Consider the following 57538-nt stretch of genomic DNA (forward strand, 5'->3'; position numbering starts at 1 on the left):
GAAACGTAGGACGACCATTGGCCAGAAACCCCAGGCGAATCCGCAGCAAGCGGTCAATACACTGAATGCAGCCATCCCAGCAAGGAGCATCTGTCGACGATCTATCAGGTCTGACATTGGTCCTGCTATGAGGGCGCAGAGTGCGTAGCCGAGTGCGTAGGCGCTGACCATCCACCCTGATGCTTCTACTCCGACTCCGAATTGTTGACGTAGTTCAGGTAGCAGTGGTGCTACCAGGAATGTGTCAGTTCCAACAACAAATAGGGTGGAGAAGCTGATCCAGCCGAGCGTTGTGTCGGAGATGTGCGTTCGTTGGGGTGTTTGAATGTGCACGGGGGCTTCCTTCTGTAGTATTTAAGGCTGATAGTTCGTTGGTATACGAACTGTCCTAGCCTACACCACGGTTCGTTATTTGACGAACTACGAAGTAAGCTTTATGGTTGTTGGTGGAAGGAGATCAGTTTATGGCCGAGGCGCTGGAGCAACCGAGCCGTGAGGAATTGGACCTCAACCGGGTCCTACGCGCCCTCAGTGATCCCACGCGTCGGGACATTCTTCATTCACTGCTCGATGGCACCAAGTCATGCAGCGAATTCGAGGTTTCTATAGCGAAATCCACGTTGTCCCAGCACCTTAAACTTCTACGAGAATCAGGACTGACCCATACCGAGATTCAAGGCAAAAACCGATTTGTTAGTCTCCGGGACGCTGACATTGAGGCGCGCTTCCCCGGACTACTTGCAGCGGTTGGGATTCTTCCATGACACTGGCCTTGGGTAAGACCTGGCTTTCGAGCACCCGTGCTGCGCCCGCGTTATCCGTTCGACCGGGACTTACTCTCTTCTTTACACTGCGCTAAGTCTGTGACGACCGATACCTTTTGACGATGGCCTGCACTTTTTGACGAGCGGTTCACCGCAGCCGCCGAATCCGGCCGCAGCACGGCCACAGGGCACTTCAATACCGTCCGTGGGCCTCGACCCGCCGCGCCCGGCAACCCCAAAACCTCGGAATAACAGGGAAAACACGAAGAACGCTCACCCGGATACCTTGTATCCAAATGAGCGTCCTATTAGAGCGGGCGACGGGAATCGAACCCGCGCTGTCAGCTTGGGAAGCTGAAGTTCTACCATTGAACTACGCCCGCGAGGCGTCTGATACCAATCGGTATGACCGGCACAACTCGTTCATCATAGCGGCTCCCCCGCCTGCAGTCCAAAGCATGACCTTTAGACTTAAAGGCGTGACTTCACCCAACCCGCGCCCCGTTGTTGCCGCTGCAATCTTTGACCGTCTCCCCCACCCAAGCGCGCTTTTGTGCGCTTCCCGCTCCTACCCTGAAGATTTGCGAGGCCTCTTCGAGCTCCCCGGCGGAAAGGTTGAGGAAGGGGAAGACCCCCTGCACGGCCTCGTACGCGAAATCGACGAAGAGCTGGGGTGTGCGCTGAGGATTGCTGAACCGGTCCTCACCCCCGAGGGGAAGTGGTGGCCGATCCTCAACGGTCGGGTGATGGCGGTGTGGGGATGCACCCTTGCTGACCCCACCCAAACCTTGACTCCGGGAGCCTCGCATCTCGAGTTGCTGTGGACTCCTCTTGACCACGTGATGGATTTACCGTGGATCCCTGCTGATTTTCCCATCGTCCAGGCGGCAATCAATCAGTTCTCGTCTGGGAAATCCATGTAAATCGGCGAATGATCAAGACAGATCCAGAATTTCTGTCAGAATAGCTTTATGCCGAAAATTATTGGAGATTCGCTGGCCGACCATCGAGAGCTCACGCGCAACCGTCTTTTTGATGCACTTGCAAGTCTTCTTGCTGAGCAGCCATTCGATTCAATCTCTATGTCGCAGATCGCTTCGCGGGCAAAGGTTGGACGCACCGCGGTCTACAACCACTTCCCCGACAAGGAAGTCCTGCTGCTGGAATTCATGCGCCGGGTGACGATGCAGTTCTCCCAAAAACTCCAAGAAGCACTTGATCAGGTTGATGATCCACTTGCCCAACTGCGCATCTACATTCGTGCGCACTTAGAAATGACCACTCGTTATCACCTGAACTCGACCTTTAATCTGCGCACTCAAGTTTCTCGTGAAAACTCTGCGCACCTGCACGATCATGCGACGATTATTTCGACGCGGCTCTTGGAAATCCTTGCGCGTTGCATGGAAACAGGTGCAATTCCACGGCAAAACCCCCACGTATTGATTCCGCTTATTCATTCATGCCTTGCAGGGAATCGCCTTCCGGCCAACCCTCAGACCCGCGAAGCAATAATCCGCACTGTCCAAGCCTTCATCTTGCGAGGCATAGGGGCTGATGTTGAGGTTGCTTCTTCAGCTGAACGCGCGGGATCTACCACCGCAGTTCAAGAAGTTTCGACTGCAACAACGCCAGAAGGGGACGCTCGCGATAATTCGTATATGCGTTGTCCCATCAGTGCCTGACATCGTGTGAATCAGCTAACTCCGATAGGATCGGGGAATAAGTGGCCGGCACGAACCGTTGAGCTGGACATGAAGCGGGGCAGGTGCCCCAATACAAATTAAAGGAGTGCCCTTCAATGAGTACCATCGAGCTCACCACTGAAAACTTCAGCGAGACCGTTAATTCCGACAAGATTGTCCTGGTTGATTTCTGGGCGACTTGGTGCGGTCCGTGCCGTCAGTTCGGTCCCATCTTCGAGTCCGTCTCGGAGAAGCACCCCGACATCGTTTTCGGCAAGGTTGACACTGATGCGCAGCAGGAACTTGCTGCTTCCGCTCAGATTTCGTCGATCCCGACCCTGATGATCTTCCGCGAAGGAGTCCTGATCTTCCGTAACTCCGGTGCCCTTCCGGCCGCTGCTCTTGAGGATCTCATCTCTCAGGCAGAGGCCCTGAACATGGAAGAGGTTCACGCAGAAGCCAAGAAGCACCAGGAATCTCACAACGACTGATGCTTGAACACGGTGTGCGATAAATGTGCACACCGCCAAAACTCAAAAGGGGTTGGAGACGGCCAAGCCGTCTCCAACCCCTTTTTCTGTCTAATGAAACGCAGCTTTGAGCACTCAGCCAAGCAGTTCTTGAGCTACCAGCTCTGCTAGTTGAATCGCGTTCAAAGCCGCTCCCTTGCGCAGGTTATCTCCGCTGACGACAAACACGATTCCACGGTTATCCGGAACCGCTTGATCCTGACGAATACGGCCGACGAAGACATCGTCTTCACCCGCGGCCTCGAGAGGGGTCGGAACATCGACGACGCGAACGCCGGGAGCGCTGCTAAGCGCAGCCACGGCCTCGTCGCGAGAAATCGAGGAGGGGAACTCAGCGTGAACGGTCATGGTGTGTGCGGTCAGGACCGGCACGCGCACGCAGGTCCCGCTCACCAGAAGATTCGGGACGTGAAGGATACGACGCGATTCATTGCGAAGCTTCTGCTCTTCGTCGGTCTCAAAGCTGCCGTCATCAACAATCGAACCGGCCAAAGGAACGACATCGAAAGCGATGGGCGCGACGTAGACCTCAGGGGTGCCGAAATCAACAGCGTGACCGTCGGTCGTAAGCCCCTCAAGATTTTGATCAGCAGCTCCACGGACTTGATCGATGAGCTCGCGAACGCCCTTGAGGCCAGAGCCGGAGACCGCCTGGTAGGAGGAGACAGTCAGTCGATCGATACCGCCCGCAGCTTGCGCAAGTGGCTTAATTGCAGGCATGACGGCCATGGTCGTGCAATTCGGGTTCGCGATGATGCCCTTGGGGCGGTTCGCAACGTCTTCACCGTTCACTTCGGAGACAACCAGCGGGACCTCGGGGTCCTTACGCCATGCGGAGGAGTTGTCGACGACTACGGCGCCGGCTGCCGCAAACTTGGGGGCATACTCGCGCGAGGCCGTAGCTCCCGCAGAGAAAATCGCGATGTCGATCCCCGAGAAGTCAGCGGTTGCGACGTCCTCAACGACGACCTCTGTGCCCTTCCACGGCAGGGTAGACCCCGCCGAACGTGAAGATGCGAAGAAACGAATCGTTTCAACCGGGAAATTGCGCTCTTCCAAGATCGTGCGCATGACGCGACCAACCTGGCCGGTCGCACCGACAACTGCAACAGTCAAACCTGACATTTTCAAGCCTCTCTTACTAGCGATGGACCGACTCAGCGGCCAGTACCCGCATACACAACGGCCTCGGAAACCTCAGCGTCCAAGCCGAAAGCGGAGTGAACAACGGCAACTGCACGATCCAGATCATCCAGCTTCGTCACAATCGACAGACGGATCTCGGAAGAGGAAATCAGATCAATATTGATTCCCGCCTCAGACAGGGCAGCGAAGAGTCGCGCGGCAACACCGGGGTTCGTACGCATACCCGTTCCCACCAGCGAAAGCTTGCCAATATTCGGGTTGTAGAGGACCTCTTGGAAACCGATCTCTTCCTTCGCGGCATCCAAAGCATCCAGAGCAACCTGAGCGTCGGCCTCGGGAATGGTGAAGGTGATGTTCGCGCGAGTGCGATCGCCGACGGGGATGTTCTGGACGATCATGTCGATGTTCGCGCCCGCAGCGGCGATCGTCTGGAAGACCATCGCGGCGCGGCCGGGGTGGTTCGGGACACCGGCGACCGTAATCTTGTCCTGGCCGCGGTCGTGGGCAATTCCAGAGATGATGGGCTGTTCCATCTTTCCTTCTTTCGGGTCGAGGAATGCGGCGTCAGGGACCAATCCCTTGAGCGCCGGCGAGGCCGGGCGGTCTGAAATCCAGGTTCCTTCCTTCTCGGAGAAGGAGGAACGAACGTGCAGGGGAACCTTATAGCGGCGGGCGAATTCGACCGCGCGCAGGTGAAGAATCTTTGCACCATGCGCAGCAAGTTCCAGGGTTTCTTCCGTTGAGATCGAACGCAGGCGGTGTGCCTTGGAGACGATTCGCGGATCAGCAGAGAACAGGCCGTCGACGTCGGTGTAAATCTCGCACACATCGGCGTGCAAGGCAGCCGCGAGCGCAACCGCGGTCGTATCGGAACCTCCTCGACCCAAAGTCGTCACATCATCATCGTCAGAAATTCCTTGGAAACCGGCGACAATTGCGACCTGGCCTTCAGAGATTGAACGGGCGACGCGTTCGGGGACCATACCGGTGATCTGGGCGCGACCATAAGCGGAAGTTGTGTGGATTCCGGCCTGCGCGCCGGTGAAGGCCTGTGCGGGAACACCCAACTCGTTAATTGCCATGGACAGAAGGGACATCGAGATACGCTCACCGGCGGTGAGAAGGATGTCCATCTCACGTTCGGGTGCGTTGTCGGTAATCTGCGCGGCGGTGTCCAGGAGGTCGTCGGTTGTATCGCCCATTGCTGAAACGACGACAACAAGCTTGTGTCCCGCGTTCCGAGTCTCAACGATGCGCTTTGCAACGCGTTTAATCGCTTCAACATCGGACACGGATGAGCCTCCGTACTTTTGCACGATGAGCGCCACGGGTGGTCCTAACTGTCTGCGTTTGGGTTATCTGTTCTTATCGTCCCTGAAAACTCGCACACATGACGAGTACTGACCAACACGTGAACGTTTGTGTCGATTTATGAGCGTAACTTTCGGCACACTTGGCATATTCCTAGGACCAACGAATATGGTTGAACTACATCCACGGAAGGAGTCCTCGATGCCGCACACGATTTACGGGACCCCGGTTGTTCACGGTGTCTCCTATGCACCGCTTGTTTGGACGTCCCGCCCAGCCCTCCCTTCCGACGATTTCACTCCCCTACCGCCCGAGGACCGCCCAGCCATCGCCGTCTCCCTTGAAGAGATCTGCAAGAAGGTCGGCGAGGAGCTCTTCGAACGCTCAGCGCAGGCACTGGGCGACGTCTCAGACGTCCTCGTCATGACTGCGTCTTTAGCAACCGACCCGACATGGATCCGTGAAGCTCAGTCGTGGATCTTCTCCGGTGTTCCGGCGCCGCAATCAGTTGTTCGGGCGACCGATAAATTCGTCGAGGTTTTCCGTTCCTCCGGTGGACTGATGCTCGAGCGCATCGCTGACCTCTACGACGTCCGCGACCTGGTCCTTGCTCACCTTGCCGAGGCCGACTCTGGGATCTTTGCATCGGGAGCAGGGACGCCAGTCGATGCTCCTCAGAAAGTGGCCCCTCACGCTCCCTATATCGTGTGTGCACGCGACCTATCCCCTTCAGATGCGGCGAACCTTGATCCCAAGTATTGCGTTGGAATTGCAACGGAACTGGGCGGTCCGACCTCGCACACATCGATTATTGCGCGCCAGTTGGGGATCCCCTGCATCGTCGCCGTGCGCAACTTGAGTGAATTGCGCCAGGGGGATCTTGTATTGATGGATGCCTTTGTGGGGTCTTTGGCAACTGAGGTTTCTGCCGAAGAGGCACAGGCTGCGGTTCAGCGAGATCAAAAGCGCGCACAGGCGGTAGCTCATTGGAACGCGCCCGCTCACACCAGCGATGAACATCCAGTGAAGCTGTTGGCCAATATTCATGACCTCGCAAGCGCGCAGGCCGCGGCCCAATCCCCCCACCTTGAATCAATCGGCCTCTTGCGTTCAGAACTGGCCTTCTTAAACGCACACAGCGAGCCAACAATTGAAGAGCAAGTGAACTTTTACTCGGGGGTTTTTGAGCAATTCCGCGGGCATTCGGTATGCGTGCGCACCCTGGATGCGGGTTCAGATAAACCACTGGCCTATGCGACAATCCCCGGCGAAGACAACCCTGCGCTTGGCGTCCGAGGAATCCGAACCTCTGGCCCTTACCCGCAGATCCTCCACAACCAACTGGAAGCGATCGCCCTGGCAGCCATCCAACACCGAGAAACCTCGGTATCAATCATGGCTCCCATGATTTCAACGATTGCCGAAGCCCAGTGGTTCGCTTCGACCGTCCGCCAGCTTTCCGAACGCTTCGAGGTTGAACTGCGCTCGGGAATTATGATCGAGGTCCCCGCGGCGGCACTTTTGATCGATTCCATGATGCAATACGTCGATTTCGTATCGATTGGGTCGAATGATCTGACACAGTACACGATGGCTGCAGATCGCATGTCACCTGACTTGGCCGAGTATTCCGATCCCTGGCAGCCCGCACCTTTGCGCCTGATTGCGCAGGTTGCGCGCGCTGGCCTTGAGCACGGGGTAAGCGTGAGTGTGTGTGGCGAGGCCGCAGCAGACCCGCTACTCGCCTGCGTTTTCGTTGGTATGGGTATCCCCGCGCTGTCGATGCCGCGCTTGGCAATTCCCTCGGTGGGCGCGCAGCTTGCTCAGGTCAGCCTGGCACAGTGTCGCTTAGCTGCCGCTTCCGTTGTCGAGGCCTCTGATCCCGGCGAGGCGCGCTACCGTGCACGCGGGGCACTCCAGGTGAAGTTTTAGGGACAAGCAAGGATCTGAAGTCTCACTTCTGCATACGCAGATACCTGACTGAATCTAATCGGACGATTAAAAAGCCCGGTTCCACTCTTCAGGTATTCCGAGGCTCGGAGTTCGAACCAATGGGTTCTGCAGAAATTCCTCAACAAGGAGCCTCGAAACTTTATCCGGCCATGTAGTTCCCGGAGACGTTACTCTCAGAAGATGTGACATGACGACAATCGCACCAAAGATGCGTTCACTTTGTCGTGGTTTTAATACGCTCAATCGCATCGAAAAGGAGGGTACGTAGCTTCCGATCAGCCTCATACAATGCGGCTACATCCGCGAAAGAGATCCCATTGTCGAATTCATCGAGATGTGTACCATCATCGTCATTCGCAGATAAAGATCCAGCCCACTCTCAACCATATCGGTTGAGGCGGGCTGAACGATTAACACAAGAATATATGAAAAGAGAACCCCTTGTCAGCGACTTTGACTGAAACTCGCTAACTCATTCACCGATCGCCGGCAAGATGACCGAGAAGGTTGTTCCGTGTTCGCCGGGCTGACCTTCTCCTTCGCACAAGGTATCGACGTCCACTCGGCCACCCAAGGCCTCGGCAATCGAAGAAACGATCGACAGGCCCAGCCCTGAGGATCCCTTCCCCTGACGTGAGCGCGAAGTGTCGCCTCGGACGAAGCGATCAAAGACAGTCGCACGCAGCTCGGGTGCAATTCCCGGTCCATCATCGGCAACGCTCAGGCGAACAAACCCCGGCGTCGATGCGGTACCGGCGATCGTTTGCACTCCAACTTTGACGTGAGTACCAGCGGGAGTGTGGATCCTCGCGTTATTGACCAGGTTTGCGAAGACCTGGCGAAGCGCAGACTCATCACCCAGCACGGTGCAGGAAGTGCAGGAATCGGCCTCGTCATCAATTTCGGGAAGGTCCAGGCTCCACTGATGATCCGGACCTGCTGCATGGGCGTCTGACACTGCGTCGATAGCCAATGGGATCACGTCGACCGGATCACTGGCCAGCTCACGTCCCGCATCAAGGCGAGCCAACAGCAGAAGATCCTCAACCAGACCGGACATACGTGCGGACTCAGACGCGATTCGCGAAAGCGCGAGCTCTTGGTCTGTTGCCCCTCGTTGAAGAAGCTGCGTGTAACCCTGAATTGATGCCAAAGGAGTTCGGAGTTCGTGCGAGGCATCGGCGACGAATTGACGCAGGCGCTGCTCGGATTCCGCGCGGGCCTGAAGCGCAGTTTCAACATTGTCGATCATGGTATTCAACGCGAAACCGACATCGCCAACTTCATCCCCGGGTTGGGCAATGGAGCTATCAACGCGATCAAAAGTGTCAACAGTCGGTGCGGCGATCAGATCTTGAGAACCGATATTCCGCGCGGTTGCCGCTACCTCACCCAAAGGAAGCATTTCCCTGCGGATCCACTTGCGACCGATGAAAGTTGCGCCGGCGATCACGATCAAAGCGATGAGGCCTTCAAGAGCCACCAACATAATCAGCGTCGAGTTATTGGCTGCCAAAGACAGACCAACGACCAGTGTCCGCGACTCTGATTGAGCGCACATGATCCTGAAAGTACCTAAATTCGGCAAGCTGGCATTGTGTCCGTGTCCATCACAACGCAAGGAGAGAATCTGCTGCTGAGCAGCACTATCGAGCTCCACCACATCAAATTGCTTGACGACACCCGAAACGATCTCATCATTGTCCTTGATGAGCTGCAACTGGCCTTCTGAAGAACCTGGGCCTCGCAAGCCGCGCGGGCCGTGTTCACTTGGCGAGGCGGAGGAACTTGGGGATTTCGACTGCGATGGAACGTGGTGATCATCGTGATCATCCTGTGACCCGGCCGTCGGAGGCGGGGGCGGAGGAACAGGTTGTTGCAAACTGAGCTCTGCGTTCTTTTCAAGCCTGCTGAGCATGGATTCGAGCGAACTATCGATCTTGGAAGTCATCCACGAATGCATTGCAAGCGCCGAGGCGGCAAGCATTGTCACCAGAGCGATGGCGACGGCAGCCGCAAGAAAACGGCTCAAACGCACTGTCAACAGGCGTGAACGCTTCCGACGCGCACCGCTTGATGACGCACCTTGGGGGGCAGAGGCTGTCATCGATGCTCCTACGAGGCGGGCCTGAGGATATAACCGGCTCCCCTGACCGTGTGAATCATGGGTTCGCGCCCAGCGTCAATCTTCTTACGCAAATACGAAATGTAGAGCTCAACGATATTCGCCTGACCGCCAAAATCGTAGGACCACACGCGATCGAGGATCTGCGACTTCGACAAGACAACATTTGGGTTTTCCATGAAGTAGCGCAGCAGCTCGAATTCAGTGTTGGTGAGCGTAATTGCTTCACCGCCGCGCGCAACATCGTGAGAGTCTTCGTCCAAGGTCAGGTCGCCAACGGTCAGAACACGTTCAGCGGTGACCGAAGCCATCCCAGATCGGCGAAGCAGTGCGTCAATACGCGCAGTGACTTCATCGAGGTCAAAAGGCTTAGTGACGTAGTCATCTGCACCTGCACGCAGTCCAGCAACGCGGTCGGCAACGGCGTCACGCGCCGTCAAGAACAGGACGGGAAGGTGGGGCTTGCGCTTGCGCAGGCGTTCCAGGGTTTCCATTCCGTCGAGGCCGGGCATCTGGATATCCAAGACGACGACATCGGGGTCAAAAGTATCGGCCTTATCCAGTGCTTCCCAACCGTTTGCCGCGGTTTTTGTCTCCCAGCCCTGATGTCTCAAGGCCGATCCCAAGAGTTCAGCGAGGACGGATTCATCGTCGACGACAAGAATGCGCGCGGGCGTCCCATCGGGGCGAATAAAGCTGGACTCTGATGTACTCACGTCGCGATCCTTTCATAATTTCCGGGGAAATTCAGGACATATTACGCCGGCCTTCCATTGCCCGTCCCAGGGTAATGGAATCCGCATATTCCAAATCGCCGCCCACGGGAAGTCCCATGGCAAGTCGCGTTGTCGTCACACCAATTGTCGAAAGGGTGCGCGCTAGGTACGAGGCGGTCGCCTCACCTTCAATATTCGGGTTTGTCGCGATGATGACCTCTTGAACAACACCATCTGACAGGCGTCCCAGAAGCTGACGAATACTGAGCTGATCGGGGCCAATCCCGTGGATGGGATCAATAGCGCCACCCAGAACGTGGTAGCGTCCGCGGAATACTCGTGAATTCTCAATGGCCTGGATGTCCTTGGGTTCTTGGACAACACAGATCACGCTGGGATCACGCCGAGGATCACGACAGATCGAGCATTCATCATCTTCGGTAAGATTCCCGCACACAACACAGTGCTTGACCTGATGACGGACCGCATTGATCGCAGTGGTCAGACGCTCGACATCCTCGGGCTCGGCCTCGAGAAGGTGCAAAGCCATACGCTGCGCGCTTTTTGGCCCCACTCCGGGAAGTTGTCCCAATTCATCGATGAGGTCTTGAAGAGCTCCTTCGTACATGCGTCACCACCCACCCTGGTCGTCAGTCTTTTGTTCGATGATGGTTCCGCCCAAAATGTCCAAAACTGCTGGAATTCCAAAGAGATTCGATTCGGACATATCCTGATCATCGATGCTGGCACTGTCGTCCTCTGCCGCAGAAACGCTGGGAGTTGCGGGAATTTCCTGCGCTTCTTCCTCTGCCGAGGCGTCTGCTGAGGCTGCTGCTGCTTCTTCTTCCTCGCTCGCGTCATCAGTTGAAGGTGCGTCGTCATCTTCTTCCATGCGCGCAAAACGCTGCGAAGGAAGGGGCGTAACTTCAGCGAAGTTTGGAACTTCAGGAGCTGACTCTTCTTCACGCGGGTCAAAACTTGGAGGCTGAACGACAGTTTCACTCCAACCTGAAGTCGCAACAGGCTCATCCTCTGGTTCATCATCAGGTTCAGGTGATGGAACAGGTACTTCCTGCGAATCCTGCTCTACCTCTTCAACCTGATCCCCCGGATCAAAAGGGGGCGGCGCCTGAGTATGCCAATCGTAAGATTCTGGTGCCTGCGGATCATAGGGTTTCGAGGCATCGATCGGTTCCGCCGGAACATGGAATTCCGGTGCCGGTGCGGCTTCGTGCGCCGAAGTGTCTGAGCTGTCCAGCCCGCCGGAGACCGATTCTTGAGCAGGTGAAGCCTGAGCGGCTGTGGAGTGAAGAGGGGCGGCCTGCGCTGGGAAGCTCTTCACAGGAGCCGCACTGGAGTGTGCATTGGCAGAAGGCGTTGAAACTGCCGGCCCACCGCCGGATTGCCCCACCTGTGCACTGACGTGCAAACGAACACCCAAGACGTCATAGATCGTGTCCTCCACGATCTGCGCGCGTCCCCCGTTTGTAAAGCTTGCGACCATTCCTTGGCTGGGGAAGAGGATGACCAATTGATCTCCGTCAACGGCACCCAATTGCCCGTTTTGAGACAGCAAACTCCACACAACCCTGCTGTGCGTAGCCAAACGCTCAACAACATCTCCCCAGCGCTGCCGCACAAGATCCGCATTGGGTGCAGCAGCGGAGTGCGAAACCTGCGCGGGTGCAGCAGCGGGAGTATCAACAGGAGCGCTGTGCTGGGCAGGTGCATCGCTATGAGCAGCAGGGCGAGTGACCTCCCAGTCGCCAGATGAGGGCTGAGACTGGGGTGCATGTTCTGCCTGTCGAGGCGAATCAATGCGACCATCGGCGGAAGCTTCTGGCGCCACCGAGGCGCCCTGGTGGTCCCCGCTCTTCTGGGCTTTCTTGCGTGCAAGAGCCTCACGCGCCTGACGAGCACCAAATGAACCCGAGCCAGCCGGGGCCTCGGCAGGAGCACCGCCCCCAACCAAGCCGACTCCACCAGAGAGCGGTCCCGGGGTACCCGCCATCGGGCCAGCGACCGCTGCAGGTGCTACTCCATAGGCACCAGCAGTCGCATCAACGCCTCCACCGGGCACCAAGATTCGGCCGATGAGCAACTCAAGCTGCAGCCTAGGTGAGGTCGCGCCAGTCATGGAGCGAAGGGCCTCGTCAGTGAGGTCAGCAGCGCGCGACAAGGCCTGCGTGCCCCAGTTCTTTGCCTGGACGCTCATACGTTCAAACTGATCGTGAGGCGTACCCACCAACACATCGTTGGCGCCATCACCCGCGACGGCAATAATCAACAGATCGCGCAAGCGCTGCAAGAAATCTTCGACAAAACGACGCGGGTCATGACCCGAAGACACCATTTTTTCGATCACGCGATACGCAGCACCGCCGTCGCCCCCTGCAAGAGCATCGACAGTCTCATCCAAAAGCGCAGTATCCGTGTAACCCAAGAGAGCAACAGCGGTCTTATATGCGATCTCGCCATCGATTGCCCCGGCCATCAACTGGTCCAAGACCGACAGAGAGTCACGCACAGAACCGCCACCGGCGCGGATGACCAGGGAAAGGACACCTTCACCGACGCGAATATGCTCCTCATCGCACAGAGTCTGCAGGTAGGGTTCCAAAATATCCGGTGGAACCAAGCGGAAGGGATAGTGATGCGTACGGGAGCGGATGGTTCCAATGACGCGCTCGGGTTCCGTCGTCGCAAAGATAAACTTCACGTGCTCGGGCGGCTCTTCCACGAGCTTAAGCAGGGCATTAAAGCCCTGGGGGCTGACCATGTGGGCTTCGTCGATGATGAAGACCTTGTAGCGGTCACGCACCGGTGCAAAAGTGGCGCGTTCACGTAGGTCACGCGCGTCATCCACACCACCGTGCGAGGCGGCGTCGATTTCAACAACGTCGAGTGAACCCGGGCCACCGGTTGCCAGTTCACGACAGGACTCGCATTGACCGCAAGGCGTATCCGTTGGACCTTCAGCGCAGTTCAGGCAACGCGCCAAAATACGCGCAGAGGTCGTCTTTCCACACCCGCGCGGACCAGAAAATAAGTACGCATGATTCACCCTGTGGGCACGCAGAGCTGCCTGGAGGGGTTTGGTCACGTGTTCCTGGCCGATGACCTGTTCAAAGGTATCGGGCCTGTACCGGCGATAAAGAGCTGTCGTCACACTTGAACTTTACGGCCCCGCGCGCTCATTTGCGTCCTGTTTTCACCACAAGCCGCAAGAACACAGCGAAAATCATAAAAGTGGAGGCCCAAGCAGTTTCCCACTTGGACCTCCACTCACTCGCGTCTATGCCACCGACTCAGCGGCAGCAACACGCATTAGGAGATGCGGCCTCGGCGACGAAGTGCAAGGAGCGCACCACCCGCGATGAGTGCGGCAAGACCCGCACTCAGGACTCCGGCCTCGGCACCCGTACGTGCCAACTGAGAACCGGGAGTCTTCGGGGTCGGCTGCTTCGAAGGCTGCGGAGGCTGCGGAGCCGCAGGAACTTCCTTCTCCATGTATCCGAAGTCGACGTTCTCAACGGTCGGGTTCGACTCTCCAAGCTCAATAAGCTCGGACTGAGAATCCTTGAGCGTATCGGGATCAAGAGTCTGCTCTAGGCCGTTCAAGACACCGGTCGTATCAACCTTCACGCGGTACTTGCCATCGGGCAGGTGCAAGAACTTGTATGCGCCATTCGAATCCGTGGTCGTGGTCGCCACGACGTTTCCGTTCTCATCGAGCAAGGTCACCTTGACCGAGGGGAAACGGGGATCGCTGGGATCCTTAACGCCGTTACGGGCCTCGTCACGGAAGATCGTGCCGCTGATCGAGTTGTTCTCGATGTATCCGAAGTTCACACCGGTCTGGGTCGGGTTATCCGCACCGATCGAAATCTTGCCGGAGGCACTGTCCTTCGTACCGTCAGGGTCTTCAGTCTGGTCCATGTCCTTGATGACGCCATCCTTGACAACCTTCACGGTGTAGTCGCCTGCAGGCAACTTGGAGAAGGAGTAGTTTCCATCCGCATCGGTCGTGGTCGTTGCAACGACATTGCCCGAAGCATCGACCAGGTTCACGGTGACACCCTGGAAGGGGGTTTCAGTTGCGTCCTTGGATTCGGAACGGTTCGAATCGCGGTAGACATTACCGGCGATCGAGTAGTCCTTCGCGTAACCAAAATTCACATTGGTGACATCCGGATCATTACGCGTGAAGGTGATGGGCGTTGACTGCGAGTTCTTCGCACCGCTGGGATCTTCGGTCTGTTCGAGGCCGGCCAGCTTGCCCGTCGTATCCACCTTGACGGTGTAGGTACCGTCGCTCAGGCCGGGGAAGTTGTAATTTCCCGAGGCGTCAGTGGTGGTGGTTGCGACAACATTGCCCGAGCCGTCGACCAGGGTAACCGTCACGCCCGAGAGGTTGACGTCCTCACCGTTCTTCGTCTGATCTCGGTTTTCATCCAGGTAGATGTTGCCTGAGATTGCATGCTTCTTCACGTACCCAAAATTGACGTTCTCACGAACCGGGTTATCCGCGTTAAGCGTGATCGCACCGGAGGCGTTGTCCTTTGTGCCGTCGGGGTCCTCGGTCTGGGTCAGGTTGACGAGTTGGCCATCCTTGACGACCTTCACCGTGTAGGTACCCGCGTTGAGCCCTGTGAAGGAGTAGTTACCATCTGCATCAGTCGTCGTGGTGGCAACAACTGCTCCGGCTGCGTCCACAAGGTTCACGGTGACACCATTGAAGCCCTCTTCACCGGCTGTGTAGGACGAGGAGTCATTCTTATCGAAGTACACCTTGCCCGAGAGACGGTGCTTGACGGTGATGGTCGTCGAGGCCTTGTTGTTGTTCAAGTTCACGTCGTAGGGAGGCAGATCCTTGAATTCAACGTTGTTGGTGATGGTCTTGCCATCTGTTCCGTCGTTCAAACGAACTGTCACGTACAGCGAGGCGTGGCTTCCCGCGGTCAGGTCGCCGACGGTCCACACTCCACTGTTCACATCGTAGGTGCCTGCAGCGGCGCCGGCCTCGCACGCATCCGGGGTTCCCGACACGTAGCCGGTGGGGCACATGAAGGATTCGGACTTCACGAAGGTGACGCCGTCAGGCAGTTTCTCCAAAACCTTGGTGTTCGCGGAGAGTCCCTGACCCGTATTCCCGGCGTCGACGCGGAAGGTTACTTCATCGCCGGGCGAGAGTGCCGAGGCATCGGAAGTAACGCTCTTGTTCAGCGCGACGTCGAAGGCCGAGGCGATAGCGACCTTGAAGGGTTCGCTGGGGAAGACCGCTTGGTTTGAGGAGGCCTGAGTTGCTGCGATTGCAACCGATTCGTAGGCCACGCCATCAGCGTTATCAGGCGCCTTGATTGGGACGATGAGAGGGATCGATGCGCCGCCCTCAATCGGGTTGGTCTTGCCGTTGATATAGACGCGGTAAGACTTAACGTCGCTCCACGAGCTCGGGTTCGAGGTCCAGTTGTTATCGCATCCCGCAGGAGCGTCAGCCTTGGACTTTCCGCGTTCCATGACCTCACCGCGGCAGGGGTTGTATGAGGTCGAGTACTCGATGGTGACCTGAGAGGGGTCAATTCCATCGCCAGCCTGGACCTGGATCGGTCCGGTCATAATGGGTGCCCACTCAGAACCACGGCTGGCACTGGTGCGAACCGCAGTGTCGCCGACGTGCGGCAGGGTGCCGTAAACGGTCATATCCGACAGGTTGGCGTTACCGGTGTTGGTCGGGGTGATACGGAAGGTGCCGTTTTCACCCTGGCGAATGAGGGAGGTGCCGTCGTTGTACTTCATGTACACCGATCCGGGGACCGAGCCGAGGCTTTCGAGGACAACACCGGCGGCTGCCAACTCGTTGACGCTCATTCCCGAGGTCACGGGGCAGACCTTATCGGTGACAGAGCCATTGGCATTGATGTCATAGATATCGGTGGTGCCGGAGTAGAAGCAGGGATCTGCGTTCTGGTATTCGCGCTCTGCCGGAGAGATGAATGCCTGGTTCGTGTATGTTCCGGGCTTCATCTTGTTCGTAACAAGGCCGCGCAAGGTGACGCCTGTTGCGTCAACTCCCTTGAAACCTGGCCACGTGATGGTCACCAATTGGCGAGAACATCCGCTTGCGTCCGTCACCCAACGCGAGGAATCAACAGTTGCGGTGTAGCCCTTGGGTCCGCCTGAAACCGAGTTCTCAACGTAGGTCATGCCACAGGGAAGAAGGTCAGCAATAATCGGCTGAGCCGGGGCAGACATCGTGCGGTTGTTGGCAACGATCGAGAAGGTTACTTCCTGTCCCGGGGCTGCCTGGGAGTTCGCAATGGTCGACTTTGCGTTGTAGTACGAAGGACGCGAGGTTTCAAGCAGGAGGATGTCACAGAGGTTATCCGCGGGGATACCAATGGTATGCGCTCCATCTTCGGACTTCATCGACAGGTCGGTGACACAGTTCTGCACGCGAACCCACGAGGGATCGGTTCCAGCCTTCCAAGCACTGGAGTTTGTATCCGCCCGCACGTAGTCGGCGCCAGCTTCGGTTGTCGGAGTCTTTGCGTTGATCTGACCCTGGACAATGAAACGGCCGCTCTCTGAGGGGCTCAAAGTCTGCTTGTAGTGGAACTTCGTGATGTATTCGTCGCTTGCCAGACCTGAAGCGTCAAACTTCTTCGAGGCCGCCAGGGTTTGCGTTCCTGTGTTGCCCTTGTTGGTCCAGTAGGTGAATTCGACCGGAGAAGTTGTGTTGAGCTCTGCCCCGCGAGCGAACATCAGAGGGTTAGCGCAGTCTGTCGATCCATCAGTTGGTGAGGTCAGGGCGCAGCTGAGGTAGTCGGTGTATTCCAGAACAACCGGCATGTTTGAGGTGTTGTTGTACCAGTACAACCACATGCCGTTTTGACCGCGCTTGAACTGCTGCAGTGCATTCTTGGAGAAGGTACCCCCATAAGAGACCTTGTCCGCAAAATCGTGTGAGACCGAGGAATTAGCGGATGCGGTCTTCGTGGGATCACCGTAGGGGCTACCCGTAACGGTTGCGGTGTTCGTAACCGTGTTATCTGCGCAGCTCGTTGGATAGTTCAGAGTGACATTGAGTTGGAAGTTGACGACATTGGGTAGCAGAGTTCCAAGGTTCCAGGTCAAAGAGTGCGTCGCTGCGTCGTAGGTCGGTTCTACTCCGGTGAACTCAGATCCATCAGTCGTGCCCTGGGAAGTAGTGCTGACGTAGGTTGCACATGAGGGAAGCTTGTCGACAAGCTTCACATTGGTCATGGCGAGCTTGCCTCGGTTCGGGCCGAGCGTTCCAGAGGAAATCGTCGGTGTCAGCGAATAGGTGACATTGCTTCCCTTTGGGCCAATGGCGGTGGGCTTCTTCTTGGTCAGGCCAAGAGTAGTTTCCGCATGGTTCGTCACCTTCGTGTCGTCGGTCACGGTCGTATCCGCCGAAGTGAATGAAACCTCGGGAGAAACGGTCGACTGATCGGGCGTGTAGCTATTCGGCATCTCGAAGGTAATGACAGCCTGATAGGAGTTACCCGCCGGAATGCGTCCCATGTTGTAGGTAACGTAGGCGTCGGTTGTAGCCGTTCCCTGAGTGAGGTTGGCGCTCACTGCGGGTGTTCCTGAAGTGGCAGTTGCCGCAAGGTTTGCCGCCACTGCCTTATCCACAGCGTCACCACTCTGGTTAACAGCGTGAGGGATACGCACCTTAATGACGGAGTCCACACAGTCCTCGGTCAGCGAAGTACACGACCAAGAGACGGTGTATTTCTGAGTATCGCCGGAGTTGTATGAAGTCTTTTCCGGGGTGATGCTGACATTGAGGACGGGAGTTGCGGCCCGGCTGGGAGTATTTCCCAGTCCAAAGACCACGAGGGTTGCGACGATCAAGATGGACAGAATCTGACCGGCGCGACGCCACAGGGAGCGCGAACCGACGTTATGCACTGTGTTCTCCTGTTGAAAGTAGAGATGGGTCAGGGCAAGTCTATTTGTTAAGAGCGACACCGTATATAGAGATTCATTTTTGTATCGAAAATAAGTATTGAGCTGCGTACATAGGTAAGTTTTCAAGGTGAACAAATTGGCTTCTAAGAAGCCAAAATTGAAAGTCTTATTTGATGGTTCAGATAGGCTGCCACAACCACATGTGCGCACTTACACAGCGCAGATTTCGCAATCCATGAGTACCCAGGTAAAAAAGAATCCCCCGCGTACCCGGCAGCGCACCCTTATCCTTGCTGCATTCCTGCCCTGGGGAGGTTCGGATGATACCGTCACGCGGAGGATCCGGGAACAGTTTACACAGAGCAAGGCGCGCGCGGCGACCCCAGAGAAGCGTGGACCAGCGCTATAGCTCACGAAGTACCAAAGATCTGTCGGCCAACGTCATCATTGCAACGATGAGGGTGCCTTGAGTCACCACCAAGCAAATCAGCTTATTAGGAGCCAATTTTCAGAATATTTTATGCGAGTTGTATCATCTAGCTAGGCAGACAAATCTGCCAAGCTAGTGATCGATTCGTAAAGGCGCGCATCATGACATTTGAAGACTCGCTGTCGCTCCTCGCTTCTCGCGTTGTAACAAACTGGGAACAAACAGAAACCGAGGAAGCGACAAAGACTGCGTTCATCCTCCCATTCATCTCCACAGTTCTTGGCTACGACATTTTTGATCCTCAAGAGGTCATTCCTGAATACACCGCCGATATCGGAGTCAAGCGCGGCGAAAAAGTCGATTACGCAATCATGGGCGCGGGAACTGTCCGAATGCTTATCGAGTGCAAGAAGATCAGCGGCGATCTCACACCCTCACATGCAGGACAACTATTCCGCTATTTCTCGGTAACAAACGCGAGGATTGCAATCCTTACGAATGGACGGCAATACAATTTCTACACGGATCTTGAGCAGCCAAACAAGATGGACGAAAAGCCATTCCTCGTTTTGGATCTTGCCGATATTGACGAAACTCTTCTTCCTGAACTGCGGAAGCTCACCAAGGATCAGTTTGACCTCGACTCAATTATGAGCGCGGCAGAAGAGCTGAAGTACGTTGGAGCAATCAAACGCGAAATTGCGGCAGAGTTCAGGGAGCCATCTAGTGATTTCATCCGCCTTTTCGCATCTCGTGTGTACAGTGGCCGTCTCACTCAACCTGCTCTCGAGAAGTTCATTCCTCTGACCAGTAAAGCAATTAACCAGTTCCTCGCGGAACGCGTCAATGATCGCCTCAAGAACGCTCTGGGTGCTGACAGTAACACCGTGATTCCCTCAACAGTGACGAGCTCCTTTGAAATTGCTACAGACCCTGAAACAAACGAGCCACCAACACGAGGCTCTTCTGACATTGAAACCACCGAGGATGAGCTCGCGGCATTCTATATCGTTAAAGCAATTGCCTGTGCGGAACTGCCTCCCGAGCGCATTGCATGGCGCGATGCTAAGAGCTACTTCTCCGTGCTCGTAGATGACAATAATCGGCGCCCAATTTTGCGCTGTTACTTCAACGGACGGAACAAGTACCTCGTATTCCTTGATGACAACAAGAATGAAACGCGCGTAGACATCTCTGCCGTTGAGGACATCTATCTTCACGTTGATGCAATTCGCGAGGCAGCTAGAAGGTGGCAGTAAAACAGGGTCACTGTGGAATACCGGCTGAGCTATTAAGAATAGTGATGCAACACCAGTTGTAGCTGTTCAAGTTACCGAAAGGTGGTGTGGAAGCAGAGAGTTCCTACACCACCTTTCTAATCTATTCCACTTACTAGACTCCTCAAAACCAACAAAAAGCCCGGATTCTCAATGAATCCGGGCTTTTTCTGCGGAGGATGGGGGATTCGAACCCCCGAGGGCTTGCACCCAACACGCTTTCCAAGCGTGCGCCATAGGCCACTAGGCGAATCCTCCGGAGCGTGAAACACGCACCCCGTAATGCTAGCGGAATTCGTCGAAATCACGAAATTTTCACGCCAGCTTTCAGCGTGGAATCCCTCACGAAGAGCGCCAGAATAATGCCATCCAGACCAGGAACCAGATCAGAATCCCAATAACTCCGGCGATAATTGCCGCAATCGACGCCCTGCGTCCCACACCGTTCATACTCGTCGAACCGACAAGTCCAATGATTCCCATAATCACGGCTGCAATCGCGGGAAAGAAGAATATTGAGAGCGCGCTTACCCACGCCGCACTATTTGCAATCGAATTGACCTGCGGTTTGGGAGACGTGTAACCGGGGTTTGCAAACACATCAAGCAGCGAGGTGTCGTCACTGCCCGGGAATACCATGCTCTGCGGCTGTTCGGACTTTGGAGGCTCTAAGTGTGGAGTTGGCCCATAGGGGTCCAGGACGGTCGAGGCCGTTGCTGGATTGGCAGCATTGCTCGCGCTTGTTCCACTGCCTCCCGGAGCATAGGGATTGAGTGCCATGAATACCCTCCGATACTCCTGCGACCTACACATTTTGATTCTTTCCTCAAGCATGCCATATCTCATGCCTTCAAGGTGAATACCGCGGTATTACGCCACAACCGGGCGAAGTAAAACAGTCCTGTGAGGCGCCACATAGCGGGCATTTTCACACAACACTCAGGTTTCGGTCTATACTGATGTTCCGACCGGTTTCGGCCCAGACCTTTTAACTGATCGGAGATTTAGCAGCATGTCTGTTGCACAATCAGGATTCTTCCGTTGGAAACTTCATGGCGATGGCACCAGTATTGCTCCCGGGGACGTAGTTCTTCCCGGCGAACGTCTTTCTTGGCCTCGAACAATTGGAATTGGCGCACAACACGTCGTTGCAATGTTCGGGGCAACTTTTTTGGTTCCTTTGCTCACCGGGTTCCCACCGTCAACAACATTGTTCTTCTCGGCAATTGGAACGCTCCTCTTCTTCCTTGTCACTGCAGGACGGCTCCCAAGTTATTTGGGGTCGTCCTTCGCTTTAATTTCGCCAATCTTGGCAGTCTCCGGAACTAAGGAACTTGGCCAGAGCTTCGCACTGGGCGGCATCATCGCCACCGGCGCAACCTTGGCTCTTGTCGGCATCATCGTTCACTTCGCAGGTGTGCGCTGGATTGATGCGATCATGCCCCCGACCGTTACAGGCGCAATCGTTGCCCTCATCGGTCTGAACCTTGCACCCGCCGCATGGAACTGGGTGAAGACTGGCCCCATCACCGCAGTCGTCACAATCATCTCAATCTGCTTGATCACGGTTTTGTTCAAGGGAATCATCGGCCGCCTCTCGATCCTCTTCGGCGTGCTCATCGGTTACATTGCCGCAGTTATCCAGCACGAGGTCAAGTTCGATGCAGTTCGCGAGGCCGCATGGTTCGGCCTTCCGCAATTCCAGACCCCCTCCTTCTCCGTCTCCACCCTGGGCCTCTTCATCCCAGTTGTCTTCGTCCTCATCGCCGAAAACGTCGGTCACGTGAAGTCGGTTTCCGCAATGACCGGTGAAAACCTCGACGACCTGACGGGTCGCGCGCTCTTCGCTGATGGTCTTTCCACCATGCTCGCAGGTGCGGGCGGCGGTTCCGGCACGACGACCTACGCCGAAAACATCGGTGTTATGGCAGCAACCCGCGTCTACTCGACGGCTGCCTACCTGGTCGCAGCATGCTGCGCCTTCCTGCTCTCGCTCATGCCGAAGTTCGGTGCGCTCATCGCAACGATTCCCTCCGGTGTCCTCGGTGGCGCCGGTACCGTCCTCTACGGCATGATCGGCATGCTCGGCGTTCGTATCTGGGTCCAGAACCGCGTTGATTTTTCCAACCCGGTCAACCTCAACACTGCTGCTATCGCTCTGATTGTTGCAATCGCAGACTTCACCTGGAACGTCAGCGGCATGACCTTCGGCGGCATCGCCCTGGGCACCGCCGCTGCGATCATCGTCTACCACGGCATGCGCGGTATTTCGAAGCTGCGTGGAACCAACCTTGAGCAGGCTTCGCCCGCTTCGGCTCCGGCAGGATCCGAACTCGAGCGCGAACCCTACGCTTCACGCCATCGCTCCACTCAAGCCTGATCGTTTCTGATCACTGTTGCCGGGGTGTCCGAAAGGACACCCCGGCCTTGGCATTTACCTCTTTTCCGCTGAATACCAACCATTTCCTACCGAGCGCAGCTCACTTACTAAACCGGACGTCCGTTACAGTTATGTGCTAACATCTGCTCATGCGCACTGAATCGACACGGACTCGATGGGCGTTTCTTCTTGTGATTTCACTGGGGCTGTTCATCGTCGCAGCCGATAACTCCATCCTCTACGTCGCTCTTCCTACCCTTCGATCTGAACTCCACACGACCCATCAGCAAGGCTTGTGGATCATCAACGCCTACCCTCTGGTTCTGGCCGGCCTTCTATTGGGAACCGGAACCCTAGGAGACAAGATCGGACACCGACGCATGTTCGAGGCCGGACTCGCAATCTTCGGTCTCGCTTCCACTGCCGCGGCATTCGCACCAAATGTCGAGATCCTGATCGCTGCACGAGGATCCCTCGGCGCAGGTGCTGCGGTCCTCATGCCTTCAACCCTTGCGCTCATCCGCCAGACCTTCCTTGAACCCCGCGAGCGCAACACCGCCATCGGTATCTGGGGATCGGTAGCAACCGTCGGCTCGGCCATCGGCCCACTCTTGGGTGGATTCCTCCTTACTCACACGTGGTGGGGAGCGGTCTTCCTGATCAACATTCCCATCGTCATCATCGCCTTGGTCAGTACTTACCTTCTTGCTCCTGACAATTACCCCAACCCCAAACGTTGCTGGGACTTCATGTCCTCCCTTTACGCGATGATCACCATGGTCGGCCTTGTTCTCACAATCGAAAACCTTGCTCACACGCCTATTGACACGACCCTTGTCGCGACCGGCATCGTCCTATTTATCATCGGCATGGTGCTCTTCACCCATCGCCAGCATTACCTTGAGGTTCCACTTCTGACCCTCGATGTCTTCCACAGCCGCCTCTTCACAGCGGGATTTTTGGGCGCATTCCTCGGTATGTTTGTGGTCTCTGGAATGGAAATCCTGACAACCCAGCGTTTCCAACTCTCAGCAGGTTTCACTCCGCTCCAAGCAGGCCTTGTCACAGGCGTCGTTGCTGTAGCAGCGTTCCCGGGCGCTATCTTGGGCGGCCGCTACGTCGATCGCGTGGGATTTAGAACCGTCATTTCAGGCGGTTACGTCCTTGCAAGCATCTCCGGAATCGTCGCGATCATCGCGATCAAGGAAAATCTCTTCCTCATCTTCATGATCGCGCTCGCACTCCTAGGTACAGGAACTGGCCTGGCTATGAGCGTTACCTCAACTGCAATCATCGGTTCAGCCCCAGCCCGCCGAACCGGCATGGCCTCGGCAATTGAATCGGTTTCCTATGAGTTTGGAACAATGCTTTCGGTGGCGGTCTTGGGTTCACTGATGTCACTGTTTTACACTCTCAATGCGGCTCCCGAAGTCGCCCATAACATGGACGCTTCCGCCCACGACCCAGTTCTTGCACCCATGGCCGCAAGCGCCATCGATACCGCCTATACATGGACACTATCCATTACGATCGCAGTTGCCCTGAGCGCCGCAATCGCAACAGCCGTGCTCCTCAAAGACAATCCGAAGGAGACCAAGTATGCGCACGAGTAAAAAATCGCAGCTCATCCAGGCCGCCTTGGAGATCATCGATAAGAAAAGCCTGGACGCACTGACCTACGACTCCCTCGCGAAGGCCTCGGGAATGTCGAAATCCGGCCTTCTCTACCACTTCCCCTCTCGCACTGCGCTACTTTTGGCGCTCAACGAGCACTTGGCCTCGTCATGGAGGGCAAGCCTTCTCGAGGCCGCGGGAGCCCCTCCCGAGGAACTATCCGCCCGCGAACGCCTACGAGCCGTCGTCGAAGTACTCTCGCAAAGCGCGACCCGCGCAGACCTTCTTTTGGCGCTTGATACTCATACGCGTGAAGAGGGCGCCGAGGTGTGGGATGAAATCTTAGGTCCCTGGTTACTTCCTCGCGAAGAAATTTTGGCCGATCCAGATATTTACCTGCTGTACATCATTGCCGACGGCCTGTGGGTGCACGACCATATCAATTCCTACGATCTGACCACACAGGAACGCCGCGCACTAATCACGGCTGCGTTGGCGTACTTGGATTCGCTACCTGACGTTTCTCAGGCACACTTCTAAATCTCACCCGCGCGGGGTGGATCTCAGCTATTTCCGCAGTGCCAAGCAGGTGCTGGGACCCTTAAGGTCATCATGATTTTCCTGAACACGCTGCAGATCCTCAGCGGTCAGGGCACCGTTGTAGAGCGAGCCCAAAAGGACCGTCACTCCCGGTTCGGTGTTATCAGTCAAGGTCACTCGCGATGAGGGGAAGAAGCGCGCGACCGTGTAGGCCGCATCAACAGACTGAGGACCCGCTTGAATCTGAGCAGAACCCGCATATTCAGGCGAGGAATTCGAAGGATCTGCCACCTGGAAGCCCACGCTCTTGAGCATGTCTGATGCATCGCGTGCAACACCCGAGCGTGACGTCGTATTGAAAACCTGCACCTTGATCGAGGACGTAGCCAGAGGTTGAGTTTCCTCGCTAGGGCAGGGAATATCTCCCGTCGAGGCGTACTGAACTTTTGCGGAAAAGCCGTTAAGGAAGGGGATGGGAAGAATTCCCGAGAGCACCAAAAGGCTGAGGACACTGAGTCCAGCCATCACCGAAACGACGATCGAGAAGACCGAATTCTGCTTAAGCTGGCGTTCGCGGCGATAGAGTTCGCGGCGGGACAGTTGGGGTTGTGGTGCACTCACAGGACTAACCTACTTCACCGACGCTACTTTGTGCACGAATTACGCCGAATTTCAGTAGAGCACCATTGTCAGAATCAGGGCAATAACAGCAATCAATGGAAGTGTTCCCTGCTTAATGGCTGCGCTTCGCTTATCTGGAAACCAGAAGATAGCAGTTGCCGGGAGTGCAGCTTAAAGCACTCCCGGCAACGCTGCGGCACTGCACACTCAACCCCACTTCAGAGCGCATAGCGGCCGCTCACACACCCGGCACTCCCCCAAACACAGAGTCGCCGAGCACGTTGTTTCACGCAGGCCTGAATTCAAAGGATTCAAACCCCAGCTTCTTGATGTCCTCAGCCATCGCCTCGACTTCCATATCCCACGCGCGGTCCCCCGCATTGAAACCTTCTGCAGTACCCATGGCGCGAGCCTGCTGAAGTGCGAAATGCGTTGCACCCAAATCCTTGACGCACGAGGCAACCTCACAAGCATCGGAAGGGCCATCCGGATACACCGTCAGGCGAACCTCGTAGGCAACACCCGAATCCAGCACTTCACCCAAGCTCTCCCAGGCTTTTGGACCCGCGTTTGGGCGCCCGGCCACGGCCTCGTACGCGGGACCTGACATCGCTTTAATGTCAATGCCCACCCAATCGACCAAGTCGGAACGCAAAATCTCACGTAGACGCGAAGGATAGGGGCCTGCTGTGTGCAGACCAACCTCGAAACCCAAATCACGCACGCGCTGCATGGCCGGCAGAAGAGCCAACTGGCGCGTGGCCTCGCCACCAGAGAAGACCACCCCATCCAGCAGACCAACGCGACGGCCCAGCAGATCCTCGATTTTCTCCCAGGACACAACTCCGGGAATCTTCGGATCGATGATCGCCTGATTGTGGCAGTACGGGCATGCCCACGGGCATCCCTGGGCAAACACCGTCGCCACAAATTTTCCCGGCCAGTCAACGCTGGACATAGGGCTCAGACCCGCGATCTGCAGGTCCGAGGCCCTCAAGGTCGCAAGGCTCATCGCTGATCCACCGGCGGGAAGGCACTGACCAGTTCACCGTGATCCGAAGCCGCAGCCTCGGAGAACATGGTGCGCTCGTTGTACTCGCCCTTCTTACCGATATTGAAGGATTTCACGGGGCGGAAGTAGCCCATGACTCGAGTCCAGACCTCACATTCTTGCGGTTCACGGTCGGGGTGAGCCTCGGCGCACTTCTCGCAGGTCCAGTGCTCGCCGGCAAGGTAACCGTGCACGGGGCAGATCGAGAAGGTTGGGGTGATGGTGATGTAAGGGACCTTGAATGCGGTCAGTGAACGACGCACCATCTCCTTGCAGGCCGCACCCGAGCTCATACGCTCGCCCATGTAGAGGTGCAAAACCGTGCCGCCCGTGTACTTACCCTGCAATACTTCCTGATCTTCCAACGCTTGGAAAGGATCGTCGGTGTAACCAACGGGAAGCTGCGAGGAGTTCGTGTAGTAGGGCTGCTCATCGGTTCCGGCCTGGAGGATACCCGGGTAGTGGAGACGGTCGGCCTTCGCGAAGCGGTAGGTCGTACCTTCGGCTGGGGTTGCCTCGAGGTTGTACATGTGGCCGGTCGCCTCTTGGAGTTCAACCATGCGCTCACGGATGTGATCAAGGATCGAGCAGCACATCTCGAAACCGAAGGTATCGGTGATGTCGTACTGGTCTCCCGTGAAGTTTCGAACCATCTCGTTCATGCCGTTGACGCCAATGGTTGAGAAGTGGTTATTCAAGTGCCCCAAGTAGCGCTTCGAGTAGGGGAACAAGCCGCGATCCATGTGGAACTGAATGGTTTCACGCTTGGCTTCCAGGGTCTGCGAACCCAGGTCAATCAAGTGGTCCAATTCCTTGACGAGGCCATCCATGTCACCCGCGAAACGGTAGCCCAGGCGCGCCATATTGATTGTGACGACACCGATGGAGCCGGTCAGTTCGGCTGAACCGAAAAGTCCGTTTCCGCGCTTGAGTAGCTCGCGAAGATCCAGCTGCAGGCGGCAGCACATCGAGCGGATCATGTGGGGATCCAAGTCAGAATTAATGAAGTTCTGGAAGTAGGGAAGGCCGTACTTTGCGGTCATTTCGAAAAGCGCGTCAACATTTTCGCCCTCCCAATCAAAATCGGGAGTCATGTTGTAGGTCGGGATCGGGAAAGTGAAGACACGGCCATCTGCGTCTCCCCCCGTCATGACCTCAATGAAGGCGCGATTAATGAGGTTCATTTCCTCTTGGAGCTCGCCATAGGTAAAGTCCACAACTTCGTCGCCAATGAGGGGGTGCTCATCGGCAAGATCATCCGGGCAGGTCCAGTCGAAAGTGAGATTCGTGAAGGGGCACTGGCTGCCCCAGCGCGAGGGAACATTGAGGTTGTAGATCAGTTCCTGCATGCTCTGGACGATCTGCTCGTAGGTCATGTTGTCCAGGCGAACGAAGGGGGCCATGTAGGTATCAAAGGAAGAGAAGGCCTGCGCTCCTGCCCATTCGTTTTGCAAAGTTCCAAGGAAGTTCACGATCTGTCCGCACGCCGAAGAGAAGTGCTTCGGGGGAGCCGAGGCGATGGCACCGCTGACCCCGTTGAAACCTTCTTGGATCAGTCGCTTGAGCGACCATCCCGCACAGTAACCCGCGAACATATCGAGATCGTGGATGTGGATATCACCGCTGCGGTGTGCTGCTCCCGCTTCGGGGGAGTAAACGCGCTCCAGCCAGTAGTTGGCAATCATCTTGCCGGCAGAGTTCAGAATCAGGCCACCCAGCGAGTAGCCCTGATTGGCGTTTGCATTGACGCGCCAATCGGAGCGGTCAAGGTATTCCTCGACGGTCGAGATCGCATCGATGTCATAGCGTGTTGTGGGAGATGTAGTCACGGTTTTCCTTTCCGAGCTTCAACACTGACATCGTGGTGGGGGCACAATATCTAGTGCGTGAGACGAACGTGTCCCACAATATCTAGTTTTCAGAAAAGGTGTAGCTACGACATGCGGTGTGTTGCCATTCGAAAAAAATGCGCAAATTCCGAAAGTGGGTGAACGCATTGCGCAAGTGTCTGAACAGCTTGCGAATAAGTTAAATGAAACTAGTGCGAGCGCGCTTTCGGCTCAAAAACGGCACTATTTCGCAGAAAGTCGGTCAACCTCGTGAATAACAAAACCTGCAACAGCGACAACACCAAAGGATGAAATCCCGGCAAGAACATGCGCTCGGCGCGGAAGAGCATCCAAAAATTCTGCGTAGGTGATTCCGCCCGAACCCATTTGTGCCAGATCATTGGGCGTCAGCGCCCACACAGAATAGACAACTCCCAAGACTGTGATGAGTGCGCTGGCCATTGCAATGACAGCCATAGTTTTCTGGGCGGGTACGCCGTGGCGAACGCGGGTCTCCAGCGGACACAAGATCAGCGCCCAAAAACCGCAGATTGCCATAGCAACAAGAACATCGGCGGGGCGGTGCCAGCCAAAAACCATGACGGAAATACCCACCAAGGATGTCCAGATATATCCGATCCACGCTGCGGGGCCTCGGAACCATTCGGGGGCAATCATCACCAATGCCAGCGCCAGGGACATTGCAACTGTCGTATGCCCCGAAGGAAGCGAATTCAAAATGGCCGCCGACATGTGGAAATCCGGTCGATCAATGAGCAGCTTCGCAACCTGAGTCGTCGTATTAGCCGCAACAATCATTCCCAGCGCACGCCCCGCCAGTGTTGGACGACGACGTAGCCACGCAATCAAAACGATCAGACCAGCAACAGCGACCATCGCGGGAACCGAAATAATGTGCGTCACGGTACTTCCCACAGCGCCTAAGGACTCTGCCCAGCGCATGGCAGCTTCCATCGACAAGGTGTCAATCGCCTGGCCTGTAACAGTGAAGACGGCAGCCCAAGCGACAAGGATGCTGAAGAGTGCACACCCTCCTGCAGCGAAAAGTCGACGCATGAGGCGAGGTCGGTAGCCGGGAGCCACAGTCCTTGGGGCAGTCCGAGCAGCACCCGCACCGGCACGTGCGTTACCACCACCCGCACCGGCACGTGAGCTACCAACACCCGGGCTTGATTGGCGAATGTTTGGTCGCCGTCCAGCGGCAGAAGAAGGTGTTTGAGAAGTGGAACTCCCCAAGTCCTGGGGGCCAGAGGATCGCCTTGACGAGGCCGAGGCTGCGATCGCTTCCGGAACCTCTGCAGCAGCCTCTGAAGGAGCGTAGGCCTCGGATTCTTCGGGATTAAAGGAAGGATCAGGATAACCGGGAATGCGGTCGCTCATTTCATCTCCCTTCCCTCGTGCGACAACCAGCTAGGTGGCAACTGTCTCGTTCCGCGTTCTTCGAAGGTCTTATTTTAGTCACCCATCTAGGGCATTTTCTATTGGAACACTTGGTTTTTCCTCGGTTGATCAGGGTGATATTTTGTCACATTCTCAAGCTTCTATCTCGAGCCGCACTCCGGTCATTCGGTTACAGTGGAGGAGTCAACGGGCGTGAGTCACTGCGGCTCAATGCCACTACCGACTCGGATCAGGGGTGCTACGTGTCGATTTCTCCGGTCAACACCGACCGCATTCGCGCCGTCTTGCACGGTCACGATCTGAATTTTGGTGAGTCTTCAGACGAAGAGCTCGCTGTTCCGACACGAAATGCGATCTATTTCTGGAACACCTCAAACCCCCACATTCTCCAATTACGTGCGCACTGGCGCGGAATTGCCAATGATGATGCCGAATTTGCGTCGCTCATGGAAGAAGTTCGGCGCTGCAATGCAACCCGCACAGGCCCGAAGGCGTACTTGGCACCTTTCGAAGACGGTCAACGCTACGGGCTGATTGCCGAATGCGACATCGTTGCAACAAACGGTCTTTCGGAGGCCCAGCTCGATACCTTCTTCGAAACTTCAATGTCGATGATCATGGGTTTCTTCTCCGATCTTGAAGAAACCCTTCCCGAATTCGTCACGTGGAGTGATGAAGATTCGGATCGAGAATCATCGAGCGAGGCGAACACCATCTCACTCCACCAGGGAGATCGATCATGAGCACGCTTCCAGGTCCCTATCCCGTACCCAAGGATTCGATCACGCCGTACAAGGTGACTTTCGATCGCTTAATGCGCACTCTTTCTGAGCTCCAGTTCCAGGCTGATGTTTTGGCGGATAACCGCGCTGCTGGTGCCGTTTTTGACGGAGTGCCTTTCCTGCTCAGTATGGATTCTTCCGAGCGCTTCCTGTCGATTCGTGCGGTCTGGGATACCGACTTCGAGGCCGAAAAGGCCGGCCATCCGCTTTTCGCCGCAGCTGATTCATGGAACCGTGAGAAGTATTTCCCAACGGTTTATTGGATGTTGGATCCCGCCGGTTCTCTTCAGGTGTGCGCCGATTTCGCCGTTGACACTTCTGCCGGCCTATCGGATCAACAGCTCACTGACCACCTGGGCGCAGGTATTTCAACCGGAATTGACGCGATCCGTTACATGCAAGAGGCCGCAACCCAGACCTTGGGATGGGTCGCTCCAGAGGCAACTCCCTACTCTGCTCCGCCCGAGGCCTCGGCCTCCGCTGAGTCCTTCGCGCAGCCCCAGTCGGGTAGCCCTGCCTCCACTGATGCCGAGGCCAAGGGGCGCTCCGCTCATAGTGGTGCCGCTTTCGGGCTCTGATGGATTCACGCTCTGAGGACCTGCTCGAGATCATCCGCTCCCGAGGCACGCAGGGTCAGTTTGTCGATTATCGCTGCCTTTCTGCCCAAGATGCACAAACTTCACCGTGGCCCGAGTGGATTCCTACCCCTGTCGTGTCAGCGTGGCACCATAGCGGTGTTGATGAACCGTGGCTTCACCAAGTGCAAGCCCTTGAGTCAATCCATTCCGGACGCGATGTTGTCGTTGCTACCGGTACGGGATCAGGCAAGTCTCTGGTCGCATGGACGCCGATTCTTTCAGACCTGGTTCAGGCCGATGACTCCAACAGAATCTCCGATATTCACCGGCGTCCAAGCTGCCTTTACCTCTCACCAACCAAAGCGCTTGCAGCAGACCAGCTTCATTCGCTGAACCATCTTGTTGATGGCCTCGAACATGACATCGCCCTTGCACTTGCCGATGGGGATACTCCTCGCGAAGCCAAGGAATGGGCTCGCGCAAACGCCGATATCGTCCTAACGAACCCGGACTACCTGCACTACGTCATGCTCCCCCGTCATGAGCGCTGGACTCGCTTTTTCGCATCGCTGCGCTACGTGATTGTTGACGAAATGCACCAGTGGCGAGGCGTCAGCGGTAGCCATATTTCTCTGGTTTTACGCCGACTTTTAAGAATTGCGCGCCACCTTGGTGCAGACGTCCAGGTCATTATGATGTCCGCGACTCTGGCCGATCCACAATCCGTTGCTCAGACAATGATTGGGCGCAAAAACATCGACGCGATCACAGACGATACTTCCGGACGCGGAACTCACCACATCTTTATGTGGGAGGGCCGCGAGGTTCCCCGCGAAGAAGATGTATCAATTGATGCCTTCCTTTCTGCTCTCCGTGCCGCCGAGGCCGGCAAAGAAACGGTTCTTGAAGCTCCAACTCAGCGTCTTTCCGCCCAAACAGAGGCTTCGCTTTTGTGCGCAGAGCTTATTCGCGCCGATGCTCGCCTGTTGGCCTTTGTTCGCTCACGCGGTGGTGCCGAGGCCGTCGCCGCCCAGACCCGCGACAAACTCCGCGATGCTCCAGAACTAGCGTCGACCGTCGCTGCGTATAGGGGAGGTTTCCTTCCCGAAGAACGACGCGCCTTAGAATCTGCACTGCGTTCGGGTCGATTGCGAGCACTTGCAACGACCTCTGCCTTAGAAATGGGTATCGACATCTCTGGGCTTGATGTCACCATCACGGCTGGATGGCCTGGGACTCGCGCATCATTTTGGCAGCAGGTTGGGCGCTCCGGACGTGCTGGAGCAGATGGTATTTCTGTTCTTATTGCTGGCGACAACCCCCTTGATTCTTTCCTTGTTCATCACAGCGATGAGATTTTTTCCCCTGTCGAGGCAGCGGTATTAGATCCTCAAAACCCCTGGGTCTTGCGCGATCACCTGTGTGCTGCGGCTGCCGAACTCCCTCTTCCCAACGATGAGGCAATCGCGGTTTTCGGAAGTGGAGCTCCCGCTCTTTTAGCTGAGCTCGGTCAGGAAGGGATACTGGTTAACCGAAGTGGAGGCTGGCGTTGGAATGTCAGCTCTTCTGATGGCCCATGGGAGAAAATCCAGATCCGCGGCAGTGGTGGCGATGTTCAAATTGTCGATACCCGAAGCGGAAGCATCATCGGTTCTGTCCCCCAAGATTCCGCGGATTCGCAGGTGTTTCCGGATGCGATCTACGTGCACCAGGGACGAACCTTCCACGTCCTCTCTCTCGAAGAAGGACCCACACGTATCGCCTACGTCGAAGAAGTCCGCACACCGCTCAGGACCAGGGCCCAAGATGCGACTTCATTGCGGGTTATCAGTATTGATGAAGAATGGGTCAGCCCAGATTCTCTTGTTCACTGGTATCGAGGGACCGTTGATGTCACCCGTCAGGTCACCGATTTCGACCTCCTTCGACTTCCAGGGCTGGAATACATCTCAAATACTCAACTAGATATGCCGGAGCGCACTTTACGCACTCAAGCCTGTTGGTACACCTTGACTCCAGCGACAATGGCAGCGATCGGGATCGATAAAGGTGATGTCTTAGGAGCGCTCCACGCAGCAGAGCATGCTTCGATTGCACTTCTTCCCCTACTGGCAAATTGCGACCGTTGGGATTTAGGTGGGCTTTCGACAAATCTCCATACGGATACCGATTTACCAACTGTTTTTGTTCACGATGCTTATCCGGGTGGAGCGGGCTATTCGCATTACGGTTTCGCCCACGCACGTGTTTGGATGGAGCGCACCTATCAGGCTGTTTCTGAGTGCCAATGCCACGATGGATGCCCCCGGTGTGTCCAGTCTCCGAAGTGCGGAAACGGGAATGAGCCGCTCTCCAAGTCCGGTGCAGAGCGCCTTTTGGGCTTCCTCGTCGAGCATTCACCTTTCGAAGAAATTCCCAGAAAACTTTCAGATACAAAATAGTATCCATACAGTATCACTTCCTATATTTAAGTCATCGAGAGTTGGACCCCACTTAAGTGGGGATGCCACACCGAAAGACTTTTCGGGAAACTCGCACTGTGTTGATGGGATGCTTGAGGGGCCAGCCGGGGGGCAGGCCCCTCAAGTGCATCTGCAGCAATTTCACCGTCAACTCCCGCTCGAGCCGAGCGAAAGACATTCCATCCCCACCCACTGCTCACACGCACCGTGACGACCGTGTCGACACTTTCGCAGTGACATGAACTCAGCATTGCTCCGTTTTCTTGAGCAACCTCATTTGCTGCATGACAGGCTTTTTCCTCTACCGATTCCCACTGAGCTGTTGCGGAAACATCTGCTCCCGCCAAGGCACTGAGATCCGCAATATTCTGGGCTCGATTCCCCGCCGCAAGAAGAGCAATGTATGCCAGTGCACTGCAGGCAAGAACAGAAAGGACAGCCAGTACCCCAACCACCATGATTGTCCCGGAGCCTTCATCCGAACCCCTCTTCTTACTCATCCTCAATCACCACCTACCACAGTGCTTTCGCGCAACATCTGATATCTGCACTGCGAGTTCAAGCCGATCATTCCCGCAGGACCTCTATAGGGAGCTTGTGCTTTGCCGTAAACCCACTTCTCGTCTGCGGAAAACTCAAAGTGGGCCCCTGATATCCGAGTGGACATCACACGCGCAGTTTCCTGCCCGTTTCCTCCGCGAGCGCTTTCACGGATGCCCGCCGAAAGCGCAGTACACAAATTCTGGGTGGTCATGGCAGCAGCAAAGACTGAAAGGACAAGTGCAATCATGATGACTATCGAGAAGGTCCCCAGAGCAATTTCAACGCTGACCATGCCGTCATCCGAGTGCTTTTCGGATGACGGCATGGAGCGGTCGTATCTCAGTCTCATGAAATACTCAATGCAGAGCTAATGAGATGTTCAAGGGCAGATTGCACGACACCGGACTTTAAAACCACTAAGAGCAAACCGGCGAATCCCGCCGTTGCCAATGCCCCAATCGCATATTCAACCGTTGTCGATCCTTCTTCTGGATCTATCATCATTTCACTCTTGGGATCACGATCGTCGTGAAGTGTTTCTTCCGTCAACATGGGCCTTTCCTTTCTCTTCGTTCCCATGTCTTGAGAGTGCGTCGAAAATCTTTCCTCAGTCTCTGCAGCCGTGAAAATTGTGGATGAATCGTCGACACACAGAAACTGTGGATAACATTCGCGGGACTTCTTAGAAGCTATTTCGTGCCATCGTCAGAAGTACCGGCGCAACCCCTAGGAAGATGAAGGCTGGTAACATCAGTAGTCCCAAGGGCACAACCAATTTCACTCCCAATTCCTCTGCTCTGGCACGCGCATCAGTAAGTCTTTGATCTCTGCTCGCTTCCGCTAAGGCATGCAGCTGATGATCAACTGATGCTCCACGCACCCATGCTTCTCGCAGAACCTCGGCAATGCTTGTTATCCCCTCACTGCATCCCTCCCAAGTGCGATCCCACCGCACGCCAAGAGTTAAACAGCTCGCGGCTCTCACCAGCTCTTCGATTTGCGCTGAACGTCCAATGCACTCCAACGCTCGAGGAATTGACACTCCAGACTCCAATGCAGCGATTACCAGCTCACAGATGATTGCGATATCTTCCTGCGCAACTTCCTCCCATTGACATGACGATCGGCGTATAAGACGAAGCGAGACCCATCGCCCCGCTCCCAAAAATGACAGTCCGATTACTGCACACATCGAACCCACTCCCCCATCAACAAGCACAGGAAATGGGTTAATCCCCATGATGAATACCGCGAACAGTGCCAGCAGTGGCAGTAAGTTGAGGATCTTTGCGGATAGGGCGGGGCCAGCACCGGCGACTCGTCGTGCCTTTTGAATGCGCTCGATATCATCAAAGTTTTGTGCCAAAGCATCCAAAACCGCTGACAAAGGAGCACCTAATTCGTAGGAAACTGCGCAGGCTGCAGTAACCATACGCGCATGCTCTCCAGCCTGTTTGAGAACAGTGGAAGCAACCCCATAGGGAACTCCTTCTTCGCCTTCACCCACCTGTAGCCATGCATCACGCGCTGACAACCCAGCACGAACCAAAGCACTGACTTTTCTTAGAGATTGAGCCGCTTCGGTAAGGGTGGAATGTGAAGTAGTCCCCCTCCAAGGTCGAGTGTGTACGCGTTGCAGATTCGACCAGAATCGCTGCTGCCCTCGCGGCAATGGATGCGGATCCCACATCAGAACACGCCGAAATATCCTGGCCTGCATCAGGGGCCCTCAGTAAGCAATGCGCGCAGTCCTTCCCACGCTGGTCCGGGGGTACCGCGGCCTCGGTCATCACATCGATAGGCACAGTTGCACGCAAGTACCCCATTTTCCATCCCAAAAATCCCGATCTGTGTCAGCTGGCGGGCGCCGCGCTTTGGACCATGAGCAACACGCTCCATATGGACAACTACCTGAAATGCTGCCCTTGCCTGCAGATCCGTTGCTCGAGCATTCATTCCCGCGAGCGCTCCCAATGCCGCAAGTCGGGCGGGAACTTCTGCGGGAGTATTCGCATGAATCGTGGCAAAACTTCCGCGGTGCCCGGTATTCAAAGCAGTCATAATGTCACGAACTTCGATACCTCTACATTCCCCTAAAACGATGCGGTCCGGCCTCATACGCATAGCAGCTCGGACCAATTCCGACAGACTCACTTCCCCGCGCCCCTGAGCATTAGCCTGTCTGGCTTGAAGGTGAACAACATGGGGATGTTGAGGCTTTAATTCGCTCATTTCCTCGATACAGATCAGCCTCTGATCGTCGGGCAACGCGCCCAAAAGTGCTGCAAGCAGAGTGGTTTTCCCGCTCCCCGTAGCACCAGAAATAAGGATGTTGCAGCGCATATCAAGTGCGCGCATCAACACCTGAAATGAGGTGCTGTCAATGCTCCCCATCTCACGCATCTGCCCAATGCTGAGACCATTTCTGGCAGGAATCCTCAGAGAAATCAGAGTTCCCCCACCAGAAAGTGGTGGGATAACCGCGTGAAGACGAATCCCCATGGGTAAGACTCCATCAACGATCGGAGCCGCATCATCTAAACGCTTTCCGCAGATTCCTGCCATTGTGACAGCTAATTCACGCACTTCTTCTTCACTGTCAAAAGAGCATCCAGCCGGCTGAACACCCTGCCCGCAATCGGCCCACACCTGCGTGGAATTCACCAAGATATCCGTAATTCCGGGAAGGTGAATCAAGGGAGCCAATATCTTTCCCAGGCCATTGAAACGAGCTTCGAGTTCTTCCAAATGCGTACCAAGCTCTTCAATTCCCATCCCGATAGGTTTGATAGGTATCGCCGCCTGGTCGTCCTTCTTTCCCGAATGCGCCACTACAAGGCAATCGTCGATCAGGCTCATTGCGTATGCCCCACAATCTGTTCCCACAGTCGTGAGCGGGCACGCCTTCCTTTTCGCCCCTGCCGAGGCCTTATCCCCGCTGGATGCACCCCCATTCCTTCGGTGTGGGTAATTTGAGAGATTTGAGTCGAAGAGATTTGTCCGCTCAGTGGAGTTCGTGAAAAGAATCCACCACGTGGAGGTGGCGCGATTAAGAGAAAACTTCGACACGGGAATGGAAATGACGCACTGAGAGCACACAGGCGCGCGGCCCCAACCGCATCTCCCAAACCAATAAGAATGAGCGCATCGAAATTTCTTGCAGTCTGTTCGCTTTGAGCTCCCCATCTCCCCAGATCACACACCACAGTGCGAGTTTCACGCAAAGCAGCAAGAAGCCCCGGGATCCGTGAGTCATCTGAATCGGCATAGCCGCGTGAATCCCCGCCGACAAAAGACACTCCCTGAGCGCAGGGAAGACTATTCGCGATCGAGGGAAGGAAATAACGCTCGCCTTTGCTCAAGCGTGACCATGCCACCTGCCCATCCTCGGGAACAAGGATGTGTCCGCCACGGCCTCGTGCAGGTCCCGGTCCCGAGCAATTCACTAAAACACCTCCCGTGTCCGCACACAGATCCCAGGCAAGGGCAGAGACCCCTACTCCCCCGCTCCAACCTGCGATTCCCACGCAAAGGTGGGAAGAATGCGGCGATACCGTATTCTGCCAGCGAGCATGGTCTGCAAGGATGAGCTGCCCGATCGCCTTCTCACAACCTGGAAGACGCAGCGTATCTCCGATAACCAACACGTGGATTCCACTGTGTTCCCATCCAATTCGATCTTCACTCCTACCAAGGACAGCGCAGATCACTTCCTCAACGCGGAATTCTGTACGCTCACACTCTTCTGGATGGCACTGGCGAGTATTAATCCCCAACAAAGCACAGACCGCACGCAATGATTGCTCAGCACCTTGCGAAAGTTCCCAAAATGCAACGTAGCCTTCGCTCTTCATGGTACGAGCGTGAATTTTCTTTCCACGGAATACCACCGCGACCGCAAAATCTGTGGAAAACTAGAGCTAATCCCGCCCCTGTGGATAACACTGCTGTTTCCGCATCAAGCCAAGGTGTCAACGATGACCGTCCTCAATAACAACACAGAAGTTCTCATGCCTGCCGTGGCTTGCGCAGTTCTGGCCCGCGCGATGATTCCCGTCGCTTTGGCAGGAGGAATAGGCATCGGCTATTGGGCACACCGCTCAATTCCCAGCTAGTACCGGCATACTTGATATATGTCCAGATTGTCCCTCCCGATCGGCGCTATCCTGCGTCCAGCAATCTTCGCTGTCATCTTTGCGCCCCTTGCCCTGATCCTCATGGGAATGTCGCTCGCGGATCTTCAGGCGCGAGCTGCGATTGGTGTTCCTTTGGCCTCGGTCGAGGGCATGATCGGCATGGCTTTTTCGGCCATTCTGCTGGCCATGATTTCTATCAACTGTGAGCGCAATTCCATTGGCATGTTCATTGCTGCCGCGTGGGCACTTGTCATTGGTTTCTTGCAGACCTTTGGTTACCTTCGAGTCCACTTCCTTGTGGCCTCAAACCTTTCAACCAACGATATTTCGGCCGCACAGACCTGGAATCTCTACCCCATATGCGTAGCTGCGATCCTTTTTGGTGGTGGAGTTGCTTTGGCTCTAACTCACCGAGCACGCGAAAACAGCCCGGATTCCGATCAGCTTGTATCCTTTCAGCGCCACCAGGGTGAGCGAATCGCAGTCGCAGTGGCTTCACTTCCGCTCGGAGTTATTGCCGTCGTCCTTCTCGTTCGCTGCGCTCCTGCCGATTCTCTTCCAATGGCTGCCAGTGGACTGCATGGCGTGATTGCACAAACTCCCATGCACACATCGGAGGGCATCGCAGTCGCCGTCATGTTGGGACTGATCACACTTGTTTCGCGCTGGTCAATGATCGGCCCTCAGGTTGTCGCATGGATGTATATCATCCCAGCCTTCCTTCTGATTCCCGTTGGAACAAGCCTCTCCGGTGCTGTCGTGACCCCCGGAAAATCGATGGGAACTCAGATTCTGATGTCTGCATCGACTATTTCCGCCTACGGAATGATCATTGCGGCCTCGACCTTGGGAATTTACTGGGCTCGCCGCTACGCCCCCAACGACGCATCAAGCTCCGACCAAGTCGCATAATCCAGCGCTTCTCGGCGGGTAATCCCAAAAACTATTCGTTTTCTCGTTATCGTCAGCACGAGAAGAGGAGGTCCCATGTCTGACCAGGAACACAAGGAAGACGTTGACAAGGTGACGGAAGATACCGATCACACCCCTAGCGGTGAGGAAACACCACTGACCGGTGAAGAAGTCACCCTTCCCGGTGAGGCATCTGCAACCGAGGACATCATCGGTGGCGCATCAGTTACCGAAACCAGTCAGGTTGAACCCGTCCACATGGGTGTCACCCCGACATCCGTGGACGATGCTCTTGCACAGCGTTCGACCTCTGAGCATTCCGAGGCCGAGGCCAAGCCCGAGTCTGCCCAGGAAGAGCAGGATGCGCAGCCCGAGGAATCCTCTTCAGACGAAGCTTTGAGCGAAGAAACCTCGCACGACGATAGCCAGGACTCCGAGCACGCTGAGAACACCGTGACTGAGTCTGAGCACACCTCCCACGACGACGTCGATGCTGAGCCGGCCTCGGAAAAGACTGAAGAAACTGCTGAGGACAACGCAGAGTCCAAGGATGCATCCCCCGAAGAATCTGAGTCCGAAGAATCTGAGGAAGCTCCCGACTCCGCACACACCACAACGATCCCGGCTGCTTCCGAGGCCGCGGAAGAAGAGCCTGAGGACTCTCCTTCGGTGACCGAGGTTCCCGACGCCCTCTCGCGCCGCACACCTGCTCAGCCCGAAACCGCTGAGGAACCCGAGGACGAGGTTGAAAGCACACAGGTTCGTAGGCGTGCTTTCATTGCTCCGGCAGCGGAAAGCGCAACGACCGAAGCCTCGTGGAAGCCTCGTGAAGACAGCGGCGAACGTACTGTTCCTCAAGAGACCCCCGAAAGCCTTGACGATGCCCTTTTTGAGGGCGCAACCGTCGTGCCTGAAATGCCTTCTCGCGCGGCTGCTCACTGGAGCTCATTGGCTCTGGGAGTCTTTGCTCTGCCCATCACCTGGTACCTCATCGCCGATGCCGGCGCTCGCATGACACTTCCCGAGGGAAATCCCGCAGCAACTGGCGTGATCAACTGGCTTGCTATCACCGAGGTCGCTATCGCATTCGTCGCAGTTATTGCACTATTTGAAGCATTCAAGCGTTCCTCGCTGGGCGCATGGATCGGCGGTCTCTGCTTCTTCGCAGCCGGCCTCCCCTGGGTTTTCGCCCCCGGATTTACCTCTGCGCACACTGTTTCAGTTCTGCACTTCCTGCAGAATTCCGGTGCCCTGGGTGCGAACCTTGCACACCACCTCCAAGCATCCGGATACTCCGGCCGCCTGCTCTTCCTTGGAATTGCACTGCTTGGCATCGCATCCCTATCGCACTCGGTTCGTCGCCGCGGACGTAATGAAGAGGCCATGCGCGAGCAGGTCGAGCGCGTCAATCCCGCAGGTGCGCACTTCACCGCCCGTGAACGTCGTCGCGCCGAAAAGGCAGCTGGTCTGCGGTGAAACCCGAGGTTTCGCGTGGGGTATTGGAGGCTCCCGGGCCCTGGGTTCACCGTAGGATCTCGGCCTCGGGAGCGTCCTTCCACGTCGCCGACGCGGGACCCGAGGATGCCTCTTTTGCTGTTATCCTCCTTCACTCATTCCCGATGACCTGGTGGACGTGGCGAGAGGTTATTCCCGCTTTCACGCAGGCCGGTATCCGCACCATCGCAATGGATCTTCGAGGCTTTGGTACCTCCGATCTTGCTCCCGGAGAAGTTGAACTTACCCAGCTGGCGACGGACGTCGCTGGCGTGGCCTCGGCACTGGGAATTTCTTCCTACACGGTTGTCGGCAACGGTATGGGCGGCGTGGTCGCATGGATGCTCGGCGCGCTTAAACCCGCGGGCTTGCAGGCAATTGTGCCGGTGTGTGCCCCTCATCCGCTGGGCCTGCACTTCCTGCGTGGTCTTTCTTCCCGAGGCCGAGGCCGCTGGTTCCAGGCCCTGCTCTCGCGCCGTCCTCGCGTTACCTTCTTCTCCTCGCGCTCAGCGTGGATCGACCGTTCAATCTCTCAGTGGGCCGCGCCTTTTAACCGCGAGGAAATGCTAGAGAATGCGGAAGTCTACCGCGAGGCACTTTCGCGTCACATCGCAGTTCGCTCCGCATGGGAGTCATTGCGAGCAACGTTCAGACCCTCATTTAGTTCCAAGAATGTTCTGACGCGGAGCGTGACGGTACCCGTGCTATCGATTCAGGCACGCGATGACGGTTTATGGTCCCACATTGATTTCGCTGATGACGTTCAAGCGACCAGCAGCGAATTCACCATGCGGGCAATTAGCGAATGTGGTCATTTCCCACAGGAAGAAAACCCTCAGGCTCTGATCCAGGCGATCCTTCCTTTCATTAAGGAATCCGCCCACTTTGCAGCGGAGAGTCAACTCTAAAGAAACGAATTTGCGCAAACTGTGTGCAAATATGTGATTTAGACCGTTCACCGTGCATAATAGTTACGACTATCACACGGTGGCTCTTTTGTGCTGGGCTGCCGTCTTACATGATTAGGACAGCTCAGTAGTCGGCGGCGCATGCTAGCGGCGCTAGCGAATAGAACGGAGTTCCGGCTTTATGTATGGAGATGCAAACTTCATCAACCAAGTCCCGCTCTTCAGCGGACTCGATGAGGCGCAACAGGCATCGCTGCAGCAGAAGATGGGTCAGACAACACTGCGACGCGGCGAAACCCTCTTCGAAGAAGGCGATCTTGGTGACCGTCTGTACATCGTGACCGAAGGCAAAGTAAAGCTGGGCCACACCTCGAATGACGGCCGCGAGTCCCTGCTTGCAGTCCTTGGTCCCGGTGAAATCCTTGGTGAACTGACGCTCTTTGATCCGGGCCCGCGCTCGACCACCGCAACTGCCGTATCTCCCGCAACCCTGCTGCACCTGCTGCACAGCGACCTCATGGAGATCGTCGAAGCGAACCCGACTCTGGCCAAGCACATGCTCCGCGCACTGGCCCAGCGCCTGCGTCGTACGAACGAATCGCTTTCCGATCTGGTCTTCTCCGACGTCCCCGGTCGCGTTGCTAAAGCACTGCTCGATCTTGCAGATCGTTTTGGTACGGCAACCGATAAGGGTATCCACGTTCCTCACGACCTCACTCAGGAAGAACTGGCTCAGCTGGTGGGCGCTTCGCGTGAAACTGTCAACAAGTCCTTGGCGGATTTCGTTTCGCGCGGTTGGATCCGTCTGGAAGGTCGTGCGGTTACGCTGCTTGACGTCGATCGTCTGGCACGCCGCGCACGCTAATCTTTAGCCCAATGCCTTCGGGGCCGAGCAGGTGATAAACCTGCTCGGCCCCGATAGTTTATTGCGAAGAATTATCCGCAGTATCAGTCTTGCTTCGGACGCTTCAGATATGCGACCAAGCTATCTGAACCAGTCGGTCCTGGAACAACTTGGACGAGCTCCCAGCCATCGGCTCCCCACTGGTCGAGGATTGCCTTCGTTGCGTGGGTCAGAAGCGGAATTGTTGCATATTCCCATGTAGTCATAGCGCCATCCTACGGCACTCACGGCAATTAGCCACGCGCAGCAACAGAAAGTGATGCCTCTCGTAATGCCTTGGCATTTGTACGAAGATGTTTCATCGACAAGCTTTGGGGAACTCGCGGTTTACGCAACTCAACTGCCAGAGGATCTCGAGAATGCATGAGCCACTCACTCCAGTCAGTCTTCTCTGGATAGACCCGCAAAATCACACGGCGTTCACGTTCGGTAAGACCGCCCCACACTCCGTAGGACATTTGTGATTGCAAGGCGTCTGCAAGGCATTCAAGGCGCACGGGGCATTCCATGCAGCGCATACGAACTTGACGCTGAGCTGCGCCCTGCACAAACAGGGAGTCGGGTTCATCTTCGGCACACAGGGCATACTCAACCCAACCGTGGTCGTCAATCATGTGAAACTCCACCCTCTCCATGTGGTCGACATTGACCTCTTCCTCAGAGAGTACACATGAAATTTTCATAAGGGAAATTAGGACGGCTTCGGTCCGTAATGTGACAAAGACATGGAACGTTGACCTAATCCACCTCTTCCTCTCTCTTTCCGAGTCCTCTACACGTATCCTGTACCTATGGCTCAGTCGCATACACGCTTTGTTCGACCCGCACAGCTGGTGGCGCTCTTGCTGTCATTCTTGGCGGCATCAACACTGGTTGGTGTGGTCAGCGCCGGCGTCTTGGTGCCGGCCGTCGGAACCGGTGCAATCACGGCAAAAGCAGGGATGGAGATCTTCGACGAGATCCCCACCGACATCCAGGTTGTCTCTCCCGCGACCGAGTCCACCATGCTCGATACGAACGGCCAAGTGATTGCCCGTTTCTACGATAAGCAGCGCATTGTTATCCCCTCGGACAAAATCGCGCCCATCATGAAGAAGGCAATCGTCGCCATTGAAGACCGACGCTTCTTCGAACACCACGGTGTCGACCCCACAGGTATTGCCCGCGCAATGGTCAATAACCTCGGTGATGACGGCGGGAAGCAGGGCGCATCGACCATCACCCAGCAGTACGTTCGTAACGCCTTGGCCGAAAAGGGCTACATGGAAGGCGATGCCGACCAGGTCGAGGCCGCAACCGAGCAAACCACCGAACGTAAACTTCGCGAAATCAAGTACGCGCTTGCTGTCGAGAAGCAAATGGATAAGGACCAGATCCTCAGCGGCTACTTGAATATCGCGCCTTTCGGTCCCATCACTTACGGTGTTGAGGCTGCCTCTCGGCTCTACTTCTCCAAGTCCGCCAACGAACTGACGATCGGTGAGGCCGCACTCCTAGCCGGCCTCGTCCAGTCCCCGGTTCAGTACAACCCCCTTCAGCACCCCGAGGCCGCGCAGGAGCGCCGTAATATCGTCCTTTCCGTCATGGCTGACCAGGGCGTCATTACCGAGGCCGAAGAAGCCGAAGCGAAGGCCGTCAACGTCACCGACATGCTTCACCCCACTCAGATTCGAGAGGGTTGTTCCGGTGCTGGCGATGAAAATGCCTACTTCTGTTCCTATGCTGTGCGCCAGTTCCTTGCCGATAGCGCATTCGGTAAGACCTCTATTGAGCGTGAGCGTCTTCTTAAGACCGGTGGCCTGACCATCCGAACGACTCTGGATCCGAAGAAGCAGCATGCTGCCTATGAAGCCTTAACGAAGACCATTCCTTCCGATGATGCTTCCGGTTTGGATGACGCTTTGGTTTCCTTGGTCCCCCAAACGGGCGAAGTTGTGGCAATGGCCCAAAACACCGTCTACGGCGTGGGTGAAGACGAAACCATGTCGAACTACGCAGCCGATGGTTCCTTCCAGGTTGGATCAACCTTCAAGGTCTTCGTCTTGGCCGAATGGTACAAGGAAGGCCGCTCGGGCTATGAGACCATCGACGGGCGAACGAACTTCCCCAATGGCTCCTTCAAGTGTAATGGCGCTCCGATCCACACCGAAAGCTGGAACGTCGTCGACTTGGCCGGTAAGGACGGTGCCTTTAACGTCATCGGCGCAACGGGCATTTCGGTGAACCACTCCTTCGTCAACATGGCTTCGAAGCTTGATTTCTGCGATATCTTCCAAGTTGCAGCTGACATGGGCATCGATGATGGAAACGGCGAACCAATCTTGGCTGTGCCCGGTAATATCTTGGGTTCTGGTTCTGCTTCACCGCTGACCATGGCACGTGCTTTCGCAACCTTCGCCAATGACGGCAAGATGTGCCAACCCTACTCGATCGCGAAGGTTACCGACCGCCAGGAGAACGTTCTTAAGGAAGGTTCTGCGAACTGCAAGCAGGTCATCGATCCGCAGGTCGCTCAAAAGGTTGCAACAACCCTGACGAAGTCGGCTAGCCAGTACTACACGGCTACGCGTTTGTCGGGCGGTCGTCAATTTGCCGCCAAGTCCGGTACGACTGACTACTCGGCAAGCACGTGGCTGACCGGATCGACCGCCGAGCTCACCACCGCCACGTGGGTTGGCCACGGCAACGCCTCGACAACCCCGGTTCAAAACGTCCGAATCAACGGACGCTACTACTCGCGAATCTTCGGTGAGACTTTCGTCGGCCAAAATATCTGGGCTCCCTACATGAGCAAGGCGCTGGAGAGCACTCCCAACCAGCCTATGCCCAATGCGAATATCGGAACCCCACAGGCCGCACCTCGCCAAACTCAGGCTCCGACTCCCAGTGCAGCTCCTGCCCCGCAACAAAATCCGCAGGGCCAGCAACAGCCCGGAGACAACAATGATGACGACGATGGGGATGAGTAAAAAATGACTTCACGTCGACTCGTCAAGCACGCATTCCGAGGCGCGGCCGCCCTTGCTCTGGGCGGTACTGCGGCTCTTGCCTGGGGAAGTGTCGAGCGGCGTCGACCTGTCCTTCGCCACTACGATGTCCCGCTTTCGGCACTGTCAACGCCCATGTTGCGCAGTCATCACCGAATGGCTAAGGTCCTCCATTTCTCCGATCTGCACCTTTTTGCAGGCCAAGAATTTCTTCTCGATTTCCTGCAAGAGATTCGCGAAACCGAGCAATTCGACTACGTGATCTCTACCGGGGATAACTTCGGCAGTCCCGATGCGCTGGAAATGGTGATCCAGGCTCACGAAATTTTCTCTGATTTCCCCGGAGCTTTCGTTTTCGGTTCAAACGACTACTATTCACCGAAACCCAAGAGCTGGACTCGCTACCTTCGACCTCGTGAATCAGGAAAGATCGAGCGCGCGGTGGACCTGCCGTGGACCGAACTTGCGGCATACCTGCGCACGATGGGCTGGGCGGATTTGTCGAATTCTTCGGCACTTGTGGAGCCTTACCAGACGGAGACCACGACAGACGTCGACGAGTTCAGCTACACACCTGCTCCTCTTGCTCTGCTGGGTGTCGATGACCCGCACATTAACCGCGACTCCATCACTGGGCTATCGCAAAGTTGGCTATCCTCTGGAGCAATTCGCATGGGTGTGACCCATGCGCCCTACACGCGCGTGCTCGACTCAATGACCCACTTGGGTGCAGAAGTGATCCTTGCAGGCCACACTCACGGTGGTCAGATTGGACTCCCGGGCGTGACCTCCCTGGTGACCAATTGCGATCTTCCCCGTGAGTTTGGCAAGGGATTGCACGTGTGGGAGACCAGTGCCAGCGAGAATGCATGGCTGCACGTCTCCGCGGGCTTGGGTACCTCCCCTTACGCTCGGGTGCGTATCGCCACCCGCCCCGAGGCCTCGATCTTGACAATTCACGACTGAACACGGCAAACGGGTAATACTCCAGACCTTGGCGTCCAAAATTTTGCGCACTGGCTTTGGACGGCTATACTCAAACGGTCACGGGGTGTGGCGCAGCTTGGTAGCGCGCTTCGTTCGGGACGAAGAGGCCGTGGGTTCAAATCCCGCCACCCCGACGTGATTCCCGCAGCATCGTTTGGTGCTGCGGGTTTTTTCTACCCGTTACACAATCCCATCTTCCGCACCGTCGCGCGCATCTGTTTGATACGGCTGATAGCGTGACGTTATGAACGCTTCTCGACCCGCTTCTTCTCGACCCTTCCTGGTGGCCGTGTGCCGACCAGACGGTATTCTTGCGCGAGATGAACTGGCGTCGATGAAGGCAATCGGTCAGCTCAGTGACAGCGATCTTCACCCACTTCCGTTAGTTGATGCCGCTTCACCGCACCCGGCCAGTGATATCGACTTGGACCAGTATTCGGGTGTCATCATTACCGGCTCTCCTTTCGGTTTCGAGCACCCTCATGAGCAGAAAACTCCCGAGCACCTGCGCGTTGAAGAACGTATCGATGCCTTGACATCCATCCTTCTGGAGCGCGATTTCCCGACTTTCGGCATCTGTTTTGGCTTGCAATCCCTGGCTCGAACCTCGGGAGCGCCCATCGTTGAGGGCTTCTCTGAGGATCTCCAGGCCCCCGAAATTTCCTTGACCGAGGCCGGACTTGCCGACCCCCTGACCGGTAAGCTTCCGCCAAAATTCCACGCCTACACCGGCCACGCCGATGCAATTGGATCTATCCCACAGGGAGCCGAACTTCTGGCGACCGGAACTCGCTGCCATGTCCAGATTCTTCGCTGGGGAAAGAACATCTATGGCACGCAATTTCACCCGGAAATTACCCGAGATGGGATGCACCTACGCATTGAGACCTATGGTGACACCTACTATCCTGCAGAAGAGAAGCCCGCGGTAGTTGCGCGCTGCGACGCTGCGAATACTCAACCCGCCCACGACCTACTGGCATCCTTTATCCACCGCTACCAACAAGCTTGAGCAAGGGGAGCTATGGCCATCTCGTTCGCACAATCTGAACGTTCAACACTTGGCGTTGAGTGGGAACTCCAGCTCATCGATATCGATTCTGAAGACCTCCGCCAATGTGCGCAGGCAATTATCACTCAAGTCTGTGCACAGTATCCGGGAAATACACTTGTTCACGGTGAAATGCTGCGCAATACAGTGGAATTAGTTTCTCGCAAACAGACACGTGTCCGCGATGCCATTGCCGATCTCAATGAGGGCTTGGAGATGCTTGAGCCGATCACATCGGCACTCCGCGTCGACCTTACAAGCGCAGGGTCTCACCCATTTGCTAACCCTGCACACCAGCGAGTTTCAGACTCAAAACGCTATGCCGAATTGGTCAATCGCACCCAGTTCTGGGGTCGCCAAATGCTGATTTTTGGCACGCATGTTCACGTTGGGATTGAGGAGCGCGCCAAGGTTCTTCCCCTTCTTGCCTTCCTCTCCACTCAGCTCGGGCGAATCCAAGCCCTGACGGCCTCGTCACCCTATTGGGCGGGGACGGACACGGGCTACTGCGACAATCGGGCGATGGTTTTCCAGCAGCTTCCCACGGCGGGCGTCCCTCAGCTTTTTACCCGCTGGGAAGAATTGGAACATTACACTCGCGACATGATGCACACCGGCATCATCTCTAATTTTGATGAGATCCGTTGGGATATTCGCCCCTCGCCTAGGCTTGGCACACTGGAAGTGCGCGTCTGCGATTCTTCCAGCAATGCGGCTGAAATTGGAGCGATCGCCGCACTTATTCACTGCCTGGTTGAATACGGTTCACGTGCTCTTGATCGAGGCGAAGAACTTCCGACCACCTCACCGTGGTTCTTGGCTGAGAACAAGTGGCGTGCGGCACGTTACGGGATGGATGCCATTCTGATCGAAGACATTCACGGCAATGAGCGTCACATCGACGAGCTGCTGGATGAAATGATTGAAAAACTGCGCCCTGTTGCGCAGGACCTTGATTGCGCAGAAGAGTTGGATTTCATTTCAACGATGCGCAGCATTGGTGTGGGCTACCAGCGTCAGAAGGCGGTTGCTGATGCCTGCGGCAGTCTCGAGGCCGTTGTTTCGCACCTACGTGCAGAGACTCGCGCCGGCCATCCGCTTGGTCCGCAGGTGACTATTAACGCCTTCACGGAAGGTGCACACACACCTCGTTCGGGGAACCACAACTAGGAACGGCTCTGGTATTCCGGCACTACTGGGCATCCGAAAATTCTGGTAGGCGCCAAGCCTGACTCCAGCTTGCATGACATACAGGTGGGGCGACACATGCGATATCCGCTGCGTCGCCCCACAAGTTTCAGGTCGGTACTATTCCGACGTGAAAGCAAAACTGTGATGCTGTTGGATATTTCCCTTCAGCGCCTGTTCAGCCCTGCTTTCCAAAGCGGCGGAAGAACATCGCCAACAGTGCACCGGATAGGTTGTGCCAGACCGAGAAGACAGCGCCAGGAAGCGCGGCCTCGGGGCTGAAGTACTTCGTCGCCAAACCGGCTGCCAAAGCCGAGTTCTGCATACCAACTTCAATTGCGGTCGTACGAGCTGCACGGTAATCGCCGCCCGAGATACGGCCTGCGAAGTATCCGAAGAAGTAACCCAGCAGGTTGTGAAGGATGACCACGATGAAGACGATGAGTGCGGATTCCATGATCTTGTCGGCGGACTTACCAACGACTGCTGCCAGCACGTAGGAGATGCCAAGGACGGAGATCCAGGGAAGAGCCGGGAGGATCTTTTCAACGTAACGGCCAGCAAGCATACGGACGACGAGGCCTGCGACGACGGGGATCAGAACGATCTGAACAATCGAGATTGCCATCTTCTTTGCATCAACAGGCATGTACTGACCGGCAAGCCACATGGTGAGAAGGGGGGTCATGAAGGGTGCCAGCAGAGTGGAAATCGATGTCATGGTCACCGAAAGTGCAACGTCACCCTTAGCCAAGTAAGAGATAACATTCGAGGCGGTTCCACCCGGGGCGCACCCGACCAAGATGACGCCGGCTGCGATTGCCGGATCGAGGTTGAGCGCCTTGGTGAGGAGGAAAGCAACTCCAGGCATAATCACATACTGCGCGATAACACCGACAATGACGGGTAGGGGACGCTTCACGACAAGTGCGAAGTCAGGAAGGGTCAGGGTTAGGCCCATGCCGAACATAATGATGCCCAGGCCAATATTCACACCCGAGGCAAGCTTTGCTGCATGGGTCGGATAAATCAGCCCCAGAGCGAATGCTGCGATAATAATCAGCGGGAATACGGTGACCGCGATGCGTGCAGAGCGGTCTTCCTCAGAGAGCTCGGGCTGAGCGGCAACCGAGAATGGGGCGGTTTCTTCGCGTGTATCGTTTGTTGACATACCTATAACTATTGCGCTCTTGACCCACTTCAGAAAAAGTATGTCTCAGTGAATGGGATGTTGGTGAGCACCGGCACAGAATTCGCATTTTTCTTAGGTTTGCCTTAGTGAATAGGGGCACTACACTGTTGCCCATGAATCGACGAGGATCACGGATGCGCTCACTTATTCGCCGAGGATGGCTTTCAAACGAGCATGGCGCGTGGGTAATGACTGCTCTTCCCATCGCTGTCGGAATCTGCACCCTGAAACCTCAGCCCATTCAGTTCCTTTTACTTGCCGCATGGACAGCGGCCTACTGCAGCTATCACGCACTCACCCTGTACATGGCGGCTGCACCTCAGCGTCGCCAAACCTACCTACCGGCAATGGCGACCTGGGCGGCAATCGCGGCTGCATGCGGGATCCCAGTCATCATTCTTCACCCGCATCCTGTCGCGCGAATCCTGATCCCCGTGACATTCTTCTGTGCAATTGCGACATTCGAGGCGTGGAGAAAGCGCCGACGCTCACTACCCTCACACCTCGCTAGCGTTCTGGCCAGTTCATGCACCTATCCGCTGTCAGTGTGGGTTGTTGCTGAAGACTACTCACCACTCAAACTCTGGTGTGCGGCAGCCGCAATTGCTGCATACATGCTGGGCGCTACTCTCTACGTGAGATCGTTGATCCGAGGCGCCGGGGACACGCGCATGTTCACCGTCTGCATTACCTGGCACCTAGCAACACTTGCGGCAGGTCTTGTCGGCGTTGTGACCCACGTGATTCCGCTCTGGTCTTTGATCGCTTTCACCGTGCTTTCTATGCGAGCGATCGTTGTTCCCGCATTACAAAAGTCATCACGCATCAAGCTTCGCCCCGCGGTCATTGGGATTGGCGAATATCTAGCCTGCGCCTTGATGTTTAGCGCAGTTATAGCGATCGTCGCGTAGTTCCTTGCTCAGTGATAGGCGATAATTAATCGCATGAACTTTATTCTGCGTCTTATCGGAACCGGCTTGGGGCTGTGGGTCTCGGCCAAAATTGTTCCTGGAATCGTCATTTCACAGGGCACGACCCTGACTGAAACAGTCATCATGCTGGGCCTGATCGCCTTGGTCTTCACCATCGTAAATTCGATCGTGCGCCCCTTGGTTTCAATCCTTGCCTTCCCCCTGTACATCCTCACTTTCGGGCTCTTTGCTCTGGTGACTAATGGCATCGGTTTCATGGTGGCAAGCGGAGTTGCCCACTCTTTGGGTCTTCCTTTCTCTGTCTCTGGAATTGGCGCGGCAATTATCGGTGCGATTATCACCGCTGTTGTCTCTTCGCTGTTTGGAAGCTTAACTGGAGCATCCAAGAAGGATTGATTCTTCTCTCGCTCACACATCACGTCACTCGGCGGGTATCAAAGATATAAGAGCGCGTCTGCGTCCTATCGGTGATACCTAGCCGAGTTCTTCTTTCTTCTTCCCAACGAATTACTTCCCCAATATTGGGGTTCTGTTGCGGATTCACCTGCTCGCATTCGCGGATTGCCTGCGTGTAGGTTTCAATGTCGTGCGCAGCAATAGGATTGTCACTGCCCTGCTTCACATCCAAGTGTTCACTATCAAAATGCAAGGTGAGCGCATTTCCCCGATTAATATTTGCCGCACCATCAAGGGCAGGAACGATATCGCGTGTATTTTCCAAATTGAGCATGGGAACACCGGGGTCTGGGTGAAAACCGGCGACAGGAGATCCCGCTGTCAGAACCGAGGCCACGCTGTAGCGTGCGCGAATATCGCTTTCGGAGGCCAGCTGAGCAGCGATGATTCCACCTTGTGAATGCCCGATGAACTCAACGGGTTCATCACTGCGAATTCCTGCCATATCCATAGCCGACTTCACTGCACGAAGCTGATCTGAGTCAGATTGACCAACAGCTTGAAGGTTCGTCAGCAGGTCCTGGGGATTATCCTCGCCGGGTCCCCATTTCTGCGTTCCTCGAATCATGACGGACCACGAACGGCGTTCCTGGCCCTGTTCATCTGTAGTGGCATGCTGAAGGATCTCGATCTGGCCTTCATCCGCGCTTGAGCGCAGTTCTCCAATCCTCTCAAGGGCTGCCGAGGCCTGAAGTGGAGTATTCACATGAGGGGGAGCTCCACTTCCACTTTGCGTAACTCCCGACGCTGCCTGCTGGACCGTCGGTGCGTGTTTGGGGTAGTCAATAACGCTATGCGCCGCATAGAGGGCAACTCCGAAAGCCCCACAGTATGTGCGTACTTTTCCGCCATCAGCAACACCTTCTAATATCCGGGTACTTGATGGAGCTCCCCCACCGGAAGTACCCGGAAGCGCCTGTGCCGAAACCCGCACTCCACTATGTCGGCCAAACATTAACCAGCCCATGGCCGCATAGAACGTCGATGCTTGGGCCGCGGCATCTCGCGTCACTTCTGCGTTCTCATGCGAATTCGTACCACTGAGCATCCTGGCGATTTCGCCAACGTCATACTGGGTCCGAATACCCAGCTCTGCATCCTTTGGTTGATGGACGAAGGAATAGCCGTGGGTTGCAACAATCACCCCTCCGTGAACCAATCCAACAGGAGCCATGAGAAAGGGAAGGTTTGGATTTAAGTACTTTCCGAAACGTCCAATCTTTTGCGAGAGCACTAAGCCACCTCCCCAGGTATTGAATCCCAGAGCGCCGTCTAAACGAGCACAGGTGCGTTGGTAGGCTCGGACATCGGCCTCGGCACCAGAGTGGATCCGCGCAACATAGGCAAGCTTTTTCGCACAACTATCCATCCGCTCACTAAGGTGCGCGCCAAGTGAGTAAAAGTGATCGGCCAGCTCTCCACACTTATGAATCCTCAAGTCTTGAATCATGCCTGCAAGCATTTCTAGCTGTTCATCACAGGCATCTTTGATTTTCCTCATTGCGAGGACATCATCTACCAATGCCTCAGTATCGATGCGCGTCTGCGAAGAAGAGACAAGCATCCACGACACGGATTCATCGCTCATGAGTGTCCCTCCAGACTTGCCATTTCCAGTTGCGCAAGTTCTTTCAGCTGCGATGCCAGTGCAGACCAAGAACTCGATCCCTTCGCAATTTGATCAATTTCTACGCGCGCACCTTCACTTCCGTTTCCGGTCCATGACGACAGAGAAAACTCATTCATTGTCGCTGCGATATCCGCACAATTGTCTGCTATTACCTGAAGCGACTGACATACCGTGAACATCCACATAGGTGTCAGAGTATGAAGGTGCTCTTCTCGCTTCAGACACATCAGAATTTCTGTGGAAAACACCGATAACCCGTCACGACTGTGCGTGAATACAAGGTTTCAAACCCTGGTCCCGTGGCAATGCGCCCTCGGTCTGAGATGATTAAGACATGACTTCGCAGCAAGGACCCATGTTTTCGCCCGAAATGGGATACGCAGACCTAGCAGCAACTGGCCAGGCGCTTTCTCCGCTGGATGGTCGCTACCGTCCTCAAACCCAAGAACTGACTCAGTACCTTTCAGAGGCCGCACTCAATCGAACCCGAATTTTTGTCGAGATTGAGTGGATGATTGAGCTGCTGCGACGGGGCATCATTGCCCACGCACCTGAGATCTCTGATGCCGAATTGGACTACCTGCGTGCACTTCCGCAGAATTTCAACGCAAATTCCATTGCTGAACTCGCCCAGATCGAAGCCGAAACCCGCCACGACGTGAAGGCAGTCGAGTACTACATTGATCATCGCATTGAGGCAGCGCGCGATCTTCTCGGTGTTGACACCGTACTTCCCTCGCTTCGTCCGCTGGTCCATATTTTTGCGACCTCAGAGGACATCAATAACCTCTCGTATGCGCTCAATGTTCAAGCTGCCGTTCGCCAAGTGTGGTTGCCTCGTGCACAGGCACTATATTCGCGGCTTCTTGAATTGGCTCAAAATGGCGCGGATGTTCCCATGCTCGCGCGTACCCACGGCCAACCGGCAACTCCAGTCACTATGGGTAAGGAATTGGCGGTTTTCGCCTATCGCCTCTCTCGCCAGCTCTCGCGAATTGAAGACGCGGAATACTTGGGCAAAATGAATGGAGCCACTGGAACTTGGGCCGCTCACCGCATTGCACTGCCCCAGGTTCCCTGGCCGCTTCTTACGAAAGATTTTGTGGAGCGCCTCGGTCTGACGTGGAACCCGTTGACGACTCAGATCGAGTCTCATGACTGGCAAAGCGAGCTCTACAGCGATATTTCGCGCTTCGGACGCATTGCTCATAATCTTTCGACGGATTGTTGGACCTACATTTCTTTGGGTTATTTCCATCAAAAGCTTGGTGCGCAAGGGTCAACCGGCTCTTCGACAATGCCGCATAAGGTCAACCCCATTCGTTTTGAGAATGCCGAGGCTAATTTTGAGATTTCCTGCGCGCTGTTGGAAACCCTTGCTCAGACTTTGGTGACGTCAAGGCTTCAGCGCGATCTAACGGATTCCTCAACTCAGCGCAATATCGGGGTAGCTTTGGGGCACTCGCTTGTTGCGATTGATAATTTGACCCGTGGTTTAGAGGGGATTGAACTCAATTCACAGGTCATGGCTGAGGAATTGGCTCAGCATCCCGAAGTTCTTTCCGAGGCCATTCAGCAGGTCATGCGTCTTGCCTCCCTTGAGGGACGCGACGGTATGCAGAACCCCTACGAACGCATGAAGGAACTGACGCGCGGACACAATATCGATATCCACCGTCTGCGTGAGTTTGTATCTTCTTTAGATCTGCCCGAAGACCAGAAGCAGCGACTCATGGAGCTCACTCCTGAGACCTACACGGGTTATGCACCCGATATGGTCGATTGGATCAGCGCAGAGTAACGCTGGTTTAGACGGGCTTCCAGCCACTATCAAATGCGGGTGCCCCCAAGCGCTCGAAGAGCTCTTCGGGGCGCACCTGGAGGGAAGAGTAGCCCAGAGCACGCATGTCGACGATGTCCTCATCGTCATTTTGAAGCTTGCCTTCAATGACGATCGGCGCAATTTCGGGATTACGCCATGCTGCCTCTACAGCCGCAGCCAGTAGACCCTGCGCAGCACGCGCACGAAGGTCTTCCGCTAGCTCTTCGCCGCAGGCCGTCATTACTACAGTGAAGCTAACCACGGTTGGTTTCCCAAAGCCTTCGTTAACCTGAACCTCGCAGCGATCAACATCCCATGGAGCGGAATTCACATTGCCGTATTCACCCCGCGTGACCTGCTTTTCTAGGGTTGCGCGAAGCCTCGCCTCGATCATGCGGGCGAAGCGCTGAGAGCGCCCTTCCCTATTGCTTGGTCGCAGACGCGTAAGTGCAGCTCCTACTCCGAGCGTTGCAATTCCCATAGCAGCGAGGCCCAGAGGGTTAGAAATCCGTGGGATATCGTCAGAGATGCGCTGGAGCGCAGAGCCATTCATCATTCCCAAGATCCGCTTGAGTGATCTATTCGCTTCCATGTGTGACCCCATCGTGATTGTGCTCAGGTTCTTGTGCATTACAGGTGAGTTGCCGAGCATGAATGCCCTTCACTCGAGACCACACTCCCGAATTCGGATCATCGAGCTCTTGCCACACGTCATAAATACGCACGCGAGTAGGCTCATCGCCCTGTGGGAGCATCGCTTGGAGCGAGCGAACCGCCTGTCCAACTCGATCCCACTGGGTGATAGCACTGCGACGCTCGAGGTGCCCCACCGTTTCGGTGTACGTCGATGAAGAATGCGCATAGTACAGGGCGCGCAGTCGTGGCTGAATGAGCTTTCGTCCCACCATGATCCGATGATCGGGGGCACGAGCCGGTGTCCCATCAGTGGATGGAACAACATCCTGATCATGGGCAATATCGACCATGACAACTTCTGGACGAATTCGTGTTCGCCTAGCGGGAGCTCCCATGGCAAGAATTGCTCGGACATCGATTCCTGTTTCCTGCGCAGATAGGCTTGCCAAATTCACTGCGATCAGACCGCCCTGAGAATGACCAGCAAGCATCACTGGCTCCGTAGCAAAGCCTTCGGGAGCAACTCCTTCTTCACTCATCGCCTGGTGAAGTGCCACAATAATGCCCGCGCGCATAGACGAGGGCATTCCCAATGCCTCTCGAATATTGGCCTCCATGTCTGCCGGGTTGGGGGTGGATGGGGTATCGAAGTGCTGTGTTCCGGGAATTGAAACGAGCCAACGACGTGTCTTCCCCTGGCCTACGCGCGTGATTTTAATGGACTGCCCATAGGTGCCAGCCCAGTACATGTCATCGATATCCGCTGCCATGTCTTGGAGCGAGCGCGGCGCCCAAAGACGCTTGACCTGAGAACGCGGTTGCCCTGGAATCTCAATAAAATCCTGGCCACCATCAGAATCAAAGTACTTATCTGCATGTGCAGCTCCACCGGTCATTTGCCCCAGCGAAGTACCGACAATGAGCATTCCCACCATCATCACTTCATAGCCATCACGAGGCGTTACCTGCGCTAAGCGTTGAAGTTTACCTGTGCGATCCAATCCAATGACAGAGTCCAGTGCCGCTGCTGCGCGAACGATTTTCCCGGCACTACCAGCGATGCCACAGAGGACACGAACAAAAAGCGTGTCCAATCCGGGGTCCCGGAAGAAGATCGATTGGGATTGTTCTGATACCTGTTCACCCAGACGATCTGACTCCATTCGGAGACGCGAGCGAATATCCGATGGAAGAAATCCCAGTGTCGAGGCCCCAGCAACCGCGAGCGCGGAGAGCAGTTTAGGTGCAAGCGGGATCATTTTCGCACGCAGGTAGAGGGAAGTAAAAGACCCCGGCACACGACGTCGTGCGTAATACGAGCGGTGGTGGTGTCGTCTCATTACCTCTCCTTCCCTTGGTGCAAGCCTAAGCCCCCTGACGTGCATCTGCGTCCAGATTGAATCAACGAGAGTTTCCCTCACTATATTTCCTATTGACGTATATACCCCCAGGGGGTATATTTAGAAGCACAAGGAGGAACACCATGGCCCACGGATATACCGAAGAAACCGAGCACTACCTCAAGCGCCTTCGCAGAATCGAAGGCCAACTCAGGGGGTTGCAACGAATGGTTGCAGAGGATACCTACTGCATTGATGTCCTCACTCAAATCTCGGCAGTGCAGTCAGCGCTGGACTCCGTCGCACTGTGCCTCCTTGAAGACCACATGAATCACTGCGTCCTTCACGCCGCTCAACACAGCGAAGAAGAAGGACGCGAAAAGATCCAAGAAGCCGCAAAGGCAATCGCGCGACTGGTGAAGTCCTAAGCGCGCACCGTAACGTCTCTCCATTTTTCCCACCACCAAAGAAAGGCGCCATCATGGCACAGGAAATTGACCGCACCGTCGAACTCTCCATCAACGGAATGACCTGCGGACACTGCGTCGCATCTGTCACCGAAGAACTGAGTGAGGTCCCCGGCGTCCTGAACGTCGAGGTCATCCTCAACTCCGGCGCAACCTCGAAGGCCACCGTTGTCACCAACACCGAACTCGATGACAACGCTCTACGCGATGCTGTTTCCGAGGCCGGCTACGAACTGGTCGGAATCGCTCGCGATTTCTGATCTCCTCATCCGGGGGCGCCATCAGGGCCCCCGGATATCCCGTGAACCACACGCGACAGAATCGATCAGAATGACTACCGAAACTCACCACACATCAACTAATACTGAGAGCGAACACTTAGGAGACGGCCTGCTGCGCCGCGCTGCGGATCTACGCAACCGCTTCCTTGTGACCCTCCCCTTCACCATCATCGTTCTGGGCCTGTCCATGGTTCCTCCACTTCAATTCCCCGGCTGGCAGTGGGTCGTCGCTTTCCTCTCGCTACCCGTCGTGATCTGGGGTGCCGCCCCCTTCCATCGCGCTGCCTTCCAGGCCGGACGCCATGGATCTTCGACCATGGATACCCTGGTCTCCCTCGGTGTCATCGCCTCGAGCTTGTGGTCGTGGTATGCCCTACTCTTTGGCGGCGCAGGCATGATCGGCATGCGCATGCAGACGTCGCTCATCCCAGCGAGCAGCCACGCAACGCACGCAGAAATCTACTTCGAGGGTGCCTGTGCAATCGTTACTTTCCTTCTGGCCGGCAGGCTGATGG

The 57538-nt window shown here is 55.8% G+C and carries 54 protein-coding genes, 3 tRNA genes and 1 other RNA gene (1 of these 58 cut by a window edge); 28 read left to right on the forward strand and 30 right to left on the reverse strand.

Translation table 11 applies throughout. The annotated features are described in order from the left end of the window. Window positions 1–333 (reverse strand): MFS transporter (locus KHW85_RS02795; RefSeq protein WP_291458716.1); only part of this gene is annotated, 333 nt, incomplete at its 3' end. Window positions 334–464: 131 nt separating this feature from the next. On the opposite strand from KHW85_RS02795, the gene KHW85_RS02800 reads away from it, so the two are divergent. Further along, a complete protein-coding gene (locus KHW85_RS02800) occupies window positions 465–764 on the forward strand; it encodes a metalloregulator ArsR/SmtB family transcription factor (RefSeq protein ID WP_009408156.1) in 300 nt (99 codons plus the stop codon). Between the two features lie 312 nt (window positions 765–1076). Here KHW85_RS02800 and KHW85_RS02805 read toward each other — a convergent pair. Next, window positions 1077–1147, reverse strand: a tRNA-Gly gene (locus KHW85_RS02805). Window positions 1148–1243: 96 nt separating this feature from the next. Between KHW85_RS02805 and KHW85_RS02810 the strand changes: the two genes are divergently transcribed. The 3 genes from KHW85_RS02810 to trxA all read left to right on the forward strand — a co-directional run bounded on the left by KHW85_RS02810 (window position 1244) and on the right by trxA (window position 2940). Next, the gene (locus KHW85_RS02810; RefSeq protein WP_291458717.1) at window positions 1244–1687 is read left to right on the forward strand and encodes an NUDIX domain-containing protein; all 444 of its coding nucleotides are present in this window, start codon (window positions 1244–1246) and stop codon (window positions 1685–1687) included. 48 nt (window positions 1688–1735) lie between these two features. Further along, window positions 1736–2449 carry a TetR/AcrR family transcriptional regulator gene (locus KHW85_RS02815; protein ID WP_291458718.1) on the forward strand — a complete coding sequence of 238 codons (714 nt, stop codon included), beginning with the start codon at window positions 1736–1738 and terminating at the stop codon, window positions 2447–2449. A 116-nt stretch (window positions 2450–2565) separates the two neighbouring features. Beyond that, the gene (trxA, locus tag KHW85_RS02820; protein ID WP_009748246.1) at window positions 2566–2940 is read left to right on the forward strand and encodes a thioredoxin; all 375 of its coding nucleotides are present in this window, start codon (window positions 2566–2568) and stop codon (window positions 2938–2940) included. Between the two features lie 114 nt (window positions 2941–3054). Here the strand turns inward: trxA and KHW85_RS02825 are convergent, their stop codons facing one another. Then, window positions 3055–4104, reverse strand: coding sequence for an aspartate-semialdehyde dehydrogenase (locus tag KHW85_RS02825; protein WP_291458719.1), 1050 nt, complete (start codon window positions 4102–4104; stop codon window positions 3055–3057). Between the two features lie 32 nt (window positions 4105–4136). Further along, window positions 4137–5453 (reverse strand): aspartate kinase, encoded by a 1317-nt coding sequence (locus tag KHW85_RS02830; protein WP_291458720.1) that lies wholly within the window; start codon window positions 5451–5453, stop codon window positions 4137–4139. A 184-nt stretch (window positions 5454–5637) separates the two neighbouring features. Here KHW85_RS02830 and KHW85_RS02835 point away from each other — a divergent pair, with 184 nt between their 5' ends. Then, a complete protein-coding gene (locus tag KHW85_RS02835; protein WP_291458721.1) occupies window positions 5638–7368 on the forward strand; it encodes a putative PEP-binding protein in 1731 nt (576 codons plus the stop codon). 235 nt (window positions 7369–7603) lie between these two features. Here KHW85_RS02835 and KHW85_RS02840 read toward each other — a convergent pair whose 3' ends face one another. From KHW85_RS02840 to ffs, 7 genes are all read right to left on the reverse strand, one after another. Then, window positions 7604–7678: a hypothetical protein gene (locus tag KHW85_RS02840; protein ID WP_291458801.1), complete on the reverse strand. Its 75-nt coding sequence runs from the start codon at window positions 7676–7678 to the stop codon at window positions 7604–7606. A gap of 183 nt (window positions 7679–7861) precedes the next feature. Beyond that, complete coding sequence (locus tag KHW85_RS02845; RefSeq protein WP_291458722.1) at window positions 7862–9496, reverse strand: HAMP domain-containing sensor histidine kinase; 1635 nt, start codon at window positions 9494–9496, stop codon at window positions 7862–7864. An 8-nt stretch (window positions 9497–9504) separates the two neighbouring features. After that, the gene (locus KHW85_RS02850; protein ID WP_291458723.1) at window positions 9505–10230 is read right to left on the reverse strand and encodes a response regulator transcription factor; all 726 of its coding nucleotides are present in this window, start codon (window positions 10228–10230) and stop codon (window positions 9505–9507) included. 31 nt (window positions 10231–10261) lie between these two features. Further along, entirely contained in the window at window positions 10262–10858 is a 597-nt protein-coding gene (gene recR, locus KHW85_RS02855; protein ID WP_019126766.1) for a recombination mediator RecR, read from the reverse strand. A gap of 3 nt (window positions 10859–10861) precedes the next feature. Then, complete coding sequence (locus KHW85_RS02860; RefSeq protein ID WP_291458724.1) at window positions 10862–13399, reverse strand: DNA polymerase III subunit gamma and tau; 2538 nt, start codon at window positions 13397–13399, stop codon at window positions 10862–10864. Window positions 13400–13557: 158 nt separating this feature from the next. Continuing rightward, a complete protein-coding gene (locus tag KHW85_RS02865; RefSeq protein ID WP_291458725.1) occupies window positions 13558–18171 on the reverse strand; it encodes an SdrD B-like domain-containing protein in 4614 nt (1537 codons plus the stop codon). Window positions 18172–18420: 249 nt separating this feature from the next. Beyond that, window positions 18421–18518: signal recognition particle sRNA small type (ffs, locus tag KHW85_RS02870), an RNA gene on the reverse strand. Window positions 18519–18762: 244 nt separating this feature from the next. Here ffs and KHW85_RS02875 point away from each other — a divergent pair. Continuing rightward, window positions 18763–19860, forward strand: a complete 1098-nt coding sequence (locus tag KHW85_RS02875) for a type I restriction enzyme HsdR N-terminal domain-containing protein (RefSeq protein WP_291458726.1) — start codon at window positions 18763–18765, stop codon at window positions 19858–19860. Between the two features lie 191 nt (window positions 19861–20051). Here the strand turns inward: KHW85_RS02875 and KHW85_RS02880 are convergent. Further along, window positions 20052–20136: transfer RNA gene (locus KHW85_RS02880), tRNA-Ser, on the reverse strand. An 84-nt stretch (window positions 20137–20220) separates the two neighbouring features. Next, window positions 20221–20658: a DUF4190 domain-containing protein gene (locus KHW85_RS02885; RefSeq protein WP_291458727.1), complete on the reverse strand. Its 438-nt coding sequence runs from the start codon at window positions 20656–20658 to the stop codon at window positions 20221–20223. Between the two features lie 232 nt (window positions 20659–20890). On the opposite strand from KHW85_RS02885, the gene KHW85_RS02890 reads away from it, so the two are divergent. The 3 genes from KHW85_RS02890 to KHW85_RS02900 all read left to right on the forward strand — a co-directional run bounded on the left by KHW85_RS02890 (window position 20891) and on the right by KHW85_RS02900 (window position 24412). After that, a complete protein-coding gene (locus KHW85_RS02890; RefSeq protein WP_291458728.1) occupies window positions 20891–22258 on the forward strand; it encodes a solute carrier family 23 protein in 1368 nt (455 codons plus the stop codon). Between the two features lie 149 nt (window positions 22259–22407). Beyond that, on the forward strand, window positions 22408–23871 hold the full coding sequence (locus tag KHW85_RS02895; RefSeq protein ID WP_291458729.1) for an MFS transporter: 1464 nt from the start codon (window positions 22408–22410) through the stop codon (window positions 23869–23871). Beyond that, window positions 23858–24412 carry a TetR family transcriptional regulator gene (locus tag KHW85_RS02900; RefSeq protein WP_048712740.1) on the forward strand — a complete coding sequence of 185 codons (555 nt, stop codon included), beginning with the start codon at window positions 23858–23860 and terminating at the stop codon, window positions 24410–24412. The genes KHW85_RS02895 and KHW85_RS02900 overlap by 14 nt, the downstream gene beginning before the upstream one ends. Before the next feature lie 27 nt (window positions 24413–24439). Here the strand turns inward: KHW85_RS02900 and KHW85_RS02905 are convergent, their stop codons facing one another. From KHW85_RS02905 to KHW85_RS02920, 4 genes are all read right to left on the reverse strand, one after another. Continuing rightward, on the reverse strand, window positions 24440–25033 hold the full coding sequence (locus KHW85_RS02905) for a LytR C-terminal domain-containing protein (RefSeq protein WP_291458730.1): 594 nt from the start codon (window positions 25031–25033) through the stop codon (window positions 24440–24442). A gap of 286 nt (window positions 25034–25319) precedes the next feature. After that, window positions 25320–26045, reverse strand: a complete 726-nt coding sequence (locus tag KHW85_RS02910; RefSeq protein WP_291458731.1) for an anaerobic ribonucleoside-triphosphate reductase activating protein — start codon at window positions 26043–26045, stop codon at window positions 25320–25322. Next, the gene (locus tag KHW85_RS02915; RefSeq protein ID WP_291458732.1) at window positions 26042–27913 is read right to left on the reverse strand and encodes a ribonucleoside triphosphate reductase; all 1872 of its coding nucleotides are present in this window, start codon (window positions 27911–27913) and stop codon (window positions 26042–26044) included. Before KHW85_RS02915 ends, KHW85_RS02910 begins: the two co-directional genes overlap by 4 nt. Window positions 27914–28156: 243 nt before the next feature. Then, window positions 28157–29314, reverse strand: coding sequence for a phosphatase PAP2 family protein (locus KHW85_RS02920; RefSeq protein WP_291458733.1), 1158 nt, complete (start codon window positions 29312–29314; stop codon window positions 28157–28159). Between the two features lie 263 nt (window positions 29315–29577). Between KHW85_RS02920 and KHW85_RS02925 the strand changes: the two genes are divergently transcribed. Genes KHW85_RS02925 through KHW85_RS02935 form a run of 3 tightly spaced genes read left to right on the forward strand, consistent with a single transcriptional unit; the run spans window position 29578 to window position 33136 of the window. Then, on the forward strand, window positions 29578–30078 hold the full coding sequence (locus KHW85_RS02925) for a YbjN domain-containing protein (RefSeq protein WP_178705164.1): 501 nt from the start codon (window positions 29578–29580) through the stop codon (window positions 30076–30078). Continuing rightward, window positions 30075–30695: a YbjN domain-containing protein gene (locus KHW85_RS02930; RefSeq protein ID WP_366494612.1), complete on the forward strand. Its 621-nt coding sequence runs from the start codon at window positions 30075–30077 to the stop codon at window positions 30693–30695. The genes KHW85_RS02925 and KHW85_RS02930 overlap by 4 nt, the downstream gene beginning before the upstream one ends. Then, complete coding sequence (locus KHW85_RS02935) at window positions 30695–33136, forward strand: DEAD/DEAH box helicase (protein ID WP_291458734.1); 2442 nt, start codon at window positions 30695–30697, stop codon at window positions 33134–33136. Before KHW85_RS02930 ends, KHW85_RS02935 begins: the two co-directional genes overlap by 1 nt. A 26-nt stretch (window positions 33137–33162) precedes the next feature. Here the strand turns inward: KHW85_RS02935 and KHW85_RS02940 are convergent, their stop codons facing one another. The 6 genes from KHW85_RS02940 to KHW85_RS02965 all read right to left on the reverse strand — a co-directional run bounded on the left by KHW85_RS02940 (window position 33163) and on the right by KHW85_RS02965 (window position 37554). Further along, a complete protein-coding gene (locus tag KHW85_RS02940; RefSeq protein ID WP_291458735.1) occupies window positions 33163–33657 on the reverse strand; it encodes an Rv3654c family TadE-like protein in 495 nt (164 codons plus the stop codon). A 2-nt stretch (window positions 33658–33659) separates the two neighbouring features. Continuing rightward, the gene (locus tag KHW85_RS02945) at window positions 33660–34025 is read right to left on the reverse strand and encodes a hypothetical protein (RefSeq protein WP_291458736.1); all 366 of its coding nucleotides are present in this window, start codon (window positions 34023–34025) and stop codon (window positions 33660–33662) included. A gap of 20 nt (window positions 34026–34045) precedes the next feature. After that, on the reverse strand, window positions 34046–34252 hold the full coding sequence (locus KHW85_RS02950) for a DUF4244 domain-containing protein (protein WP_291458737.1): 207 nt from the start codon (window positions 34250–34252) through the stop codon (window positions 34046–34048). 130 nt (window positions 34253–34382) lie between these two features. Continuing rightward, on the reverse strand, window positions 34383–35207 hold the full coding sequence (locus KHW85_RS02955) for a type II secretion system F family protein (protein ID WP_291458738.1): 825 nt from the start codon (window positions 35205–35207) through the stop codon (window positions 34383–34385). Window positions 35208–35419: 212 nt separating this feature from the next. Then, window positions 35420–36559, reverse strand: coding sequence for a TadA family conjugal transfer-associated ATPase (locus KHW85_RS02960; protein ID WP_291458739.1), 1140 nt, complete (start codon window positions 36557–36559; stop codon window positions 35420–35422). Beyond that, on the reverse strand, window positions 36556–37554 hold the full coding sequence (locus tag KHW85_RS02965; protein ID WP_291458740.1) for a hypothetical protein: 999 nt from the start codon (window positions 37552–37554) through the stop codon (window positions 36556–36558). Before KHW85_RS02965 ends, KHW85_RS02960 begins: the two co-directional genes overlap by 4 nt. 123 nt (window positions 37555–37677) lie before the next feature. Between KHW85_RS02965 and KHW85_RS02970 the strand changes: the two genes are divergently transcribed. The 5 genes from KHW85_RS02970 to KHW85_RS02990 all read left to right on the forward strand — a co-directional run bounded on the left by KHW85_RS02970 (window position 37678) and on the right by KHW85_RS02990 (window position 42015). Beyond that, entirely contained in the window at window positions 37678–37815 is a 138-nt protein-coding gene (locus KHW85_RS02970) for a hypothetical protein (protein WP_291458741.1), read from the forward strand. An 18-nt stretch (window positions 37816–37833) separates the two neighbouring features. Next, complete coding sequence (locus KHW85_RS02975; RefSeq protein ID WP_291458742.1) at window positions 37834–38748, forward strand: hypothetical protein; 915 nt, start codon at window positions 37834–37836, stop codon at window positions 38746–38748. 75 nt (window positions 38749–38823) lie between these two features. Further along, complete coding sequence (locus KHW85_RS02980) at window positions 38824–40224, forward strand: hypothetical protein (protein WP_291458743.1); 1401 nt, start codon at window positions 38824–38826, stop codon at window positions 40222–40224. Next, complete coding sequence (locus tag KHW85_RS02985; protein WP_291458744.1) at window positions 40221–41150, forward strand: alpha/beta hydrolase; 930 nt, start codon at window positions 40221–40223, stop codon at window positions 41148–41150. Before KHW85_RS02980 ends, KHW85_RS02985 begins: the two co-directional genes overlap by 4 nt. 181 nt (window positions 41151–41331) lie before the next feature. Continuing rightward, a complete protein-coding gene (locus KHW85_RS02990; protein WP_009748215.1) occupies window positions 41332–42015 on the forward strand; it encodes a Crp/Fnr family transcriptional regulator in 684 nt (227 codons plus the stop codon). Window positions 42016–42098: 83 nt separating this feature from the next. On the opposite strand, the gene KHW85_RS02995 is transcribed toward KHW85_RS02990, so the two are convergent. Next, window positions 42099–42260, reverse strand: a complete 162-nt coding sequence (locus tag KHW85_RS02995; RefSeq protein ID WP_009748214.1) for a DUF4177 domain-containing protein — start codon at window positions 42258–42260, stop codon at window positions 42099–42101. Window positions 42261–42287: 27 nt separating this feature from the next. Continuing rightward, window positions 42288–42668, reverse strand: coding sequence for a WhiB family transcriptional regulator (locus KHW85_RS03000; protein ID WP_291458745.1), 381 nt, complete (start codon window positions 42666–42668; stop codon window positions 42288–42290). A 177-nt stretch (window positions 42669–42845) separates the two neighbouring features. On the opposite strand from KHW85_RS03000, the gene KHW85_RS03005 reads away from it, so the two are divergent. The 5 genes from KHW85_RS03005 to KHW85_RS03025 all read left to right on the forward strand — a co-directional run bounded on the left by KHW85_RS03005 (window position 42846) and on the right by KHW85_RS03025 (window position 48249). After that, window positions 42846–45023 (forward strand): transglycosylase domain-containing protein, encoded by a 2178-nt coding sequence (locus tag KHW85_RS03005; RefSeq protein WP_291458746.1) that lies wholly within the window; start codon window positions 42846–42848, stop codon window positions 45021–45023. Window positions 45024–45026: 3 nt separating this feature from the next. Beyond that, on the forward strand, window positions 45027–46007 hold the full coding sequence (locus KHW85_RS03010; RefSeq protein WP_291458747.1) for a metallophosphoesterase: 981 nt from the start codon (window positions 45027–45029) through the stop codon (window positions 46005–46007). An 81-nt stretch (window positions 46008–46088) separates the two neighbouring features. After that, window positions 46089–46162: transfer RNA gene (locus tag KHW85_RS03015), tRNA-Pro, on the forward strand. A 110-nt stretch (window positions 46163–46272) separates the two neighbouring features. Beyond that, window positions 46273–47040 carry a gamma-glutamyl-gamma-aminobutyrate hydrolase family protein gene (locus tag KHW85_RS03020; protein WP_291458748.1) on the forward strand — a complete coding sequence of 256 codons (768 nt, stop codon included), beginning with the start codon at window positions 46273–46275 and terminating at the stop codon, window positions 47038–47040. Window positions 47041–47052: 12 nt separating this feature from the next. Then, the gene (locus KHW85_RS03025) at window positions 47053–48249 is read left to right on the forward strand and encodes a glutamate--cysteine ligase (RefSeq protein WP_291458749.1); all 1197 of its coding nucleotides are present in this window, start codon (window positions 47053–47055) and stop codon (window positions 48247–48249) included. Window positions 48250–48445: 196 nt separating this feature from the next. On the opposite strand, the gene KHW85_RS03030 is transcribed toward KHW85_RS03025, so the two are convergent. Beyond that, window positions 48446–49438, reverse strand: a complete 993-nt coding sequence (locus KHW85_RS03030) for a bile acid:sodium symporter family protein (protein WP_291458750.1) — start codon at window positions 49436–49438, stop codon at window positions 48446–48448. 134 nt (window positions 49439–49572) lie between these two features. Here KHW85_RS03030 and KHW85_RS03035 point away from each other — a divergent pair, with 134 nt between their 5' ends. Both KHW85_RS03035 and KHW85_RS03040 read left to right on the forward strand, forming a co-directional pair. Then, window positions 49573–50370 (forward strand): YwiC-like family protein, encoded by a 798-nt coding sequence (locus KHW85_RS03035; RefSeq protein WP_291458751.1) that lies wholly within the window; start codon window positions 49573–49575, stop codon window positions 50368–50370. A 33-nt stretch (window positions 50371–50403) separates the two neighbouring features. Then, on the forward strand, window positions 50404–50787 hold the full coding sequence (locus KHW85_RS03040; RefSeq protein ID WP_291458752.1) for a phage holin family protein: 384 nt from the start codon (window positions 50404–50406) through the stop codon (window positions 50785–50787). Window positions 50788–50806: 19 nt separating this feature from the next. Here the strand turns inward: KHW85_RS03040 and KHW85_RS03045 are convergent, their stop codons facing one another. Both KHW85_RS03045 and KHW85_RS03050 read right to left on the reverse strand, forming a co-directional pair. After that, window positions 50807–52435: a hypothetical protein gene (locus KHW85_RS03045; RefSeq protein WP_291458753.1), complete on the reverse strand. Its 1629-nt coding sequence runs from the start codon at window positions 52433–52435 to the stop codon at window positions 50807–50809. After that, window positions 52432–52593: a hypothetical protein gene (locus KHW85_RS03050; protein ID WP_291458754.1), complete on the reverse strand. Its 162-nt coding sequence runs from the start codon at window positions 52591–52593 to the stop codon at window positions 52432–52434. The genes KHW85_RS03045 and KHW85_RS03050 overlap by 4 nt, the downstream gene beginning before the upstream one ends. Before the next feature lie 218 nt (window positions 52594–52811). Between KHW85_RS03050 and purB the strand changes: the two genes are divergently transcribed. Beyond that, window positions 52812–54278, forward strand: coding sequence for an adenylosuccinate lyase (gene purB / locus KHW85_RS03055; RefSeq protein WP_291458755.1), 1467 nt, complete (start codon window positions 52812–52814; stop codon window positions 54276–54278). Between the two features lie 7 nt (window positions 54279–54285). Here purB and KHW85_RS03060 read toward each other — a convergent pair whose 3' ends face one another. Then, window positions 54286–54891 carry a hypothetical protein gene (locus KHW85_RS03060; RefSeq protein ID WP_291458756.1) on the reverse strand — a complete coding sequence of 202 codons (606 nt, stop codon included), beginning with the start codon at window positions 54889–54891 and terminating at the stop codon, window positions 54286–54288. Further along, on the reverse strand, window positions 54878–56275 hold the full coding sequence (locus tag KHW85_RS03065; protein WP_291458757.1) for a hypothetical protein: 1398 nt from the start codon (window positions 56273–56275) through the stop codon (window positions 54878–54880). Before KHW85_RS03065 ends, KHW85_RS03060 begins: the two co-directional genes overlap by 14 nt. 143 nt (window positions 56276–56418) lie before the next feature. On the opposite strand from KHW85_RS03065, the gene KHW85_RS03070 reads away from it, so the two are divergent. From KHW85_RS03070 to KHW85_RS03080, 3 genes are all read left to right on the forward strand, one after another. After that, window positions 56419–56703 carry a metal-sensitive transcriptional regulator gene (locus tag KHW85_RS03070; RefSeq protein ID WP_178705094.1) on the forward strand — a complete coding sequence of 95 codons (285 nt, stop codon included), beginning with the start codon at window positions 56419–56421 and terminating at the stop codon, window positions 56701–56703. Between the two features lie 53 nt (window positions 56704–56756). After that, a complete protein-coding gene (locus tag KHW85_RS03075) occupies window positions 56757–57002 on the forward strand; it encodes a heavy metal-associated domain-containing protein (protein ID WP_291458758.1) in 246 nt (81 codons plus the stop codon). Window positions 57003–57072: 70 nt separating this feature from the next. Continuing rightward, window positions 57073–57538 carry the start of an HAD-IC family P-type ATPase gene (locus KHW85_RS03080; RefSeq protein ID WP_291458759.1) on the forward strand. The gene runs 1979 nt beyond the window's last position, so 466 of the gene's 2445 nt are visible here — the first part of the coding sequence; it begins with the start codon at window positions 57073–57075; the stop codon falls past the right edge of the window.

It is taken from the genome of Actinomyces sp. oral taxon 181, from assembly GCF_018370895.1.
In the GTDB taxonomy this organism is placed as follows: domain Bacteria; phylum Actinomycetota; class Actinomycetes; order Actinomycetales; family Actinomycetaceae; genus Pauljensenia.

Bases quoted from the DNA above. Each gene is read 5' to 3' on its own strand.
- KHW85_RS02800 (WP_009408156.1), top strand. From the start codon at position 465: ATGGCCGAGGCGCTGGAGCAACCGAGCCGTGAGGAATTGGACCTCAAC.
- KHW85_RS02815 (WP_291458718.1), top strand. From the start codon at position 1,736: ATGCCGAAAATTATTGGAGATTCGCTGGCCGACCATCGAGAGCTCACG.
- trxA (WP_009748246.1), top strand. From the start codon at position 2,566: ATGAGTACCATCGAGCTCACCACTGAAAACTTCAGCGAGACCGTTAAT.
- KHW85_RS02825 (WP_291458719.1), bottom strand. From the start codon at position 4,104: ATGTCAGGTTTGACTGTTGCAGTTGTCGGTGCGACCGGCCAGGTTGGT.
- KHW85_RS02835 (WP_291458721.1), top strand. From the start codon at position 5,638: ATGCCGCACACGATTTACGGGACCCCGGTTGTTCACGGTGTCTCCTAT.
- KHW85_RS02845 (WP_291458722.1), bottom strand. From the start codon at position 9,496: ATGACAGCCTCTGCCCCCCAAGGTGCGTCATCAAGCGGTGCGCGTCGG.
- recR (WP_019126766.1), bottom strand. From the start codon at position 10,858: ATGTACGAAGGAGCTCTTCAAGACCTCATCGATGAATTGGGACAACTT.
- KHW85_RS02875 (WP_291458726.1), top strand. From the start codon at position 18,763: ATGACATTTGAAGACTCGCTGTCGCTCCTCGCTTCTCGCGTTGTAACA.
- KHW85_RS02885 (WP_291458727.1), bottom strand. From the start codon at position 20,658: ATGGCACTCAATCCCTATGCTCCGGGAGGCAGTGGAACAAGCGCGAGC.
- KHW85_RS02890 (WP_291458728.1), top strand. From the start codon at position 20,891: ATGTCTGTTGCACAATCAGGATTCTTCCGTTGGAAACTTCATGGCGAT.
- KHW85_RS02895 (WP_291458729.1), top strand. From the start codon at position 22,408: ATGCGCACTGAATCGACACGGACTCGATGGGCGTTTCTTCTTGTGATT.
- KHW85_RS02900 (WP_048712740.1), top strand. From the start codon at position 23,858: ATGCGCACGAGTAAAAAATCGCAGCTCATCCAGGCCGCCTTGGAGATC.
- KHW85_RS02910 (WP_291458731.1), bottom strand. From the start codon at position 26,045: ATGAGCCTTGCGACCTTGAGGGCCTCGGACCTGCAGATCGCGGGTCTG.
- KHW85_RS02920 (WP_291458733.1), bottom strand. From the start codon at position 29,314: ATGAGCGACCGCATTCCCGGTTATCCTGATCCTTCCTTTAATCCCGAA.
- KHW85_RS02930 (WP_366494612.1), top strand. From the start codon at position 30,075: ATGAGCACGCTTCCAGGTCCCTATCCCGTACCCAAGGATTCGATCACG.
- KHW85_RS02935 (WP_291458734.1), top strand. From the start codon at position 30,695: ATGGATTCACGCTCTGAGGACCTGCTCGAGATCATCCGCTCCCGAGGC.
- KHW85_RS02940 (WP_291458735.1), bottom strand. From the start codon at position 33,657: ATGAGTAAGAAGAGGGGTTCGGATGAAGGCTCCGGGACAATCATGGTG.
- KHW85_RS02945 (WP_291458736.1), bottom strand. From the start codon at position 34,025: ATGCCGTCATCCGAAAAGCACTCGGATGACGGCATGGTCAGCGTTGAA.
- KHW85_RS02950 (WP_291458737.1), bottom strand. From the start codon at position 34,252: ATGTTGACGGAAGAAACACTTCACGACGATCGTGATCCCAAGAGTGAA.
- KHW85_RS02960 (WP_291458739.1), bottom strand. From the start codon at position 36,559: ATGAGCCTGATCGACGATTGCCTTGTAGTGGCGCATTCGGGAAAGAAG.
- KHW85_RS02965 (WP_291458740.1), bottom strand. From the start codon at position 37,554: ATGAAGAGCGAAGGCTACGTTGCATTTTGGGAACTTTCGCAAGGTGCT.
- KHW85_RS02970 (WP_291458741.1), top strand. From the start codon at position 37,678: ATGACCGTCCTCAATAACAACACAGAAGTTCTCATGCCTGCCGTGGCT.
- KHW85_RS02975 (WP_291458742.1), top strand. From the start codon at position 37,834: ATGTCCAGATTGTCCCTCCCGATCGGCGCTATCCTGCGTCCAGCAATC.
- KHW85_RS02980 (WP_291458743.1), top strand. From the start codon at position 38,824: ATGTCTGACCAGGAACACAAGGAAGACGTTGACAAGGTGACGGAAGAT.
- KHW85_RS02990 (WP_009748215.1), top strand. From the start codon at position 41,332: ATGTATGGAGATGCAAACTTCATCAACCAAGTCCCGCTCTTCAGCGGA.
- KHW85_RS02995 (WP_009748214.1), bottom strand. From the start codon at position 42,260: ATGACTACATGGGAATATGCAACAATTCCGCTTCTGACCCACGCAACG.
- KHW85_RS03000 (WP_291458745.1), bottom strand. From the start codon at position 42,668: ATGATTGACGACCACGGTTGGGTTGAGTATGCCCTGTGTGCCGAAGAT.
- KHW85_RS03005 (WP_291458746.1), top strand. From the start codon at position 42,846: ATGGCTCAGTCGCATACACGCTTTGTTCGACCCGCACAGCTGGTGGCG.
- KHW85_RS03010 (WP_291458747.1), top strand. From the start codon at position 45,027: ATGACTTCACGTCGACTCGTCAAGCACGCATTCCGAGGCGCGGCCGCC.
- KHW85_RS03020 (WP_291458748.1), top strand. From the start codon at position 46,273: ATGAACGCTTCTCGACCCGCTTCTTCTCGACCCTTCCTGGTGGCCGTG.
- KHW85_RS03025 (WP_291458749.1), top strand. From the start codon at position 47,053: ATGGCCATCTCGTTCGCACAATCTGAACGTTCAACACTTGGCGTTGAG.
- KHW85_RS03030 (WP_291458750.1), bottom strand. From the start codon at position 49,438: ATGTCAACAAACGATACACGCGAAGAAACCGCCCCATTCTCGGTTGCC.
- KHW85_RS03035 (WP_291458751.1), top strand. From the start codon at position 49,573: ATGAATCGACGAGGATCACGGATGCGCTCACTTATTCGCCGAGGATGG.
- KHW85_RS03040 (WP_291458752.1), top strand. From the start codon at position 50,404: ATGAACTTTATTCTGCGTCTTATCGGAACCGGCTTGGGGCTGTGGGTC.
- KHW85_RS03045 (WP_291458753.1), bottom strand. From the start codon at position 52,435: ATGAGCGATGAATCCGTGTCGTGGATGCTTGTCTCTTCTTCGCAGACG.
- KHW85_RS03050 (WP_291458754.1), bottom strand. From the start codon at position 52,593: ATGAATGAGTTTTCTCTGTCGTCATGGACCGGAAACGGAAGTGAAGGT.
- purB (WP_291458755.1), top strand. From the start codon at position 52,812: ATGACTTCGCAGCAAGGACCCATGTTTTCGCCCGAAATGGGATACGCA.
- KHW85_RS03060 (WP_291458756.1), bottom strand. From the start codon at position 54,891: ATGGAAGCGAATAGATCACTCAAGCGGATCTTGGGAATGATGAATGGC.
- KHW85_RS03065 (WP_291458757.1), bottom strand. From the start codon at position 56,275: ATGAGACGACACCACCACCGCTCGTATTACGCACGACGTCGTGTGCCG.
- KHW85_RS03070 (WP_178705094.1), top strand. From the start codon at position 56,419: ATGGCCCACGGATATACCGAAGAAACCGAGCACTACCTCAAGCGCCTT.
- KHW85_RS03075 (WP_291458758.1), top strand. From the start codon at position 56,757: ATGGCACAGGAAATTGACCGCACCGTCGAACTCTCCATCAACGGAATG.